Here is a 56735-nt window from a genome sequence, read left to right on the forward strand (position 1 = left end):
ACCACCACCTGCCCGCCCAGCCGCAGCGCCCAGCGCGCCCGTGGCTGCCAGCGCTCCGGCATCGGCCCCGCCAGTTAAGGTCACCGGCGCCACCTACTCGGACAACCCGGCCCATCGCATGCTGATCGTCAACGGCAAGATCGTGCTGGAAGGGCAAGACATCGAGCCGGGCCTGAAGCTGGAGGTGATCACCCCGCACAGCGCCGTGCTCAACCACCAGGGCAGTCGGTTCAACATCAACTACTGACGACACCCGGTTGAAGACCCAGTTCAGGTCTTCGATATGCTCTCGGCTGTCATGCAAGCCACGCGCCCCGCCCATCCTCCCCCAACCCTGTCCGCCAGGGATCTCGAATTTTCTTGGCCCAATGGCGTGACCCTGTGGACACGCTTGAGCCTCGACATTCCGCCTGGTGTGAGCCTGATCCAGGGCGCCGAAGGCAGCGGAAAATCCAGCTTGTTGAAGCTTCTGGCGGGCGATCTCTCGCCCCGTCAGGGCAGCCTCACCATCGGAGATGTCTCGCTGGTCGCCCAGCCTCAGACCTACCGCCAGCAGGTGTTCAGGACCGACCCTCGCGGCGCAGCGCTGGACGGCTTCACGCCCAGCACATGGTTCGACGCCATGAGCCGACGTTACCCCGACTTCCGGCTGGCCGCCCTGCCCGATCTGGTGGAGGGTTTCTCGCTCAATCCCCACCTGCACAAATCCATGTACATGCTGTCCACCGGCAGCCAGCGCAAGGTGTGGCTGTGCGCCGCGTTCGCTGCGTGCACCGCCGTGACGTTGCTGGACGAACCCTTCGCCGCGCTGGACATGCCATCGATCCGCTTCCTCAAGCAGTGCCTGCAAGATGCCGCCCAGCACCCCACGCGCGCCTGGGTGCTGGCCGACCATGAAGCGCCCGAGGGGCTGGCAATCGCCTGCACGATCCAGGTATGAGCCTTAACGCGTTCCTGAAACAGCGGCCGAACGGCCTCGCGCTGTGGACCGCAGTGCTGCTGGCCCTGGGGTTGATCCTGCGTCTGCGGCAGTACCTGTTCAACCGCTCGCTGTGGCTGGACGAGGCCTATCTCGCGATCAGTTTTGTGGAGCGCGATCTCGGCGAGCTGTTGCTGCAACCCCTGGCCAACGGCCAGGCGGCGCCCTTGGGTTTTCTGCTGCTGGTCAAAACCGTGACCTCGGTGCTGGGCATGCACGACTGGTCACTGCGCTTGGTGCCCTTGCTGGCCGGCGTTCTCAGCCTCGTTGCAGCCGTTCCGCTGGCCCGTCTGGTGCTGCCGGGAGCGCTGGCCCGGTCGGTGTTCGTGGGCTTGATGGCCTTGGCGCCGGTGCTCGTGTACTACAGCAGCGAGTTCAAGCAATACCAGGGCGACGTGCTGTGCAGCGTGCTCATCCTGTGGCTGAGCGTCCGCTTCCGGGTCGAGCAATGGCGAGCCGACGGATGGCTGCTGGCGCTTGCGGGCGCTGCCTGCATCTGGTTCTCGCACGCCAGCCTGTTTGTGCTGGCGGGGGCCGGGACGGTGCTCTGGCTGGAGATGGCCCACCGCCGGCACCGCGCGGCGTGGCTGGCGATCACGGCCGCGGGCCTGATTTGGCTGGTGAGCTTCGGCCTGAACCACACCCTGTCGCTGCGCAACCTGACGTCCAACAGCAGCCTGATCGGCTTCTGGGAAGCGGCGTACGCCCCCTTCCCGCCGCAAAGCATCGAGGACCTTCGCTGGTACTGGAACAACGCACTGGGTCTGGTCTACCTCGCCATGCGCCACACCGGTGTGGCGCACCACGGCGTCATGCCCGGGTGGTTCGATGCGCTGAATGTGGGGCTGCTCGCGCTCACGCTGCTGGGCTGCCTCGCCCTGGCGCGCCTGTCCAAACGCATGGCGGGCATGGCGCTGGTCACGCTGATCGCGGTGCTGGCCGCGTCCGCCTTGCACCTCTACCCCTTTCGCTCGCGCCTGATTCTGTTCTTGCTGCCCTTGGTGTACCTGGCCCTCGCTGCACTGGTACAACTGATCTGGAGCCAGGCCAACCGCTGGGTGGCCAAACCTGTGGCGATGGGCCTGGCCCTGGGCTTGATCTTCGTGATGGCCCTGCCGAGCGCGCACGTGTTTCGCCACCCTGAAAACGCTCAGAACATCAAAGGGGCCATGGGCCATGTCGCGAAGCACCGGCAGCCTGGCGATCAGGTGGTGCTCGGGTCATTGACCCACAAGGCGTTCGACTTCTACACCCCCACCTTCCAGATCGACGACCTCCCGGTGGTGATCTTCCGGGTAACGCCCAACCGCGAGCACGACGCCCGCGCCACCGTGCGGCGCATCTGCCTGGACCCGCAGGCGGGACGCAGCTGGCTGATCATCAGCCACCGCCTGAGCGATCAGACCCCCTTCCTGGAGGTGGTGAATTCGATCTCGCCCCCACTGGCTCAGTGGCAGGGCGAGGGTGCGGCCGCCTTCCTCCACGACTTTCGGTCGTCGCCGTACTGCCAGCGCTACCGCACTGAATCCGCCACCTCGTCCGCACCCACGCCCGGCGACGCCAGCAAAAGACCCTAAAAACCAAGCGACAATTCAAGGCTGAGCCCCCAAGACACCCCGGAGACCCGCATGCGCATTTCCAACAGAAAAAGAATCCTGATCACCGGAGGCGCTGGCTTCCTGGGCTCGCACCTGTGCGAACGCCTGCTGGGTGAAGGCAACGACGTGCTCTGCGTCGACAACTTCTACAGCGGCACCAAGGACAACGTGGCCCACCTCATGGGCAACCCGCATTTCGAGCTGATGCGCCACGACGTGACCTTCCCGCTGTACGTGGAGACCGACGAGATCTACAACCTGGCCTGCCCGGCCTCGCCGGTGCATTACCAGTGGGACCCGGTGCAGACCACCAAGACCAGCGTGCACGGCGCCATCAACATGCTGGGCCTGGCCAAGCGCACCAAGGCGCGCATCTTCCAGGCCTCCACCAGCGAGGTCTATGGCGACCCCGAGATCCACCCCCAACCCGAGAGCTACTGGGGCCGTGTGAATCCCATCGGCATCCGCTCCTGCTATGACGAAGGCAAGCGCTGCGCCGAAACCCTGTTCTTCGACTACCACCGCCAGCACAAGGTCGACATCAAGGTCGCCCGCATCTTCAACACCTACGGCCCGCGCATGCACCCCAACGATGGCCGGGTGGTGAGCAACTTCATCGTGCAGGCCCTGCGCGGCGAAGACATCACGATCTACGGCGACGGTTTGCAAACCCGCAGCTTCTGCTACGTGGACGACCTGATCGAAGGCTTCGTGCGCATCATGGCCAGCCCACCCGAGGTGACCGGCCCGATCAACCTGGGCAACCCGCACGAGTTCACCATCCGCGAGCTGGCCGAGGCCGTGCTGAAGAAGGTGGGCGGCCCGTCGAAGCTGGTGTTCAACCCGCTGCCGCAGGACGACCCCAAACAGCGCCAACCCGACATCGGCCTGGCCAAAACCCACCTCGACTGGCAACCGGCCGTGCAGCTCGATGCGGGCCTGGACAAAACCATTCACTACTTCCGCAACTTCCTGCAGCAATGAGCCTCCAGCAGCACGCCATCGTCATCGTCATGCCGGTCTATGAAGACCTGGAGGCCAGTGGCCGCCTGTTTCAGGAGCTGGGCCAACAGTTCGGCGACCGCGTGTTCGTGGTCGCGGTGGACGACGGCTCGGTGCGCCAGCCGCTCTCGGTCGAGAGCCTGCGCCAAGCCGGCGTCGCTGGCGCGGTGCTCAAGCTGCGCCGCAACGTCGGCCATCAGCGCGCCATCGCTATTGGCCTGAGCTACGCCGCCGAACACTTGGTGCCGGGACAGCAGGTGGTGGTGATGGACTCGGACGGCGAAGACCTGCCATCCACCATCCCCGCCCTGCTCGCGCAGCTGGGCAACCCCGCGGTGGACGTGGTGGTCGCGCAGCGCAAGAGCCGTGTCGAGACCTTTCGATTCAAGGCGTTCTACCAAGTCTACAAACGCTTCTTCGGCGTGATGACCGGGCGCCCGATCAGCTTCGGCAACTTCATGGCGCTCAAGCCGGCTGCGGTCAAACGCCTGGTGGCCATGCAGGAGCTGCCGATCCACGTGGCCGCTGCGGTGCTGGCCTCGAAGCTGCGTACCGATGTCTGCCCGCTCGACCGCGGTCCGCGTTACGCCGGCCAGTCCAAGATGAACTTCGTGGGGCTGGCGCTGCACGGCTTCAAGGCGCTGATGGTGTTTGCGGAGGACGTGCTGGTGCGGGTGGGCATCGCCAGCGCCCTGATCGCCACGTTTGCGGTGGTCGGTTCGGTGGCGGCGGTGGCGCTCAAGCTGATGGGCTATTCCACGCCCGGGTGGTTCTCGCTGGTGCTGGGCATTCTGGTGCTGCTGTTCCTGCAGACCGCTGCGCTGGCCCTGATGACGCTGATGCTCACCGGCGTCATGCGCAGCGGCAGCGTGGTCACCGCCGTGGCCCACCGCGACTTCATCGACGAAGTCATCGAGACCGCGCCATGAGCGCCGCCCGGCCGTTCCGAAGGCGCTCAGCCCCGCAGTGCGCAGCACGGAGGCCAGTCCAGTGAGCGCGCCGAGCGTCGAGCCATGAACCCCCGCGTCTCGCCCCAGCTGGTCCGTTACGTGGTCAACGGGCTCGTCGCCACCGCCGTGCACTACACCGTGCTGCGCTTCTGCCTGGAGGTGCTGCAGATGGACTCTGCGGGGCTGGCCAACATGCTGGCGGCCCCAGTGGGCATTGCGACCTCGTTTCTGGGCAACCGCTACTACGTGTTTCAACACCGGGACACAGCCATCGTGCAGCAGGCCCTGCGATTTTTGGCCCTCTATGCCGCGATCGCCGCTTTGCACGGGGGGCTGCTCTACGCATGGACCGACCACCTGCACCTGAACTACAGCGTCGGCTTTCTGATCGCCGTGGGTTTGCAGGTGGTGCTGGGCTACCTGGCCGGCAAGTACCTGATCTTCGGCCGACCACCGCTCAAAGACGCGCCCTGAACCCACATGCCCGACCACATTGAAACCTTCGTCTACAGCGGCAACGAACTGGAAATATTCGCGGCGGCGGTGAACTGGAAGGCCTACTGGTCGAGCCAGATTCGGCCCTATCTGGGAGAAGAGGTTCTGGAGCTGGGCGCTGGACTGGGGGCCACCGCTCGGGCCTTGAACCACAAGCCCTACCGCCGGTGGCTCGGCCTCGAACCCGACAAGGCCATGTGCGACAAGGTCCTGGCCCAGCAAGGTCGGGGCATGCCAGCGGGTCATCAGATCCGGAATGGCACCTTGGCCGATCTGGCGCCCGACGAGCGGTTCGACACCGTGCTCTACATCGACGTGCTCGAACACATTGAGGACGACCTCGCCGAACTGGAGCGGGCCTGCACACACCTGATGGCTGGTGGCCATCTCATCATCATGGCACCCGCCCACAACCGCCTCTACTCCGACTTCGACAGGAAGATCGGCCACCACCGGCGCTACGACAAGGCGATGCTTCGCGCCATCGTCCCGGCCCAGCTGAACATCAAGCAAATGCACTACCTGGACAGCGTGGGCATGCTCGCCAGTCTGGCAAACAGGCTGGTGCTAAAGTCCGACTCCCCCAGCCCGGCCCAGATCAGGCTCTGGGATTCGATCATGGTGCGCGCATCGCGCTGGGTGGATGTGATCACCGGCCACCGGCTCGGCAAGAGCATCGTCTGCATTCTGGAAAAACCCCGCACCGACGGGTCTGCATCCTCATGAAACTCCTTCGACTCGCCCTGGCCACCCTCCTGTACGTTGTGGTCCTGTGTGGCACCTGGGTGTTCACCGTCAACTTCCTCCGCGTCGACGTGGTGTTCTACGCCGCAATCTGGTCGGCCATGGCCGCGACCCTGTTCATGGCGGTGTTGGTGGTGGTCACCCCGCTGCTGCGCGGGTTCAGCGGATTCGAGAAGTTTCAGCAGCTCATGAGCTGCTTGTTGATCGGCTACATCATGGCCATCAGCGTGCCCACGGTCATCGACCGATCACTGTCCTTCTACATTCTGGAGAAGATCCAGCAGCGCGGCGGCGGCATCCTGCACGACCGGTTTGCCGACGTCTTCACGAAGGAATACATGCACGAGCACCGTCTGGTCGACGTGCGCCTGACCGAACAGCTCGCCTCGGGCACGATCGTGATTCACAACGGCTGCGTGAAGCTGACAGACAAAGGCCAGCAGCTCGCGAACGCGAGCCGGTACTTCCGCAGCAACTTCCTGCCCAAGCAGCGCCTGCTCATGGGGCAGTACTCGTCCGACCTGGTCAACCCGTTCCGGAACAGCGCCACGGTGGTGGACTACCAGTGCCAGTGACCCGGCTGGCACCCGACCTCCACCGCGGTCAGCGGGCCGTGGTCTCGTCCACCTGAACCGCCAGCCCCCAACCACCCGAGTTGTCCCCCAGCGCATCGTCGTTCAGGCAGAACTCCAGGGGGCCGTTGGCGTTCACGACGAATTCCGTGTGCTGCCCCTGACCCTGCACCAACTGCACCTGCCCGGCCACCGTGTTCACGACCCGCAACACCAGCGAATGGCGCCGCATCGTGGGAAACGGAAAGGCCGCAGTGACCGGGCCGGCGTTGCCTTCAGGGCCGTTGATGCACCCACCGAAGAGGCAGCCGAAATCCATGTCGGTGTTGCTCGGCAACTCATCGACGATGACCCGACTGCCGATGCGCAGATTGGCCATCTGTGGCAGGCTGCCGCAAGGCTTGTCCTGTTTTCCCGAAATCCCCAGCGTGAAGGCGGCGCTGTGCCGCGTCGACCCATCCGACAGCGTCGTGGTGTGCATCAGCCGGTATGGGGACCTGACGTCGCCCGTGCAGTTCGCCACCGAGTAGGCGCGTGTCTGTTTCGGGCCTGGCCAGCTCTGGATTGTCTGGCCGGCCACCGTGCGGGAAAAGTCGTGCGTGACGTCGATCCAGGTCTTGGAGGTGGTCGCAGCGAAATCACCCCTCATGGTCTGTGAGGTCCCTTCCCCCCAGTCGATGCCGATCGCTCCACAGTTGCCGTGCCCGCGAACTTCGAAGTAATACAGCCCGGTGTTGGACAGCCCGCACACGGTGCCCCCCGTGTCGCACGACAGCGGGGTTTGCGGAAACAGGCCCATGCCGGTGATGCCGCTGCTGCAGCCCGCCAAAGCCATGCTGGCCAACACGGCACACAGGCCGTCCATTCGTTTGAACCTTGCTGTCATGCCGTTCCTCCAGATGTGAATGCCCAAACCTTGCGGCATTCTGCGTCGGCCGTCACAGCTGCTCAACCCCCGCCAGAGGGACAAGGCTCCCGAGCGGCGTGCCCTCAACGGTTACTGAGCCCCATGCCGCGCGAGATCACCTCTTTCATGATCTCGTTGGTGCCGCCGTAGATGCGCTGCACGCGCGCGTCCGCATAGGCTCGGGTGATCGGGTATTCCCACATGTAGCCGTAGCCGCCGTGCAACTGCACGCACTCGTCCATCACCTTGCACTGCAGGTCGCTGCACCAGTACTTGGCCATGCTGGCGGTGGCCGTGTCGAGCTTGTCCACCGCCACCAGCTCGCAGCATTTGTCCACGAACACGCGCGCCACCTGCACCTCGGTCTGCAGCTCGGCCAGCGTGTAGCGGGTGTTCTGGTAGCTGGCGACCGGTTGGCCAAAGACCTTGCGGTCCTTCACGTACTGCACCGTCCAGTGAATGGCGGCCTGCGCTGCGGCCACCGCGCCGATGGCGATCTGCAGCCGCTCCCAGGGCAGCTGCTCCATGAGGCAAATGAAGCCCTGGCCCTCGCCGCCCAGCAGGTTCTCCGCCGGCACCTGGACGTTGTCGAAGAACAGCTCCGACGTGTCCTGCGCCTTCATGCCCAGCTTCTTCAAGCGCTTGCCCTTGTTGAAGCCCGGCATGCCCTGCTCCACCAGCAACAGGCTCGTCCCCTTGGCGCCCGCAGCCGGGTCGGTCTTGGCGACCACGATCACCAGGTCGGCGTGCCAGCCGTTGGTGATGAAGGTCTTGCTGCCGTTGAGCAGGTAGCTGCCGTCAGCCTGTTTGATCGCTGTGGACTTCACGCCCTGCAGGTCGCTGCCGGCGGCCGGCTCGCTCATGGCGATGGCGCCCACCATTTCGCCCGTGGCCAGCAACGGCAGGTACTTTTTCTTCTGCGCTTCGGTGCCGTAGTGCAGGATGTATGGCGCCACGATCTCGCTGTGCAAGCCGAAGCCGATGCCGCTCACACCCGCGCGCGCAATCTCTTCCATCTGTACCACCGAATACAGCTTGTCGGCCCCGGCGCCGCCATGTTCTTCGGGCATCGTCATGCACAGAAAGCCGTTTTCACCGGCCGCACGCCAGACGGCGCGGTCCACATAGCCCTGCTCTTCCCAGCCGTCATGGAACGGCGTGATCTCCTTCTCCACGAAGCGGCAAAAGCTGTCGCGGAAGGCTTCGTGGTCGGTGTTGAAGAGCGTGCGTTCGATCATGGCTGTCACCTTTCGGACTGCGAGTGTTGATTTATACAAAGCATCTGCTTGGCAAAAGTCTATACTGATCCGATGGGCAGGAACACCCGCCCTTTCCCTTAGGAGACACCATGAGCGAAGCCTTCGTTTACGACGCCATCCGCACCCCACGCGGCAAGGGCAAGAAGGACGGCAGCCTGCACGAGGTCAAGCCCGTCAACCTGCTGGCCGGTCTGCTGACCGAGCTGCAGCGCCGCAACGATCTGGACACCGCTGCGGTGGACGACGTGGTCATGGGCGTGGTATCGCCGATTGGCGAACAGGGTTCGGTGCTGCCCAAGGTGGCGGCGCTCAAGGCCGGCTGGGACTGGCGTTGCTCGGGCGTGCAGCTCAACCGCTTCTGCGCCTCGGGCCTGGAGGCGGTGAACATGGCAGCCATGAAGGTGAGGAGCGGCTGGGAAGACCTGGTGGTGGCCGGCGGCGTGGAGAGCATGAGCCGCGTGCCGATTGGCTCCGACGGCGGCGCCTGGGCGCAGGACCCGGAGACCAACAGCGCCACGCTGTTCGTGCCGCAAGGCATTGGTGCGGATTTGATCGCCACCATGAGCGGTTTCAGCCGCGCCGACGTGGACGCCTTCGCGCTCGAATCGCAGAAACGTGCCACCGCCGCACGCGCCGCCGGGTACTTCGACCACTCGGTGGTCGCGGTGAAAGACAAGATGGGGCTGACCATTCTCGACAAGGACGAGTTCATCAAACCTGGCACCACGATGGAAGGACTCGGTGGTTTGAAGCCCGCGTTCGAACAGCTCGGCGCCATGGGCTTCGACGCCGTCGCGCTGCAACGCTACCCGCAGGTGGAGCGCATCCACCACGTGCACCACGCGGGCAATTCGTCGGGCATCGTGGACGGTGCGGCGGCCATCCTCATCGGCAGTGAAGCCGCGGGCCAGACACACGGCTTCACGCCGCGCGCGCGCATCGTTTCGGTCGCGCTCTCGGGCGCCGACCCGACCATCATGCTCACCGGTCCCATGCCGGCCACTCGCAAGGCACTGGCCAAGGCAGGGCTCACCGTGGATCAGATCGACCTGTTCGAGATCAACGAAGCCTTCGCTGCGGTGCCCATGAAGTTCATGCAGGAAATGGGCGTGCCGCATGAGAAGGTGAACGTGAACGGTGGCGCCATCGCGCTGGGGCATCCGCTGGGCGCAACGGGCGCGATGATTTTGAACACGCTGATCGACGAGCTGCACAGGACGAAAAAGCGCTACGGCCTCGCCACGCTGTGTGTCGGCGGCGGCATGGGCATTGCGACGATCGTTGAACGCGTCTGATCAAAAGCGGAGACCACGAACATGATCACCAAAACCATCCTCCGCTACGACCTGGCCGACGCCGTATTCGGCAAGGTGGCCACCATCACCTTCGACGAGCAGGACTCGCCGGTCAACACCATGTGCCTGCAGTGGCAGGACGATCTGGACGCCATCGCGGCACAGGTGGTGAAGGACCGCGCACAGATCAAGGGCATCGTGCTGGCTTCGGCCAAGAGCACCTTCTTCGCCGGCGCCGACCTCAAGGGTGTGATGCGCTCCACAGCCGCCGATGGGCCGCGCGTGTTCACCGAGATCGAACGCATCAAACGCAACTTCCGCACCATCGAGACGCAAGGCGTGCTGGTGGTGAGCTGCCTCAACGGCGCGGCGCTCGGCGGCGGCTGGGAAGTGGCGCTGGTCGGCCACCATCGCATTGCGCTCAACCACCCCAAGGTCCAGTTCGGCCTGCCCGAAATCACGCTGGGCCTGATCCCCGGCGGCGGCGGCATCACCAAGATGACGCGGATGTTGGGGCTGATGGCCGCCCAGCCCTACATCCTGGAGAGCAAGCTGTTCGGCCCTGAGGAGGCGCTGAAGATCGGCGTGGTGCACGAACTGGTGGCAACGCCGGAAGAGTTGATGCCCAAGGCGCTGGCCTTCATCGAGGCCGCCCAGGGCCAGCCCGAAGCCTGCCAGCACGTGTGGGACCGCAAGGACTACAAAATGCCCGGTGGCACGCCGAGCAACCCCAAGATCGCCGGCATGTTGAGCGTGGCGCCGGCCGTGCTCAAGCTGAAGACGCGGGGCCTGTACCCCGCGCCCGAAGCCGCGCTGGCCGCGATGGTGGAAGGCGCGATGGTGGACTTCGACACCGCCATGCGCGTGGAAAGCCGCTACCTGGCCGGGCTGATGACCAGCAGCGTGGCCAAGAACATGATCAACACCTTCTTCTTCAACATGAACGCCATCAAGGGCGGGCAGTCGAGGCCAAAGGACGTGCCGCGTTACCAGCCGAAGAAGGTGGGCGTGCTCGGCGCCGGCATGATGGGTTCGGGCATCGCCTACTCGCAGGCCACCAAGGGCATTGCCACCGTGCTCAAGGACGTGAGCGTCGAAGCCGCTGAGAAGGGCAAGTCGTACACGGCCAAGCTCACGCAGAAGCGCGTGGACAAAGGCCAGATGAGCGCCGAGAAGCAGCAAGGCATCCTGGCCCTTATCACGCCCACCGCTAGCGCCGCCGACCTGCAGGGCTGCGACCTCATCATCGAAGCCGTGTTCGAGCAGCGCGAACTCAAGGCCATGGTGACCAAGGAAGCCGAGCCCATGCTCGCCGAGGGCGGCTTCTTCGCCAGCAACACCTCCACGCTGCCCATCTCCAGCCTGGCACAGGCCAGCGCCAAGCCGGCCAAGTTTGTCGGCATCCACTTCTTCAGCCCGGTGGACAAGATGAAGCTGGTCGAGATCATCCGCGGCAAGGACACGGACGATGAAACCATCGCCCGTGCCTACGACTACGTGCAGGCGCTGGGCAAGTTGCCCATCGTCGTCAATGACTCGCGCGGTTTCTACACCAGCCGCACCTTCGGCACCTACGTGATGGAAGGCGCGGCCATGCTGGGCGAAGGCATCCCCGCACCGGTGATCGAGAACGCCGCGATGCAGGCCGGCATGCCCGTGGGGCCGCTGGCTGTACTGGACGAAACCGCGCTCTCGCTGTCGGTGCACGTGCTGGAGCAGACCCGCATCGACTTCCAGAAAGAAGGCCAGCCGTACGTGGCCACGCCGGGCGAAACGCTGGTGGAACGCATGGTGAAGCAGCACAACCGCAGCGGCCGCGCGGCGGGTGGTGGCTTCTACGACTACCCGGAAGGCCAGAAGAAAGTGTTGTGGCCCGAGCTGAAAACCCTGTTCGAGAAGCCCGACATCGCATGGACCCTGCAGGACGTGAAAGACCGCCTGCTCTACCGCCAGGCGGTGGAGACCGCGCGCTGCCTGGCCGAAGGCGTGCTGACCTCGGTGCACGACGGCAACATCGGCTCGATCTTCGGCATCGGTTTCCCGGCCTGGACCGGGGGTGCGCTGCAGTTCATCTATGGCCAAGGCATTGAGGCGTTCGAGAAGCGTTGTACCGAATTGGCCGAGCAACACGGCAGCGGTTTCATCCTCCCCGCCGCGGTGAAGGCATCGATCCGCCAGCACCAGCCGGTGTACTGACGGCTTTGCATTCAAGCGTAGAACAAGGCGCGAAGCCGCAGACAGTGCTACAGCACGGCAAGGCGAAGCAACGCAGTTATACGTTTGAAGGCAACGCCGTATGAGACCCGTCAAACCGCCGCAAGGCGGCCCGGCTACACTTTTCCCGGCAGCCGGCGGACGCCTCAGCCCGCCGGCTTTTTTTCGAACCTCCACCCCTCTCCACCATGAAACGTCTCGAAGGAAAAGTCAGCCTCATCACCGGCGCGGCCCAGGGCATTGGCCTCGCCACCGCGCTCAAGTTCGCGCGCGAAGGCGCCACCGTGATCGTCTGCGACGTGAAACCCGCTGCGGTGGACGAAGCGGTGCAGCAATGCCAGGCCGAAGGCGCCACAGCGGTCGGCTTCGTGATGGACGTGACGCAGCGCGAGATGGTCGATGCCGTGGTGGGTCAGGTGCTGGCGCGTTTTGGCCGCATCGACGTGCTGGTGAACAACGCCGGCATCACGCAGGACGCGCGGCTGCAGAAGATGACGCTGGAGCAGTTCGACCGCGTGATCGACGTCAACCTGCGCGGCGTCTTCCACTGCGCACAGGCCGTGGCCGACATCATGGTGGAACAGAAGGCTGGCGTGATCCTCAACGCCAGCTCGGTGGTCGGCATCTACGGCAACTTCGGCCAGACCAACTACGCCGCCAGCAAGTTCGGCGTGATCGGCTTCACCAAGACCTGGAGCCGCGAACTCGGCCCCAAAGGCGTGCGCGTGAACGCCGTGGCGCCCGGGTTCATCAGCACCCCCATCCTCAGCACCATCCCCGAAAAGGTGATCCAGGAAATGGAACACCGCGTGCCGCTGCGCCGCCTGGGCCAGCCCGAAGAGATCGCGAACGTCTACGCCTTCCTGGCGAGCGACGAAGCGAGCTACATCAACGGTGCGGTGATCGAGGTGTCTGGCGGCATGTCGGTGTGAACCACCTCTGACGAACAGGGTTGCAGACCAAGTTAGGCGCGGCCCGCGAAGGTCGCGAATTTCCTTGCAGAAATCTGCAGGCGTGTGGCGTCCAGAGCATCGGTTTTGTGTGATAAACACAGCTCCGATCCCCACCTTCCCCGCCGAACATGATGATCGCCCCCATCCCTGCCGGAGAATCCCAACGCCTGGCGCAACTGCACGATTTCGGCGTGCTCGACTCCTTGCCCGAGCAAGCGTTTGAGGACATCACGGCGCTGGCCGCAGCGATCTGTGACACCCCCATCGCGCTGATTTCCCTCGTCGATGAGAAACGTCAGTGGTTCAAGTCGGTGATCGGCATGGACACCCGGCAGACCAGCCGGGACGTGGCCTTCTGCGCCCACGCCATCCTCAACCCTCACGAGGTGATGGAGGTGGCGGACACATCGCTGGATGGGCGTTTCAAAGACAACCCCCTGGTGCTTGACAACCCCCACATCCGCTTCTATGCGGGCGCGCCCATCACCACCGCCGAGGGCCATGCCCTGGGCACGGTCTGCGTGGCCGACCGCGAAGCCCGGCAGCTCAATGACCACCAGCGGCGCGCCCTGCAATCCCTCTCCAGCCTGGTGCTCAACCTGCTGGAGCGCGACCGTCAACACCAGGCACATGCGCGCCGCGAAGCCGCCGAGGCCGACCACCGGCTGGAGTACCTGACCGCCGCGAGCCTGACCGGACGAGACCTGATGTCGTTCGTGGACCCCGGCTACGTGTACCGCTTTGTCAACGCGACCTACCTCGACTACTGGGGCCGCGTCAAGGAAGGCATGATCGGCCGGATGGTGGCCGGCCTCATGGGCGAAGAGCTGTTCCAGACCGTGGTCCGCCCCAAACTCGATCAGGCGCTCGCCGGGCAATCGGTGTCCTGCGACACGACCTTTGGCTTCCCTGCCCAAGGCCCCCGCCATGTCGAGGTGACCTACCTGCCCGCCCGCAACGACGCTGGCGACATCATTGGCGTGGTCGTTCGTGTGCACGACATCCACACGCTCGAACTCAGGGAAGAACAGCTGCAGACCAGCGTCTCGCTGCTGGAGCACAAGACGCTGGAACAACAGCGGTTCATCCACATCATTTCCCACGACCTGCGCGAACCGATCAACTCCATCAGCAATTTCAGCGGCCTGCTGATGGCCGACCACAACGCGGAGTTTTCGCCCATCACGCAACGCTATCTGCAACGCGTGCACGCCGGTGGGGAACGCATGAAGGCCTTGCTGGACGACCTGCTGCATTTCGTGCGCCTGGAGCGCCACGCCGTGACTTTCGAAGCGGCGGACATTGGTCTGCTGCTGCAACAGGTGAACGACGACCTGTCGTCCGCCATCACCCAATCGGGTGGGCGGTTGGTGTGGGGCGCCATGCCCACCGTCCTGGGCGACCGCTCGCTGCTGCGCGTGGTGCTGCAGAATCTCGTGGCCAACGGTCTCAAGTTTTCACGCAAAGGTGTTCCGCCACTGGTGCGGGTCACTGCCGAAACCCTCGACGGCCTGACCCACATCGCCGTGCACGACAACGGCATCGGCATACCGACCGACCAGCTGGACAAGGTGTTCGACATGTTCAAACGCCTGCACTCTCGCAAAGATTACGAAGGCACAGGACTGGGGTGTCCATCGCCCGCCGGATCGCCGAACTGCACGGCGGCGAGGTGCGCGTGGTCTCTGTGCCAGACGAAGTCAGTTGCTTTCGTCTGGTGCTGCCCGATCCGAGCCTCACAACACCCCAAGAAACGCTTTCATGAAATCCTACCAACGCATCGTTCTCATCGACGACAACGAGGACGACAACTTTTTCCACGAAATCATGATCCGAAAGGCCGGCTTCGACGGCGACGTGCAGGTGTTCGACAACGGCTTCGACGCCCTGGCCTTTCTGGAAAACGATGGCCTGGCCCTGAAGACCTGCATCTTTCTCGACATCAACATGCCCATGCTCGATGGCTTCGAGGTGGCCTCCCAAGCAGAACCGATGCTCAAAGACAAGGACTCCACCATGCTGGTCATGCTCACCTCGTCAGGTTCGCCCGTCGACCGCGAGCGGGCGCTCAGCATGGACGTCATCAACGGCTATGTCACCAAGCCCTTGACGGTGGACTCACTCAAGGATCTGCTCGGTGGCCTGCGCTGACCTCTCCCCACCCAGCACACCGCTCCCCACGGGCGTTCAATTGCGCGCCCCCCAGCCCGGCGACATGGGCTGGGTCATCCAGCAGCACGGCGAAATCTACGCCCGTGAATACGGCTGGAACAGCGAGTTCGAGGCGCTGGTGGCCGGCATCGTGGCCGACATGATGAAACGCCACGACCCAGCCTGGGAACGCGGCTGGATCGCCGAACGCGACGGCGAGCGCATGGGCTCGGCCTTCGTCGTGCGCAAGAGCGAAACCGAAGCACAGCTGCGCCTGCTGATCCTCACGCCCGCCGCGCGTGGCCTGGGCCTGGGTGGGTGGCTCACCGACGAGTGCGTCGCCTTCGCGCGCAGCAAGGGCTACCGCACCCTGCTGCTCTGGACCAACCGCAACCTCGACGCAGCGCCTGCCATCTACGCGAAGCGCGGCTTCCAGTTGGTGCGCAGCGAAGCTCACCACAACTACGGGGTGGACCTGGTTGGTGAGCATTGGGAACTCGCGCTCTGAAGCCGTGAGGGCGGTGCAGCACACACCCCACGCGCCACAAGGTCCTGGCGACCCTCGGATAATCCTGCCCATGACAGAACACGCCTCTCCGGCACCCGCGCCTTCCGAAGCCGCCGCCCAACACCCCCGCTCCAAAACCGACCTGTTCCTTTCCTTCACCTGGCTGGCCCTGCAAGGCTTTGGCGGCGTGCTCGCCGTGGTGCAGCGCGAGCTGGTGGAGAAAAAACGCTGGATGACGCGTGAGCAGTTCATCGAAGACTGGGCGGTGGCGCAGATCATGCCCGGGCCCAATGTGGTCAACCTCTCGATGATGATCGGCGGGCGCTACTTCGGTCTGCCCGGCGCCCTGGCCGCGCTCTCGGGCATGCTCGCCGCGCCGCTGGTGCTGGTGCTGCTGCTCGCGGCGCTGTATGGCAGCGTGGCCGAAACGGCTGCCGCACAGGGTGCGTTGCGCGGCATGGGCGCTGTGGCGGCGGGTCTGATCACCGCCACGGGCATCAAGCTGATCACCGCACTCGACAAAAATGCCATGGGTCTGTGGGTCTGCATCGGCCTGGCCGCCCTCACCTTCGTGGCCATCGCCCTGATGCGATGGCCATTGGCCTGGGTGCTGATGGGGGTGGGTGGCGGCGCATGTCTGTGGGCCTACCGGGTGCTCGGCCAGCGCGAGTCAGGAGACGCCGCATGAGCATGGCACCCACGCTGGCGAACTGGACCGACCTGTTCATGCACTTCGCGTCGCTCTCGCTGCTGGCGGTGGGTGGTGCCATCACCACCGCGCCCGACATGCACCGCTACCTGGTGAGCGAACAAGGCTGGCTGACCGACGCGCAGTTCAGTTCGTCCATCGCACTGTCGCAGGCCGCGCCCGGGCCCAATGTGCTGTTCGTCGCCCTGCTGGGTTGGAATGTGGGGATCAACGCGGGCGGTGGGCCTTCGGCCGGCTGGGTGGCCTGGGCGCTGGCGCTGCTGGGGGTGTTGGTCACGATGGTGGCGATCATGCTGCCCTCGTCCATCCTCACCTACACCGCCACGCAATGGGGACACCGCAACCGCGAACTGCGCGCGGTGCGCGCCTTCAAGACCGGCATGGCGCCGATCGTGATCGCGCTCCTGATCGCCACCGGCTGGCTGCTGAGCGCCGCGCACAACGACGCGGCGCGCGACTGGCCGCTGTGGCTGCTGACCGCCTGCGCCACCCTGCTGGTGTGGCGCACCAAACTTCACTTGCTGTGGATGATCGGCGCGGGTGCTGTGGTCGGCGCGATGGGCTTTGTATGAATAGGCCCCAAACGCTCACTGCTGGCGCTTCAACCCCGCCAGCCCCTTGACGTCCAGCGCCGCCATGGCGGCGCGCACGCCGTCCATATTCACGCTGTCACCGGTCACTTCGATCATCACGCCGTTGCCCAGCATCATGCTCATCTCGGCGCGGCTACCGTCCTTGCGGTATTCCTCTTTGATCGAGGCACCGTCACGCTGGTAGACCTTCTCCACCTCATCCTGCGTCTCGCGGTTGACGGTGCTCTGCGCCCAAGCGCCCATCGCCATGGCCAGCGCGGGCATGGCGCCGATGTCCTGCACCTTCACCTCCACCCGACCCTTGTCGTTACGGAACTCGGATGTGACGCTGGAGAAGGTCATGCCCATGGCGTTGTCCGAACGCGCCTCGATCGCCGTGCGCTCCATGGCGCCCAGCTTGGCGGGCACGAAGCCCTGCAGCGTGTCGGGCGCAAACGGCTTGCCGCCCTGTCCGCCGCCCAGGGCCGCACCCATCATCTCGCTCATGGCCTTGCCCGCGGCGGCCGAATCGCCCTTGGCCTGCGCCTCTTCCATCTTCTTGCTCGCCGCTTCGACCTGCTTGCCCATGGCTTCGATCTTGGCCGTGTCAATGGTGATCTCGGAGCCCGGCACCTTGATGCTCACGTTGTCGGACGAGGGCATCCCACCGCCCATCATCATGCTCGGGCCTGAGGTGAACAGGGCACTGACCGCACCCACGATGATGCCCGCCACGATGCCGCAGACGATCAGCACGGCGGTGTACCCCAGGGCCTTGTCTTCGGGCGCTTTCATCAGCACCGGGATGCCGGTGTAGAGCAGGTAGATTGAGTACAGCGCGGCGAGCACGCCCAGCATCGACAGCGCCGGCAGGAGGTTGAACACGCCCCCCACCAAACCGGCGGTCGAACCGTAGGCCACCAGCTTGAACGCGTTGAGCTGGTTTTTCTCACCTTTGAACGTGGGCGCCAGTGCATTGGCGATCAGCGACAACACATAAATCATGGCCAGCGTGAGCAAAAATCCCACCACCATGTTCACCAGGCCGGCGACGATGGGCACGCGGAAGCTGATGCCGAATGCACCCGCACCCACCAAGCTCAGACCAACGAACGTCGCCACGGCCGGGATCGCCGCGAGGAAGACAAGGTAGTTCTTGTAGATGGAAGGCACATCGCCGCCCTCTCCCGCGATCACCGGCCAGGCGTCTTTGGGTTTGAGCAGGATGGCTTGCACGCGTTCAACGAGGTTCATGGTTCACTCCTGAGAAGGTGGAAAGTGACAAGGGACACCAGCGGCTGGCAATGGTCAGTGCGGGTTTTCGAAGAACACGGCGTTGGTGTAGTCACTGATCTCGAAATACACCTTCTTCTCGCCCGTGTCCACGGACATGTTCAGGTTTTCGTCGAGCACGCCGTAGCCGTAGCGATAGGCGCGCGGCTTGCCGTCGTCGGTGCCGAGCGCGGTGCTGATCTTGTCGATCTTGAGAAAGCGGCGCGCCACCTTGTCGCCCGCATAGACCTCCAGCACGCCGTTGGTGCCGGTCCAGTTCTGGATGTCGCGACTGAGTTTGTTCTGCTGTTCCTGGGTGCATCCCGCGAGCAGCAAGAGCGCCGTGAGGGCGCTGGCACCAGCGGCACGAATGAAGGCTTTGCTCATGTATCGGTTCCCTGAAAAAGAGGTTCAGCTGCGCTGGCGCAGGGCTTCGTACAGGCACACGCCGCTGGCCACCGACACATTGAGGCTCTCGACCGCCCCCGCCATCGGAATGCTCACCAGCTCGTCACAGGTCTTGCGGGTGAGCTGGCGCATGCCGTCGCCTTCGGCGCCGAGCACCAGCGCCACCGGCACCTTGAGGTCCACCTGGTAGAGCGTCTTGGGCGCATCGTCGCTGGTGCCGATGATCCAGATGTTGCGCTCCTTCAGTTCGCCCAGCGTGCGCGCCAGGTTGGTCACCATGAAGTACGGCATGGTCTCGGCCGCGCCGCTGGCCACCTTGGCCACGGTGGCGTTGATGCCGGCCGCGTGGTCCTTGGGCGCGATCACCGCGTGTGCGCCCGCGCCATCGGCCACGCGCAGGCAGGCGCCCAGGTTGTGCGGGTCGGTGATGCCGTCGAGCACCAGCAGCAGCGGCGCCCTGCCCTCGGCCTCCAGGCCCTCCAGCAGCTCGTCCAGTGAGTGCACCTGCGGCAGCTCCTGCACCCTCGCGGCCACACCCTGGTGGCCGTGGCTGCCAGCGAGCTTGGCGATGCGCAGGCTGTCGGCCTCGATCAGGCGCACGCCCGATTCTTTGGCGCGCTCCAGAAACTGGCGCATGCGCGCGTCGCGGCGTGTGGACTCGAAGTAAACCTCGACGACGGATTGGGGCGCGGTTTTCAGGCGCACGCCCACGGCGTGAAAGCCGAAAAGCACTTTGGAAGAAGACATGCGCAGATTATCCCTGCGCATCGACCTGAATGACCGCCCCCAAACAGCGGCGCGCCCAGGTCCAGCGTCTGCCTGCGCCTCAGGCAGGCATGGGCACAGCCTCGGAAGCCTGCCCTGCTTCGATGACGATGCGCCTTTCGCAGCGTTGCGCAATGGCGCGGTCGTGCGTCACGAGCACCAGCGTCGTGCCCTGCTCGCGGTTGAGCTCGAACATCAGCTCCATCACCTTCTCGCCCGTCGCGAAATCGAGGCTGCCGGTGGGTTCGTCGGCCAGCAGCACGGCCGGCTTCACCACAAAAGCCCGCGCCAGCGCCACGCGCTGTTGCTCGCCGCCCGACAGCACCTTGGGATAGTGACCCAGGCGCTCGCCCAAGCCCACGCGCTGCAACATGGCCGTGGCGGCCGAGCGGGCGTCGCGTCGGCCCACCAGCTCCAGCGGCAGCATCACGTTTTCCAGCGCGCTCAGGTTGCCCAGCAGCTGGAAGCTCTGAAACACGAAGCCCAGCTTTTCTGCGCGCAAGGCAGCACGCTGGTCTTCATTGCGCGCAAACAGGTCCACGCCATCGATGAGAACGGTGCCGCTGCTGGGCGTGTCCAGGCCGGCGATGATGGAGAGCAAGGTGCTTTTGCCCGAGCCCGATGCGCCAACGATGGCGGCGGTCTCCCCACGGTGCAGCGAAAAGTCGATATCGCGCAAAATGGTCAGCGTGCCCGTGGAGTCGCTGACCGACTTGAACACGTGCTTCACCACAATCATGTCATCCGGCATCGTTTTCGCCATGAAAGGCTTTCAGTTGAAACGTCGTCACTTTAACGCCCTGCTCTCCCTGCTCGCCACGACGGGGACATTGGCCAGCGCCCAGACGGCGAGCAAGTCTGCGGCGGTGCTGGTGGTGGGTGACTCCCTCAGCGCCGAATATGGCCTCAAGCGTGGCAGCGGCTGGGTGCAGATCCTGCAACAGCGGCTGGTGAAAGAACGCATCCCTGCGCACATGGTCAACGCCGGCATCAGCGCAGACACCACCTCGGGCGGACGCTCCCGCCTGCCCTCGCTGCTCAAGCTGCACAAGCCGGCCATCGTGATCCTGGAGCTGGGTGCCAACGACGCACTGCGCGGGCTGCCGCTGACCATGACGCGCGACAACCTCACCACCATGGCGCGCCTCTCCCGTGAAGCCGGTGCGCGCGTGGTGATCGTCGGCATGCAGGTACCGCCCAACTACGGCAGCAAGTACACGGCGGACTTCCGCGACGTGTTCAAAACGGTGGCCAACGCAGAGAAGGCGGCGCTGGTGCCCTTCCTGCTCAAGGGTGTGGCCGATCTGGCCGACCCCACGCTGCTGTTTCAGGAAGACCGCATCCACCCCAACGAGGCGGCACAGCCCACGCTGGCCAACAACGTCTGGGCCGCGTTGGCACCCCTGCTGCCGAAACGATAATCGGGCATGCCCGTCCACACCCTGCCCGCCACCGACGCCATCCACCGCCTTGGTGATTTCGACACCCTCATCGACGCTCGCACCGAAGACGAGCACGCGCTGGACCACGTGCCCGGCGCCATCAACTGGCCCACGCTGAACAACGCCGAGCGCATCACCATCGGCACGATGTACAAACAGGTCAACGCCTTCGAGGCCAAAAAGCGCGGCGCCGCGCTCTCGGCACGCAACATCGCGGCCCACATCGAACGCGAAGTGATCGACAAACCGCGCGACTGGAAGCCGCTGGTGTATTGCTGGCGGGGCGGCAACCGCAGCGGCGCGCTCGCCACCATCCTGGGGGCCATCGGCTTTCATGTCACCTTGATCGAAGGTGGCTACAAGGCCTGGCGCGCGGCGCTCGTTGATGACCTGACGACGCAAGCTCAGCGACTGACCTACCGCGTGGTTTGCGGCCCCACCGGCAGCGGCAAGACCCGTCTGCTGCAGGCGCTCCGGGCGGAGGGCGCGCAGGTACTCGACCTCGAAGCCCTGGCCAACCACCGCAGCTCGGTGCTGGGTCACATACCGGGCGTTGAGCAGCCGAGCCAGAAACGTTTCGACAGCCTGATCTGGGACGCGCTGCGCGGGTTCGATGCAGCGCAACCCGTGTTCGTGGAGAGCGAAAGCAAAAAAGTGGGCAACGTGCGCGTGCCCGACGCGCTGATCGAGGCCATGCGCGAAAGCCCGTGCATCGACCTGGTGCTGTCCGACGAAGAGCGCGTGGCCCTGCTGCTGGAAGACTACGACTTCTTCGTGAAAGACAGCGAGCACTTTTGCCAGCGGCTGGAAGCGCTCACCGAGCTGAGAGGCAAGGCAGTGGTCGAGGGCTGGACGGACATGGTGCGCTCAGATCAGACACCCCAAGTCGTGCTGGAGCTGCTGACACAGCACTATGACCCGATGTATGCAGCGTCGATTCGGCGCAATTTCAAGCAATACAGCGTGGCGCAAAAATGCGTGCTGAGCGACCGCTCGGGCAAGGCGCTCAGCAATGCAGCAGCCAGCTTGATCACATCCACTTCCTGACCCGGCCGCCCCATCGTCAGCACAGCTTTTGATCGCCTGATTTCCAGCCGACGGGGTTGATTGGGTTGCTCTGGAATGCGCTCGAGGCGCCTGCCGCGCGAAGGATCAGGCAGGGTTGCCAGGTTCATTGCCCTCAGGGGCGGGCGTGTCCGCAGGATTCTCCGCGTCGTTGCCTTCGCCTGAGTCGTCGTGCGGCTTGCCAGCGGCTTTGGCTCGCAGCTTTTCTTCCTTCTTCTTTTTCTTGGCGAGTTCGCGCTGGCGTTTTTCGTAACCGTAGTTGGGAGTGGCCAAGTCAGTCTTTCAGGTGGTTCAGGAAGGGAGGGTCAGGTGTTCAGCGCTGCGAGCGCCTGGGCCAGATCGGCGCGCAGGTCTTCGACGGCTTCAAGCCCGATCGCGAAGCGCACCAGGCCGCCTTTGTGCGGCCACCCCTGGGTGCGGATGGAGGAAACCTTGTAGGGAGCGCACAGGCTGATGGGGCCGGCCCAGCTCCAACCCAGCTTGAACAGGCTCAGCTGATCGCAGAAAGCGTCGACCCGGGCTTGCGTGAAACGTTCGTCAAAGACAACACTGAAAAGGCACGCAGCAGCCCTCGCGTCACGTTGCCAAGTGTCATGTCCAGGCGACCCAGGCAATGCCGGGTGCAACACCTGCATCACGCCGGGTTGCCCCTGCATCCAGGCCGCGAGTTCGCGCGTGGTGGCGTCTTGTGCGGCGTAGCGCAGTGCCATGGTGTTCAGGCCGCGCAACACCAGCTCAGTGTCATTGCCGCTCACACCCAGGCCCAGGCGCATGTGCGTCATGAGCAACTGGTGGTGCAAGGCATGGTCGCGCGTCACGACCGAACCCATCAACACATCGGCGCCGCCGCTCGGGTACTTGGTGAGCGCCTGCATGGACATGTCTGCACCCAGCTCGAACGCATTGAAAGCAATCCCAGCGCCCCAAGTGTTGTCGAGGGCCGTCAAGATGGGCCGATCACTGCCTCGGGTAGCGTTGGCCTGTTTCACCACAGCCACCAGCGCGGGCAGATCGGGGAACTCGAGCGTGATGGAGCCTGGTGCTTCGAGCCAGACCAGGCGCGTGGAAGGGCCGATCTTGGCGGCGAGATCGGCAGGATTCTGAGCGTCGTAGTAGCGGTGCGTGATGCCCCAGGCGGCGAGCTCAACGCCCGCAAAGGCCTTGTTGGGGCCGTAGGCGTTGTCAGGGATCAACAGCTCTTCGCCCTGCTTGAGGAAAGCCATGTCCACCAGCGCCACGGCGGACAGACCGCTGGGCGCGAGCACGCAGTAGGCGCCACCTTCGATGGTGGCGATGCGCTCTTCGAGGATGAAGGTGGTGGGCGTGCCGTGCAGGCCATAGGTGTAGCCGCTCTTGTCAGCCCACTCCTGCGTGCGCAAGGCGTGCACGTTCGGAAAGAAGACGGTCGACGCCTTGTGCACACCGGGCGCAACAGCGTCAAAGCCCTCGGGCGGGCGGTAAGGGTGATGAATGAGGCGGGTAGACAGCTCCGACATCGGAATCAGAGTTTCCACTTTTCGAGTAACTGCTCAGGGCGCATGCTGTCATAGCCTTCGAAAGGCTGATGAATCCAGGGGTTCGTGGGCAAGAACTCCACCGAGTAGTCGGGCGTGAACGTGGACAGCTGTTTGGTCCAGATCACGGCGCTGCGCATCTCGGAAATGGGCGCGTAATTGTTCTTGAGCAGGTCGATCACCGCCTTGAGCGTGTGACCCGAATCGGCCAGATCGTCCACCAGCAGCACCTTGCCGGCGATCTCGCCTTTGGGCGTGGTGATGTAACGCGCAATGTCCAGATTGCCTTGCTGGGTGCCAGCGGCAGCGCGGTAAGAACTGGTGGACATGATGGCCAGCGGCACGTCAAAGATGCGCGACAGCACATCACCGGGCCGCATGCCGCCGCGAGCGAGGCACAGGATGGTGTCGAACTGCCAACCCGACTGGTGCACCTTGAGCGCCAGCTTCTCGATGAGGTTGTGGTACTCGTCGTAGGAAACGTAGAGATGTTTACCGTCTTCGGTCAGCATGCGGGCTCCGGGTGGGGTCGGGATGTCGGGGTCATTCTGCACCAAAGCGTTCAGCGCTCAAGCAACGAACGGATGCTTCAGCAAAATCGTGTGGTCGCGGTCCGGACTGGTGGACACCACATGAATCGGCACGCCAGTGGTTTCCTGGATGCGCGTCAGGTAGCGCTGCGCATTGGGCGGGAGCTGCTCGTAGCGCGTCGCACCGACCGAGGTTTCGGTCCAGCCTGGCAGGGTTTCGTACACCGGCGTGCAGCGCGCGATGTCTTCCGCGCCCATGGGCAGGATGTCGATGATCTCGCCGTCAAGTTCGTAGCCGGTGCAGAGCTTGAGCTCGGTCAAACCGTCGAGCACGTCGAGTTTGGTGATGCACAGACCTGAGAGGCCGTTGACCTGGGCCGAGCGCTTGAGCAGCGCGGCGTCGAACCAGCCGCAGCGGCGGCTGCGGCCGGTGGTCACGCCCTTCTCGGCGCCGACCGTGGCCATGTGCCAGCCCGGTGTGCCTTCCTTTTCCCATTCAAGTTCGGTCGGGAAGGGGCCACCGCCCACGCGGGTGCAATAGGCCTTGGTGATGCCCAGCACATAGTGCAGCATGCCCGGACCAACGCCCGAACCCGCGGCCGCGTTGCCGGCCACACAGTTGCTGGAGGTGACGAACGGGTAGGTGCCATGATCGATGTCAAGCAGCGTGCCTTGCGCGCCTTCAAACAGCAGGTTGGCACCGGCCGCGTTGGCGTCGTTCAGTTCGCGCGACACGTCGGCGATCATGGGCTTGAGCAGTTCGGCTTGGGCCATGGCCTCGTTGTAGACCGGTTCGAACTGGATCTCGCCGTCTTTCATATAAGAGGCCAGTTTTTCGTCCCAGGCCATGTCGGCCGAATGCAGCCAAGTCTTGAGCACATGGTTGTGCAGGGCCAGCAGCTCGCGCAGCTTGGCGGCAAAGCGCTCGGGGTACTTCAGGTCCTGCACACGCAGGGCACGGCGGGCTATCTTGTCTTCGTAGGCCGGGCCGATGCCGCGACCGGTGGTGCCGATTTTTTCGGTGCCCGCCTTAACCTTCGCGGCTTCGCGCGCGATGTCGATGGCAGCATGGAACGGCAGGATCAGCGGGCAGGCTTCGCTCACGCGAAGACGCGAGCAGACTTCAACGCCGGCTTTCTCCAGCCCGGCGATTTCTTCGAACAGCTTGCCGACAGACAGCACCACACCGTTGCCGATGTAGCATCTCACGCCCGCGCGCATGATGCCGCTGGGGATCAGGTGCAAAGCTGTCTTCACGCCGTTGATGACCAAGGTGTGGCCCGCGTTGTGGCCGCCTTGAAAGCGAACCACGCCCTGGGCGGACTCCGTCAGCCAATCCACCAGCTTGCCTTTGCCTTCGTCGCCCCACTGCGTGCCCACAACCACCACGTTGCGCCCCGGAGTGGCGCTGCTGTTCTTGCTCATTGCTTGTTTCCGTTTAAAGAGATTTCACTGTCCAGGCACCCGCTTGTGTCGGATCGGACACCAGTTCGCGGTCGCAGTGGAATTCATTGACTTCGTGTTCGTGGCCAGGCAACACGCAGACCACCGTGTGGCCTTCGGCGCGCAAGGCGGCCACCGATTGACGCAGTCCAGGCGCCATGCCCCAGGGCGCTTGGATGGCTGCGACCAAGGGGCGCGGGGCCACGGATGACACGAGCTCCTTGATGTCGAGGCTGAACCCCACGGCGGGGCGCTTGCGCCCAAACACCGCGCCCACTTCGTCGTAGCGGCCGCCCCGAGCCAATTCGGTCGCGGCGCCCTGCGCGTCCTGTGCGAATACCGCAAAACGCATCCCGGTGTAATAGGCGTATCCGCGCAGGTCTGCCAAGTCCACCGACACGGTCATGCCCTGTCCTTGAGCCTGACTGGCCAACCAGACCAAATCGTCCAGGGCCGCGTGCAACGCAGGCGAAGGCGCCAACCGGGCGCGGGCCTCGGCCAGAACGCCCTCTCCACCGAACAGTCCAGGCAGTGCGCAAAGATCTTGTCTCACCCGCTCAGGCAAGGACTCGGCGAGCTGCTTCAGCGAAGCGACATCTTTGCCCGCCAACGCTGCGTGGATCTGCCGGGTGTGATCTGCGTCGAGGTGCACAGGGGCCAGCACAGCATCAATCACGCGCACATCGGCCAAGTCCAGCAGAAGGGACTGCACCCCGGCATGGTGCATGCAAGCACGCGCGAGCTCGACCACCTCCAGATCGGCCTCCAGCCCGGCATGGCCATAAATCTCGGCCCCGAACTGCAATGGCTCCCGACTGGCGAGCGGACGATCAATGCGCGTGTGCACCACCGGGCCGCAGTAGCTCAAGCGAGCCACACCCTCGCGGTTGAGAAGGTGGGCATCAATGCGAGCAACTTGTGGCGTGCTGTCGGCACGCAGGCCGAGCGTGCGACCCGAGAGCTGATCCACCAGCTTGAAGGTCATGAGATCCAGCGCTTCGCCGGTGCCGGTGAGGAGCGATTCGAGATGCTCGACCAGGGGCGGCATGACCAGCTCATAGCCGTAGCCTCGGGCTGTGTCCAGCAAGCCCCGGCGAAGTTCTTCGATGTGACGGGCCTCGGAAGGCAAGACATCGGCAATGTGATCCGGGAGGACCCAGGCAGACATGGGCATTGTGGGGGCTGTTAAAAACGTGATTTTACCGGGACAGCGGAACCGCCCTGGCGGACGGCCCTCAGGCCATCCACCACCAGAGCAACGCGCCGGCGATCAGGCAGATGAGTCCGAAGAAACGAACCTGGCCATCGTTCAGTTTCAGCATCTCGCTGAACATGCGGCGCCAGGCGCCGGGCGCCACAAAAGGCATCAAGCCTTCAAACACCAAGACCAGCGCGAGCGCGGGCCAGAACACATCGGCGAGCGACGTGTCCACTCAGCGAGCGACGTTGCTGCTGCGCATGGCCTTGAAGAAATCAGACGACGGGTCGATCACCATCACGTCGGACTTGCCCGCGAAGCTGGCCTTGTAGGCCTCCAGGCTGCGGTAGAACTGCGCAAACGCAGGATCGCGACCAAAAGCCTCGCCATAAAGACCAGCGGCCTTGGCATCGGCCTCGCCCTTGATGGTCTGCGCCTGCTTGTAGGCCTCCGCCAGAATCACTTCACGTTGGCGGTCGGCATCGGCGCGGATCTTTTCGCCCTCGGCGAAACCCGTGGACCGCAACTCGTTGGCCACGCGCTTGCGCTCGGTTTCCATGCGCTGATACACCGACGCGGTGATGCTCTCGGCATAGTCCACGCGCGTGATGCGCACATCGACCACGTCCATGCCCCAAGGCTGTTCAGCGCCCTTGACCGCCAACAACACCTCTCGCTTCACGTCTTCCATCAGCTGCTCACGGCGGGTGGACAGCAACTCATTGAGCGTGCGCTTGTTCACTTCCTGCTGAAAGGAGTTGCGAACCACACGGTTGAGCTGCAGCGCTCCAGCGCTTTCATTCAAACCAACGTTGCGGATGTACTGCTGCGGCTCACTGATGCGCCAGCGCACATACCAGTCGATCACGACACGCTGTTTTTCCGCCGTCAAGGTGGGTTCAGTGTCGCTGCTTTCCAGCGTGAGCAGACGCTTGTCGATGTACGACACGTTTTGGACCAGTGGAATCTTCCAGCCCAGACCAGGTTCGGTCACGACTTTCTTGATTTCGCCGAGCTGGAACACCACGCCGAACTGGCGCTGGTCCACGACAAAAAATGTGGCACTCAGAAACGCCAGGGCCACCAGGATAGAGGTGGCAATGAAGCCAAGCTTGTTCATGTGTCGGTCTTTCCGTCGGCCGCGGTTCAGCGGCTCTCACGCTCGCGCGAGCGGGCGTTGTTGGTCGTGCTGGTGGTCGGTGCCACGGGCGATGGCGCACTGCTGGACGAAGCAGGGCTCGCAGGAGCTGCCGCCGCTCCACCTTGCGCGGTCATCTGCATGATCTTGTCCAAAGGCAGATACAGGAGGTTGGAGCCGGCCTTGGTGTCAACCATGACCTTGGTCACGTTCGAATACACCTGAGCCATCGAATCGGTGTACATGCGATCCCGCGTCACCTGCGGCGCCTTCTGGTACTCGACCAGCACTGATCGGAAACGTTGGGCATCGCCATCGGCCTGCCCGACGATGCGGGCACGGTAGCCCTCGGCCTCTGCGCTCAAGCGCGATGCGGCACCGCGGGCTCGCGGCACCACGTCGTTGGCATAGGCCTGAGCCTCGTTCTTGGCACGGTCACGCTCCTGACTGGCTTTGAGCACATCGTCAAAAGCGGCCTGCACCTGTTCGGGAGGACGCACATGGGTCAGGTTGATGCCTTCGACGACGACACCGACCTTGTAACGGTCCAGGATGGTCTGCATCAGCGCACGCACACGCGGAGCGATCTGGTCGCGTTCTTCCACCAGGGCCGCGTCCATCTTCATTTTGCCGACCACCTCACGAACGGCGGTCTCAGCGGCCTTGAGCACGGCCGCATCCGGGTCGCGGCTCTCAAAAAGGTAGGCCCGAGCATCGTTGAGGCGGAACTGGACCACAAACTTGATGTCGACAATGTTCTCGTCAGCCGTCAGCATCGACGACTCGCGAAGACCGGTTGCGGGCACGATCGCGTCGCGCCCCACATCGACCGAGCGGAGCTGTGTGACGAAGATGGTTTCGTGGCGCTCGATCGGGTACGGCAAACGCCAGCGGAAGCCGGCGCCCGCCGTGCTACTGAACTTGCCAAAACGCGTGATCACGGCCTGCTGGCCTTCCTGCACGATGAAAAAGCCGGTGCCCAGCCAGATCAGCAATGCCACGACAGCAATCAATCCGGCACCGATACCCGCAGATTTGGGACTGGGATTGAAACCGGGTGTACCTCCCCCGTTGCCACCCCGGCCCGATCCACCACCCTTGCCACCCAGCAGGCCTCCGAGCTTGCGATTGAAGTCGCGCCAGAGCTCATCCAGATCAGGCGGTCCCTGGTTGGGTCCCTGTGGTGGGCGTTGGCCGCGCGGGGGCTGACGGGGCTCTGGGTCGCGCTCAGGCTCAGCGCCCGCCTTGGGCTCATTTTCACCACGTGCTGGCTCGTCACCGCGGCCCCAACGAGGATCATTCAGATTGAACACGCCCAGCCAGCGACGAAGCCAGCTTGACGAATTGTTGCTGTTCGCGCCACTGGGCGCGGATTCCAGATTCACATCCATGGATTGCCAACTCTTCTTTCGAATCAAAACCATCACATTGTGCCCATTCCAGGGAGCAAGTCCTGCGCACCGGTCAAGTCGCGCTCATCGTCAGGAAGGGCTTGGGCTGGTCTCTCCGCCAGAACAACCGATGACAACAACGTGCGCAAGTCCGGGAGACCGGCTCCGTTCAATGCGCTCACGAAGATACGAGGCACACTCTGCCCTTCGAGTTCCATCAAGTCGCTCAGTACCAAGGGCTGAGTGGCAGGGTCCATCACGTCCAGTTTGTTGAACACCAGTATCTGTGGAACCTGGTCTGCGCCAATGTCTTTCAGAACCCCCATCACCGACGCGATCTGCTCCAGATGAGCCGGATTGGAAGCATCTACAACATGCAACAACAGATCGGCATCGGCCGCTTCTTGCAGCGTGGCCGCGAAAGCGTCGACCAACCCGTGGGGCAGGTCGCGAATAAAACCCACGGTATCCGACAATGAAACCGAGCGCCCCGCCTCTCCGAGATAAAGCTGGCGTGTGGTCGTGTCCAGCGTCGCGAACAACTGGTCGGCCGCATAGGCACGAGCCTTCACCAACGCATTGAAGATGGACGACTTTCCGGCATTGGTATAGCCCACCAATGAAATCGAGAAGGCTTCGCGTCGTTCCCGCTGGCGCCTTTGGGTGGCTCGTTGCTTTTTGACCTTTTCCAGCCGCTCTTTGGTGCGCTTGACCGCATCATTGATCATGCGCCGATCCAGCTCGATCTGCGTCTCACCCGGACCGCCGCGCATGCCGATACCGCCACTCTGGCGCTCCAAGTGGGTCCAGCGGCGCACCAGCCGTGTCGACAAATACTGCAGCCGCGCCAACTCCACCTGCAATTTTCCCTCATGACTGCGGGCACGTTGTGCGAATATCTGGAGAATCAGCAAGGTCCGGTCGTTGACCGGCAGTCCAAGCTCCCGCTCCAAATTACGTTGCTGCGCCGGGCTAAGCGCTTGGTCAAACAAGACCTCGCTGGCACCTGTGGATTGGGCCAACGTCCTGATTTCGTCAGCCTTTCCGGAACCCACAAACAGTGCCGGATCGGGCGCTCGGCGCTTGCAGGTGACCCTCTCGGCGACTTTAAACCCTGCGGTTTGCGCAAGCAGACCCAATTCCTCGAGCCCTCGATCGAAATGGGGGCCGCCCAGATCCACGCCCACCAAGATTACCGATGGGGCAGTAGAAGATGTGGATACGGAGGGATTCAAATCAGATCCGCCCGATGGAATGGCGGGCAAGGCGCACACAGCACCAGCCCATCACAATACGAGGCCCGATCAAGAGGCCGCAGCTTCGTCCGGACCGACGGCAGTGAACTGCACCGGACGACCCGGCACGATGGTGGAGATGGCGTGCTTGTAAACCATTTGCGTGACGGTGTTGCGCAGCAACACGACGTACTGGTCAAACGATTCGATCTGACCCTGCAATTTGATGCCGTTGACCAGATAGATCGACACGGGCACATGTTCCCGGCGAAGCTGGTTCAGGAAAGGGTCTTGCAAGAGCTGGCCTTTGTTATTGCTCACGATATGCTCCGTGTTCAAAAGAAGTTGATAGGACGTGAACCATACCACACGCCTGCCGGTCGGCTGGGGTTGGCCCAGCTCAATCCGCATCCTTGAAGGGGTTGTCCGCGGTCTTGAACTCGATGCGAAGCGGCGTACCCACCAGATCAAAGGCTTTGCGGAAGCGCCCTTCGAGGAAACGCTTGTACGCATCAGGCACGTGCTGCAACGAGTTGCCGTGAATCACGATCACGGGCGGGTTCATGCCACCCTGATGGGCGTACCGCATCTTGGGGCGGAACATGCCGCCACGGGTCGGTGCCTGGAAAGCCACGGCCTCCATCAGCAATCGCGTCAGCACCGGCGTGGTCATCTTGCGCATGGCCGATGACCTTGCCTGGATGATCGATTTCCACACCGGGCCCAGACCCTGGCGCTTCTTCGCTGAAATCAGGTGCAGCGAAGCGAACTTCAGGAACGCCAGTCTTGTTTCGATCTGGCGCTCGATCTGTTCGCGCTGATAGGCGTCCACAGCATCCCATTTGTTGATCGCCAGCACCACGGCACGCCCACTCTCCAGAATGAAGCCTGCGATGTGCGCGTCCTGGTCCGTCACGCCCTCGGTGGCATCCAGCAACAGCAGCACAACGTGCGCGCTTTCGATGGCCTGAAGGGTCTTGACCACCGAGAACTTCTCGATCGCCTCGAACACTTTGCCCTTGCGGCGCAAACCAGCGGTATCGATCAGTTCAAACTTCTGGCCATCCTTTTCGAACGGCACCGAGATCGCGTCACGGGTGGTGCCGGGCATGTCGAACGCCACCAGCCGCTCCTCACCCAGCCAAACGTTGATCAGCGTGGACTTGCCCGCATTGGGCCGACCCGCCACCGCCAGGCGGATGACACTGGTATCCTCTTCCTCGGCTTCTTCGTCGTCCTCATCGGCCAAGCCGGGTATGGCTTCGAGCGCTGTGTCCAGCATGGAGCGCACGCCCTGCCCGTGCGCACTCGACACCGGAAGCACCTCACCCAGGCCGAGTTCAAAAAACTCCACCAGCTGCAGGCCTTGCGTCATGCCCTCGGCCTTGTTGGCCACCAACACCGTGGGTTTGCCCAACCGGCGCAGGTATTTGGCGATGTCGTGGTCTTGCGCACTGATGCCCGCACGGGCGTCCACCACAAAGATCACGACGTCCGACTCGGCCACGGCCTGACGGGTCTGCTTGGCCATTTCCTTGTAGATGCCGGACTCAGCGGTGGGCTCGAACCCACCGGTGTCAATCACGATGAACTCACGCTTGCCCACGTGACCATTGCCGTAGTGGCGATCACGGGTGAGGCCAGCGAAATCCGCCACGATCGCGTCTCGGGTACTGGTCAGTCGATTGAACAGGGTGGACTTGCCCACATTGGGCCGCCCCACCAAGGCGATAACGGGTTTCACGGAAATAGACTTTCGTTCGGGAACGCAGAAAGCCTGTGTTCTTCAGCAAATATCACTGTGAGCGCCAGGCGTAGACGCCGCCATTGAGCGTCTGCACTACCAGCGCAGGACCAGACAGCACGGGTGCGGCAATGATGGGGGAGCCATCGGTCGTGAGCCGGGTCAGCTCGCTGCCATCTTCTCGAGAGGCAAGATGCACAAGCCCCGTGCCATCACCCACGGCAAGCAGGCGACCCAAAGCCAGGGGAGCGGTCAGTTCACGGAACTTCAAGCGATCAACCTCCCAACCACGGTCCCCTTTGGCACGTTGCCAAGCCAGCAGGCGGCCATCCGCCTCGCTGCCAAAAATATACTGTTCGTCACCATGCACGCCCGTCACACCTTGTGCAGGCTTGCTCCAAAGCAAGCGTCCAGTGTCCGCGTCCACACAACCCACTGCTGAATTGAAAGAGCGGGCACACACCGTGTTGCCAATCCGGCTCACAGAGCCCACCAGATCCACCAGTCGCTCGACCTCGTTGGTGCCACGCGAGTTCGCGATGGACGCCTCCCAACGGACCGTGCCATTCAGGGGGTGCAGACCCACCAAGCGACCCGACAAGCCTGCCACCAGCGTGTCGCCAACAGCCAACAGCACGCCCGATTGACGCAACACCAACGGCTCGCCAGGACGGGCTTGGGTCCACAGCCGAGCGCCGTTCTGGGCATCGAACGCAATGACGCTGCGATCGGCCGCCAACACAAACACACGACGTCCCGCCACGAGGGGTGACGTGAACGAAGCAGCGGGGAGTTGCACACGCCAGCTTTCGCGCCCATCGGTCATGGCTATCAACTGGTTGCCTTGGCTCACCACGGCCGTCGTTTGGCCATCGGAGCCCGCTCCAGTGGCCAACGATGTGCCGAGGTTCAGGCGCCAGACATCGCGCCCGGACGTTGCATCCACGGCGGCCACGGCTCCCTTCGTACCCGCGAGGTACACCCTCCCCTGGTGTGCCCACGGCGCCATCGACGGGGATGAGGGGCCCATCTGGGTTGACCAGATCAGTTGCGCGCTCGCGCGGTTGGCCGGAGGGGCGAGTTCGGCCGGCTTCATCTTGACGGGACCGGACGAACACGCCGCCAGCACCATCACGGCCACCATGGCCACCACCTCACCCATCACGCGCAAACGGCCAAGCTGGATCATGTTACTCAGGGCGCTCAACGCGCCGCCTCGTTGGAGGCTGGTGCCGGGGACACGTCCACGCCCAGCGCCGCCAGTTTCACTTGCACAAGTTGCCGGTACTCATTGCGGTTGCTCAGACCGTCCCATGCCTTCTGGTACTGCGCTTTGGCGTCGTCGCCTTTGCCCTGGGCCATGAGCACATCGCCACGGCGATCCGCGGCCAACGGCTCGTAGGCCTTGGGCATGGGCGCCTCCAGCACCTTCAGCGCTTGGTCAAATGCCTTGCCCTCCAGGTGCACACCGGCGAGCCGCAGGCGCGCCACGGCCTGAAAGGACTCGTCAGAAGACTTTTCAGCCACCCAGGCCAGCGCCACTTTGGCCCCATCGGGCTTGCCCGCGTCAAACAGGCTCTTGGCCGCCAGCAATGCACCTTGAGCCGCATAGCTGGTGCCACCGAAGCGGTCTTTCATGTCAGCCAGTGCACGTTCGATTTTCTCAGCGTCCTTGGAATCGGATGCCCGTTCGATTTCGTCGAACAGGGCGGCGGCCTTGGTGGCCTGGCTGCGCTGCCAGTAGTTCCAGCCGTTCCAGGCGGCAAATCCACCTAACACGGCGATCAACACCCAGGTGATCAGGTTGCCGTATTGGGCCCAGAAGTGTTTGAGCTGGTCGAGTTGTTCCTGCTCTTCAAGATCGAGATGTTGCGCCATGGGTGTCCGGGGAAATTGCTTGAGTCGATTGTAGGTGGTGGACCACGCAGAGGCTCAGGCGCAGCGCAGCGAGAGGCCCCAGGCCAAGACATCGCTCAGCGGTTGGAGCTGCTGAACGACATCGCCGTCGCGGACGCCGCGCAGCGGCTTGACTGCCACCATGCCCTGCTCCAGCTCCTGCGCTCCGAACACAAGGGCGAAACGAGCGCCACTGGCATCGGCCTTTTTGAATTGAGATTTCATACTGCCCATGCCATCGGCGCCGCCTGCGTGCATGGTGACGCTCACCCCTTGACGACGCAGTTCACGCAGAAGGCGCATGGCCGCGGGAAGGGCCGCCACGTCCGGCACCACAGCGTAGACGTCGGGCACAACCGGTTCCGGCAGACGACCTTGCTCTTTGAGCAGCTCCAGAATGCGCTCCATGCCCAAGGCCCAACCCACGGCCGGGGCCGGCTTGCCACCGATCTGCTCGAACAGGCCGTCGTAGCGCCCTCCGGCACAGACCGTGCCTTGAGAGCCCAGCTGGGTGGTGACGAACTCGAACACCGACAGGTTGTAGTAGTCCATCCCACGCACCAGGCGCGGATTGATGCGGTAGGCAATGCCTTGCGCATCCAGCAGCGCACGCAGGCGGTTGAAGTGGTCCAGCGACTCATTCCCCAAAAAGGCCATGAGGTGCGGCGCACCGTTCACCATCGCCTGCATGGCGGGATTTTTCGTGTCCAGGATGCGCAGCGGGTTGCTGTGCAAGCGGCGTCGGGCATCTTCGTCCAGCAGGTCGGCGTGGGCTTCCAGGTAACTGATCAGCGCCGCGCGGTGCGCCTGACGCTCGGCCGGCTGACCCAGGCTGTTGATTTCCAGCTCAATGCCTTCGAGGCCGAGTTCGGCCCAAAGGTCGCAGGCCAGCACGATCAGCTCGGCGTCCACGTCCGGGCCTGCAAAGCCCAGGGCTTCGGCGCCGAACTGATGGAATTGTCGGTAGCGGCCCCGCTGAGGGCGCTCATGGCGAAACATCGGGCCCATGTAATACAGCCGCTTGCCACCGTCGTAGAGCATGGAATGCTCCACCGCCGCGCGCACCACCCCTGCCGTGTTCTCCGGTCGCAGCGTCAGCTGTTCTCCGTTGAGGCGGTCTTCGAAGGAGTACATCTCCTTCTCGACGATGTCGGTCACTTCGCCCAACCCTCGAACGAACAGGGCTGTCGGCTCGACGATGGGTGTGCGCACATTGCGGTAGCCATATCGGCGCATCAGCGCACGCAAGGTCTCTTCCAGCCACTCCCAGTGAGCGGACACAGGAGGTGCAATGTCGTTCATGCCTTTGACGGCGCTCAGTTTCTCAACCATGGATGCTTGTCAGGTGAAGGCGCGGCTTCATCGCCGTGCTGTGGGTCAGGCGGTGGCGCCGAACCTTTTTTCAATATAGTTTTCAACAACCGTCTGGAACTCGGCGGCAATGCGATCACCCCGCAATGTCAGTGCCTTCTGGCCGTCGATGAACACCGGCGCCGCCGGGGCCTCGCCCGTGCCGGGAAGGCTGATGCCGATGTCGGCGTGCTTGCTCTCGCCAGGGCCGTTGACGATGCAGCCCATGACCGCCACCTTCATGTTCTCGACACCGGGATAGCGCTCGCGCCATGCGGGCATGGAGCTGCGCAGGTAATCGTCGATCTGCTTGGCCAGCTCCTGAAACGTGGTGCTGGTGGTGCGACCACAACCAGGGCACGCCGTCACACTGGGCACAAACGCGCGCAGCCCCAGCGCCTGAAGGATTTCCGAGGCGATCAACACCTCCTGGGTCCGTGCCTCGCCGGGTTGCGGCGTGAGCGAGACGCGGATGGTGTCGCCAATGCCCTGCTGCAACAAAACGGCCAGTGCTGACGCCGATGCCACCGCACCTTTGGTCCCCATGCCGGCCTCGGTCAAACCCAGATGCAACACATGGTCAGTGCGCTGGGCCAGCGCCTGATAAACCGCGATCAGATCTTGCACGCCGCTGACCTTGCACGACAGCATGATGTTGTTCGGGTTCAGACCGATCTCTTCGGCCCGGCTGGCCGAATCCAGTGCCGAAGTGATGAGCGCCTCGTACATCACCTGGCGCGCCTCCCAGGGCTCGGCCCGCTGCGAATTGGCGTCCATCAGGCGCGCCAGCAGATCCTGGTCGAGACTGCCCCAATTCACACCAATGCGGATGGCCTTGTCCCAGCGCGCGGCGATCTCGACCATCTGGGCAAACTGGCGGTCACCCTTGTCTCCGCGACCGACGTTCCCGGGGTTGATTCGGTACTTGGACAGCGCTTCGGCGCAGGCCGGATGGTCGGTCAGCAACCGGTGACCGTTGTAGTGGAAATCACCGATCAACGGCACATGAATGCCCATGCGGTCGAGCTGTTCGCGAATGTGCGGCACCGCTTTGGCCGCCTCATCGTTGTTGACCGTGATACGGACCAACTCCGAGCCAGCCTGGGCGAGTTCCTTGACCTGAATGGCGGTACCGATCGCGTCGGCGGTGTCCGTATTGGTCATGGACTGCACGCGCACGGGCGCACCGCCACCGACCGTGACACGGTGCGATTGCCAGGCCACCACGCCCGGACGGCTACGACGAACACGTGGGGCACTGATGGCGATGGGACCGATCAGGCCAGCCTGCGACCCAGCGATGGAGCGATCTGACGGCATGTTCATTTAACCTGGAACCTCGCCACGCTGTTGCGCGCATAAGGCATGACATCAAAGGCCAGTCCACGAACGGTAACCTCTACAGCATCTGCTCGACCCAGCACCACCGAATAGGGCGGAGAAGTCGAAAAGCTGAGGACGTCGCCTGTTTTGAGCATGCGTTGCACCTGGGAAGCGCCCCGGCCGTCCACCACCTCGACCCACGAATCGCCGTTGGCTTTGATGCTCAAAAGACCGCTACCTTCCCCTCCAGCGACGGGTGCTGCCACAGCGGTTTCCGTGCTTTGTGCGACCACCGCTGTAGACGGCGTCAACACCACCTGCTCACCGGTGGTGGCTGGCACGACCGTGGGCGAAGGAGCAAGCTCTGTTGTGGCGGTCTTGCTTTCCGAGGCGGGCGCCTCGTTGGTGTCAGACAAACGGGTCACGACCCCCGAAACGGCATCCATCAACGGCCGCAAGTCCGGCAGGTACATCAGCGCCACGGCGGCCATCACCAACGCCCCAGCCCCCAGCACCGCAGGACGCCGCAGCCATTCCGAGGGTTGCAAAGACAACGACCCCCTGGCCGATCTGAAAGGTGCATTGATGGTGTGCGACGAATCGCCCAGCATCGGTGTACGCCCCGAGGGGATTTGCTCCAGCACGGGCGCAGGATCAATTTTGAGCTGGCGGCAGGCGCTGGAGGCCAATGCGCGGGCAAACGTCATGTCCGGCAGCTCTTCGTAGCGCCCTGCTTCCAGCGCTTCCAGTTTCTTGACGGGCACCTTCAGCGCGGCGGCCATGGCCGCAATGTGCAATCCGGCAGCTTCGCGCGCTTGGCGCAAAAGCACCGGCTGGGTCCCTGGCTCCGCACCGGCTGCATCCGACACCATCGGCTCACTCATTGAACGCCCCCCGTTGGTAAGACGCGTACTCCGGCGAACGAGGGAACCGCCGCTGCAACTGCTGCGCGAGCTGGTCGGCCGCCTGCGGGTTGTTCATGCGACGTTCAACCTTGATGCCCAACCAGAGTGACTCCGCGTTGGCCAGATCGGAATTATTCAGACGGCGAATGTAAAACTGTGCGCGTTTGTCATCGCCTCGTTTGTAAAGCAGAGACGCGAGGTTGTAGCCCGTGATGGGATTGGCCGCATCCAGTTCGTAAGAGCGGGCGAAGCTGCCCTCGGCCTCAGCGAACTGGCCCATTCGGGTCTGGCAGAACCCTTTGGCCATGAGCGTCTTCGCCTGTCCGCCGTAGGCCGGATTGGCCAGCGCGCGGGTAAACAGCTGAATGGCCTCGGCATGACGACCCTGCTGGCAGGCAAACCAGCCGTAGTTGTGCAGCGCATCGGAATCACGCTCATTGATCTGCAAGGCGCGTCGGAAACTGTCTTCCGCCTGGCCCGGCTCGTTCATCCGCATGTAGACCAACCCGCGCAGCACATAGGCAGGTCCATACGCAGGGAAAGCGGCGAGCGACTGCTTGATTTCGTCCAGCGCCACCGATGTCTGACCCTGTTCAAAGTAGCCGGTCGCCAGCTCAAGGCGAATGCGGGCGCGCTTCTGCGCCTCGGGTTCGTCGGACTCGGTGAGCGGCTGCGCCTTGTTGGAGGTGGGCGTTCCAGGCCCGCTTGCACAGGCCGACAGCACCGACAGCAAGATCGCGAGGAGCAGCAACAACAGCCATCGAGCCTCCGCAGAACGCCCGACCAACGGCCCACCATCGGGCCGGGCCAGAAGACCCGGTTTTGCCAAGAAGCGGGTCGGGGTGGCGTGTGTCATTCCTGTTTTTCCTTGGCTGACTTCAAAAAGCGGATCGGCTGAACTGCGGCGCGGCGCTTGGCCACCTGGGTGCGGTCCATCACGTCGCCTGCGAGCTGTCCGCAAGCAGCGTCGATGTCATCGCCGCGCGTCTTGCGCACGGTCGTCACGATACCGGCTGCGATGAGGATCTGCCCGAAGGCCTGGACCACCGGTCTGGGCGAACACTTCAGGCCGGAATCTGGAAACGGGTTGAAGGGTATCAGGTTGATTTTGCAGGGCACACCTCTACCACCATGGCCTTTGATCAACGCCAGCAATTGCGCAGCGTGCTCGGGTTGATCGTTGACCCCGTCCAGCATGCAGTATTCAAAGGTGATGAAATCACGCGGCGCGGCTGGCAGGTACCGCAAGCAGGCGTCCAGCAGTTCGGCGATGGGGTATTTGCGGTTCAACGGCACCAGCGAGTCACGGAGCGCATCGTTGGGTGCATGCAAGGACACAGCGAGTGCGACCGGCACGTCGGCGGCCAGGCGGTCCATCATGGGCACCACGCCGGAGGTGGACACCGTCAGACGGCGTCGCGACAGACCATAGGCATGGTCATCCAACATCACCCGCAACGCCGGAACCAACGCGCTGTAGTTTTGCAACGGCTCCCCCATGCCCATCATCACCACGTTGGTGATGACGCGCTCGGTGGACTTCAGGTGCTCGCGCAGAAAGTGCTCGGCATGCCAGAGCTGCGCCAAGATCTCACCCGTGGTGAGGTTGCGCGAAAAGCCCTGGTGGCCGGTGGAGCAGAAACGGCAACCCACGGCGCAACCCGCCTGCGATGAGATGCAGAGCGTACCGCGGTCGTCTTCAGGGATGAACACAGTTTCCACCGCATCGCCGCCACCCACGTCGAACAGCCACTTGATGGTGCCGTCGGCGGAGTCCTGACGAGAGAGCACCGGCAGATCGGTGATGGCGCAAACCGAGGGCAACTTTTCGCGCAGACTCTTGGCGAGATCGCTCATCTCGTCAAAGCGCGACGCGCCCTTCTGGTGAATCCAGCGAAACAACTGGACGGCGCGAAAGCGTTTTTCGCCCAGCTGCTCGCAAAAGGCGGTCAGGCCCTCAAGATCGAAGTCGAGGAGGTTGACCGTCATGGCATGGTGGACCCGCGCTGATCAACGCGAGTAAACGTTCATGCCGGCGAAGAAGAAAGCAATTTCCGCGGCGGCAGTTTCGGGAGCGTCGGAGCCGTGCACGGCGTTGGCGTCGATGCTGTCAGCGAAGTCGGCGCGGATGGTGCCAGCGTCGGCCTTTTTGGGGTCGGTGGCGCCCATCAGATCGCGGTTCTTGAGAATGGCGCCCTCGCCTTCCAGTGCCTGAATCATCACAGGACCGGAAATCATAAAGTCCACCAGGTCCTTGAAGAAAGGACGGGCCTTGTGAACGGCATAGAACTGCTCGGCTTCGCCGCGCGACAGGTGCGCCATGCGAGCGGCCACCACCTTCAGGCCAGCGGCTTCAAAACGGGCGTAAATTTGACCGATCACGTTCTTGGCGACGGCGTCGGGCTTGATGATGGAGAGGGTGCGTTCGATGGCCATGATGATCCTTGAATTTATGGAATAAAAACGATTCTTGCGCAGGTGGCAAAGCCCTTAATTCTACATTGCTCAAAGCAAAACAATGCCGTGCGCTGAGGGGGAAAAAGCCGTCAGCGGCCTCCGGAACGGCCGCCACCTCCACCACCTCCATTGCGGCGACGACCGCCACTGGGGCCGCCACGGGCGGCACCCTGTTCACGTTGGCGTTGCAAGGCGTCCTGGCCAATGTAGCCAAGGGAGGTTTTCAAAGGGTCGGGCTGGCCCCCGCCCGCACCCTGCCCCTTGCCGCCCTTGCCTTTGCTCGCGGACGTGTCGAACATGCTGCCGCGACGCACGGCAGGCGCATCGCCCCGGCTGCCCGCGGGGTTGCCATAGTTGCGTCCGCCCTGCGGCCCCTGTTTCTTGCCGCGCCCTGGCGTGGCCTTACCGGCCGGGCGCTCGGGGCGCTGGTAGACACCGGCAGCCACCGTCAAGCGATCGATGTCGCCCTGGTCCAGCTCCAGCCAGACACCGCGCTTGAGACCTCGCGGCAGCATCATGGCGCCGTAGCGGATGCGGATCAAACGGCTCACGGCGTGACCCACGGCTTCTAGCATGCGTCGCACTTCTCGATTGCGGCCTTCGCCGATGGTCACTCGGTACCAGCAGTTGGCACCTTCGCCCCCGCCGTCTTCGATGCTGTCGAAGCGGGCCTCACCGTCGTCCAGCCGCACACCATCGAGCAAACGCTGCTTCTCATCGTTGGACAAGGCACCCAACACCCGCACGGCGTACTCGCGCTGCAGGCCAAATCGCGGGTGCATCAGCCGGTTGGCAAGCTCGCCCGAGTCGGTGAGCAGCAACAGGCCTTCGGTGTTCAGATCCAGCCGGCCCACCGACTGCCACTTGCCTTGGTAGAGGCGCGGCAGGCGGCGAAACACCGTGGGCCGGTTTTGTGGATCGTCGTGCGACACCACTTCGCCCGCCGGCTTGTGATAGGCCAGCACGCGAGGCGGTGGCGGCGCGATGCGCACGCGCACCGGCTTGCCGTTGACCTTGATGTTGTCGCCGAACTGAATGCGCTGACCGATGTGGGCCGGCTCGCCATTGACCGAGATGCGCCCCTCCAGGATCAGTTGCTCCATTTCCAGCCGGGAACCCATGCCGGCCTGGGCCAGCACCTTGTGCAGCTTGGGCGACTCGGCCTCGGGCTGCAGCACCCGCTTGGTCGGCAAGGGCAGTTCCTGCTCCTGCTCGGCATCAAACGCACCACTGACCACATCGTCAAAACGCAAAGCCTGTGGCTGCGCCTTCGTGTGCGGGGGGCTCGCGGCTGGCTTGGGCGTTGAATCCGGGGTGGACTCCGCGGGCAAAGCGCCCGCGTCGTTGTTGGACGGTTCAGTCGGGTTGTGAGGGGGTTGCGCCGGTGTCATGGTCGTCCTGTGGTTCGTCCTGTTTCGGGACGGGGATCGCCGGTTCGCCGGCGGTGTCAGGGGTGTTTTCACCCGCGGTTGGAAATTCGTCAGCGGATGGCTCGGCCAGTCCGCTGGAAAGGGATTCAAAGTCGAGACGACCGAGGGCCGATTCCTGCACCTCGTTGCCATCCAGTGGAGGCAGCTGGTCCAGGGAAGACAGCCCCAGATCGTCGAGAAACTGCCGCGTGGTGGCAAACAGCGCGGGGCGGCCCACCGTTTCGCGATGCCCGATCACCTCCACCCAGCCGCGGTCTTCCAGCTGTTTGATGATCAGGGAATTGATCGTCACGCCCCGGATGTCTTCCATGTCGCCACGGGTGACTGGCTGGCGGTAGGCAATGATGGCCAGGGTTTCCATCGCGGCGCGCGTGTACTTGGGTGGCTTCTCAGGATGCAGTCGGTCCAGGAAAGGTCGCAGCTCGGGCCGGCTCTGAAAACGCCAGCCGGTGGCCACCTGCACCAGCTCGACGCCGCGTCCAGTCCATTCGGTCTGAAGATCGGTCAACAGTGTCTTGATCGTGTCCGATGCGACTTCCATGTCGAACAACACCCCGAGCTCTCTCACGGAAAGCGGTTGGGGTGCACAAATCAAGGCCGTCTCAAGGACGCGCCGGGCATCCGTCGTGTTCATCGCTGGCGCCTATAAAAACCAGTTGTCGGTCAAGGGGCAAGAAGTTGCGTACAAGGTCTGCAGGGCTTCATCAGGCCCGGGGCGGACAACAGCAGCATGGAATGGTTCGCGGAGGACCATCCGGGTGGGCTGTGGGGACGATCAGAAATCGCAAAGGGACCCGATGGCGGGCCGCAGGACGCCGGGGTCAAGTCACCCCAGTTGACCTGAATTGTAATGGAGCCCGGCCGCCGTGATGGCCTGGCCCATATCAGCGGGTGGCTCGCAGGCAAACGCCAAGGGAGCGCCCGACACCGGGTGGGCCAGCCGCAGCCGGGCGGCGTGCAAAGCTTGGCGCTCCAGGCCAAAGAGCGAACGCCCGCCGTAGACAGCGTCACCCACCAGCGGATGCCCGAGCCAGGTCAGATGCACTCGAATCTGGTGGGTGCGCCCGGTGTGCAACTTGCAAGCCACCAGACAAGCCTGGTCGGTGCCGTCGAGCAAGCGGATCGAAGTGCGGGCCGACTTGGCGCCCGTGGTCTCGGGCCGCAGCACCGCCATGCGCAAGCGGTTGTGGGGGTCGCGCCCCACCGACTGCTCCACATCCAGCTCAGGCGCTCCTTTCCAGCGACCCTGCGCCAGCGCCAGGTATTCACGATGCACCTCACGGGCGGCAATGGCGCGCACCAGCGCCTCCACGGCCTGGCGGCTTTTGCCCACGAGCATCAGGCCCGACGTGTCCTTGTCGAGCCGGTGGACGATGCCCGCCCGTGGCAGAGTCGATGCGCCTGCGTGATGCGCCAGCAAGCCGTTGAGCAAAGTGCCACTCCAATGCCCGGCCGCCGGGTGCACCACGAGACCGGCGGGCTTGTGAATCACCAGCAGATCCGCGTCTTCGAACACCACGTCCAACGCCATGGGTTGCGCCACAAAGGCCATGGTCTGCTGCGTCGGGCGCAGCTCCACCTGCAAACGATCCCCCACCGACACCTTCGCCGACGGCTTGAGCGCGGGGGCGCTGCGCCACACCACGGCGCCGTCACCCATGAGCAGCTGAAGATACGAGCGGGAGAATTCCGGAATCAGCGCCGCGAGGGCACGATCAAGCCGCCAGCCGTGCATGGACACGGGCACCTCGCAATCCCGGACCTCGACCACCGCCAGGCTTTCGTCGGCATCGCCCTCCCCCTCGGAAATGCCCAGCTCGGTTGCACCCCCCGTCGATATAATTTCTGCTGCCAAGACCTGTGTTCCTGTTGTGAAGGTGTGCGTGTGAAGCTTAGTTTGAGATTATCGGCTGTGTCGTTTTGCGCGCTGTCCATGGTGGTCGTTGTTGCGGGCTGCAGCAGCACTCCCGTGGACCCCACCAAGGACTGGAGTCCCAACAAGATCTACAGCGAAGCCAGCGATGAGCGCGAGGCAGGCAATTTCGACAAGGCCATTGGTCTGTACGAAAAACTCGAGGGCCGTGCGGCCGGTACGCCCTTGGCCCAACAGGCCCAGCTCGACAAGGCCTACACCCAGTACAAAGGTGGCGAACAGGCACAGGCACTCGCCACGATCGAACGGTTTCTGCGCTTGCATCCTGCCAGTCCAGCGCTGGACTACGCGCTGTACCTGAAAGGCCTGGTCAATTTCAACGAAAACCTCGGCCTTTTCGGATCGCTGGCGCAGCAAGACCTGTCAGAGCGCGACCAGAAAGCCGCCAAAGAATCGTTTGAATCGCTGCGCGAAGTCGTGACCCGGTTTCCGGATTCGCGCTACGCGCCCGATGCCCGCGCCCGCATGACCTACATCGTCAATTCGCTGGCGCAGTACGAGGTGCATGTGGCGCGCTACTACTTTGGTCGTGGCGCCTACCTCGCTGCCATCAACCGGGCACAAACCGCGGTGAGCGACTACGCCAACACACCGGCCATGGAAGAGGCGCTGGTCATTCTCGTGCGCAGCTACGACGCCTTGGGCATGACCCAGTTGCGTGACGACGCTCGCCGGGTGCTTCAGACCAACTTTCCCAAAAGCGGCTTTCTGAGTGGCGGCGGATCCAGCGTCAGCAGCCCTTGGTGGAAGCTCTGGTGAACGCCATCTGATCGAGTTCTTTCAGCAGTTCCGCCTCGTCCAGCAGGCGGCGCATGGGCGGCATGGCATCCAGCAGATCGTTGCCGTATGAGCGTGTGAGCAGCCGCCGATCAGCGACGACCAGCACGCCCCGATCGGTCTCACTGCGGATCAGCCGCCCAGCACCCTGCTTGAGGGCCAGTGCCGCCTGGGGCAGATAACAGGAACGGAAGGCGCTTCGCCCCTGGGCCTCATGCTGGCGGGCCCGGGCTTCGACCAGCGGATCGTCGGGTGGTGGAAACGGCAGTTTGTCGATCACCAGCAATTGCAGCACCTCGCCGGCCAGGTCCACCCCTTCCCAGAAGGCCATTGACGCAACCAACACCGCGCCGGCGCCATCCCCGTGTGCGGCCGCTCGAAACCGGGCCAGCAGCTCGCGTCTCGACATCTGCCCCTCACACAGCAATTGCAGCGGCTCTCGGGTGCCGTCGCCGACCATCTGCTGCAAGGCCTCCGTCAATCGGGCGGTGGCCCGCAGCGTGGTGGTCAGCACCAGGCTCCGCCCGCCGAGCCGTGTGGCCCACCGGGCCACGGCGTGGGCCAACGCCGGCGTGTGACGTGCGTCGGCCGGATCGGGCAGATCATCCGGCACGTGCAAGGCCAACTGCCGGGCGTGGTCAAACGGGCTCGCCACCCGCAGTGTGCGCATGCGCGGGTGATGCCGCAGGCCCAACGGTTCTGTGAACCAGCCCAGCGCCTCTTCGGTGCCCAGCGTGGCGGACGTGAACACCCAGCTTCGTCCCGCGCCCGCCAGTGCGAGTGCGCTCCCGATGTGCCGGGACGCGTCAATCTGCGTTTGCACCAACACCCAACCCGCAGAATTCGCATCCAACCAGGTCACGTTGTTGGCGTCTTCGGTTGCGCCATCATGGCGGGTCAACTGACCCCACCCCGCCCAAAGATCACGCGCCTGGCGATACAGGCCATCCATCTCGGCCGCCGCCTCTGCAGTCGCCTGAAGGGCGGACACCACCGCGTGCAAAGCCCGGTTCACGGCCATGACCCACGCAAACCAGCGCGCGTCCCTTTGCGCCCCTTGCCAACGATGCCGGCCGGGCGGACAAGGTGGTGACGTGCCAGCTGCCTGATCCAGCACCAGCGCCAGGTGCGCCCATGCGCGCTGGCCACTCGCCCAGCGGGGCGCCTGGGTCAACACGTCCCGCGCAAGCGCGCGCAGCGACCCGCTGCCCACCGACTCGGCCATGAGTTCGACACCGGTCGAATTCAATCGGTGTGCCTCATCAAACACCACCACCTCGGCACGTTCAACAAGACCCGCGAGCCAGGCGCCTTCACTATGAAGGCTGGAGAAAAACAGGTGGTGGTTGATGACCACCCAATGCGCTTGCAGCGCCTCGTATCTTGCGAGGTTCACGTGACACTCATGCCGTCGGGGACAGGCGTCACGCAGACAGTTGTCGCGGGTCGAAGTGATCCAGGGACGCAAGGCCGAGCGCTCATCGAGCCAAGACATCTCGGCCAGATCGCCCCTTTGGGTGCGGCCGGCCCATTGCCGCACCTGCTCAAGCCTCGACCCCAGCAGGGGGTCGATCCCGCGCGAAGGCAAGTCCGACGCTTGTGCGAGCCGGTGCACACACAGGTAGCTGGACCGACCCTTGAGCATGGCCACCCGGACCGGGATGCCCATGGTCCGGGTCAACGCGGGAATGTCCCTCGCGAACAGCTGTTCCTGCAGTGCCTGGGTGGCGGTGGACAACAGCGCGCGACGTCCGCTGTGCAACAGTGGCACCAGGTAGGCCAGCGTCTTGCCGACGCCCGTGCCCGCCTCCACCGCCAGCAAGCCCAAGCCGTCAATGGCCTCGGCCACCGCCACTGCCATCGTCACCTGCGCCTCGCGGCACACAAAACCGGGCGATGCCGCCAACGGGCCATGCGCCGACAGCGTGTGCCGGACCCGCTCGACAGGGGTGGTCAAAAAGGACTCCTTTGCGGATCGCCTGCTTCCGCAGTGGGACCAGCCAAATGCCAATGTGTTCGGTTTTCGTGACAAGCCATTCCGGCGCAGAATTTAGTGGTTACCATCCGACACATTCCCCGCCCCCGCTTCACTCTCAAAACAAAATCCCATGTCCAAAGGCTATCGCATTCACGCGTCCACCGGCATCCACCGGGGTGACCGAGACTACCAGCAGGATCAGGTGTGCCTGTTGCACCATCCTCGCGAAAGTGGCTGCCTGCTGGCCGTGGTGGCCGACGGCATGGGCGGGCGCAGCGGCGGGCGCAAGGCCTCTGATCAGGTGATGCTGACCTCGCGCCAGCTGTTCGAGCGCTACGACCCCGAGACCGACGACGCCTCGTCTCTGCTGAGACAGATCGTGGAAGAGTCGCACCTGGTGATCAAACTGACCGCGGTCTCGGCTGAACAGGAACCTCACAGCACCATCTCGGCATTCCTCATCAATCCGGGCGGCAGCAGCTACTGGATCCATGCCGGCGACTCGCGCATTTACCACTTCCGCAACGGCGCGATGGTGTTCCGCACCATGGACCACTCTTACGTACAGACCCTGGTGAACCAGGGCGAGATCACAGAAGAAGAGGCGCTGGATCACCCGCATTCCAACATCCTCATGGGCTGCCTGGGCACCGACAACGATCCACCGGTGGACATCCATGTGATTCAGCAACTGAGCCCTGGCGATGCCATCATGGCTTGCAGCGACGGGGTGTGGCACTACTTCACGCCGAACGAGTTGGCCAGCACCATCGCGATGCTCTCGCCCCGCGAAGCATGTGAGTTCCTCATCCAGAAAGCCCGCACGCGGGCAAAAGGCATGGGGGACAACCTCTCGATGACCATTGTCAAGCTCGAACCCCTGACCTGACCTTCCCGGCTCAGGTCAGGCCTGTGTCCACCTGCCGGTGTTCCAGAGCCAGAAATTCCGCAGATTGCATTTCAGTGAGCCTCGAGACCGTGCGGGGAAACTCGTGTGACATCGGGCCTTCGGTGTAGAGCTGCTCCGGTGGCACCGCCGCCGACATCACGAGTTTGACGCGCCGGTCGTACAACACATCGATGAGCCAGGTGAAGCGCCGCGCCTCCGAGGCTTGGCGCACCGACATCTGCGGCACGTTGGACAGCATCAGCGTGTGGAACTGGGTGGCGATTTCCAGGTAGTCGTTTTGCGAGCGCGGTCCGCCGCAGAGCGTGCGGAAATCGAACCAGATCACACCGCCCGCCCGGCGCAGCGCCTGTATCTGACGCGCCTCGATGTGCATCACCGGGTCTTGGTCGGCCATTTCAGCCAGCTCACCAAACGTTTGCTCCATCGCCGCATCGGCCAGGGGACCCAGCGGGCAGTGGTAGAGCTCGATGTGGGTCAGCGTGCGCTGTCGGTAGTCGGTGCCGTTGTCCACACTGAGCACCTCCAGCCGCGATTTCAACAGCTCGATGGCGGGCAGGATGCGGTCGCGATGCAGACCGTCCGGGTACAGGCCGTCGGGGTGGAAGTTGGAGGTCGTGACGAAACCCACACCCGCCTTGAACAGTGCGTCCAGCAGGCGGTGCAGGATCATGGCGTCGGTCACGTCCGCCACGTGGAACTCGTCGAAACAGATCAGCTTGTAGCGCTTGGCCATGCGCGCGCCAAGCTCGTCCAGCGGGTTGACAGTGCCCTGCAGCTCACGCAACTCGCGGTGCACCTCGCGCATGAACTCGTGGAAGTGCAGCCGCGTCTTGCGCCGGATCGGGACCGCGTTGTAGAAGCAGTCCATCAGGAAGCTCTTGCCCCGCCCCACCCCGCCAAACATATAGACCCCGCGCGGAATCTCCGGGTTGACGAACATCTTCTTCAGCGCGTTGGAACGCCGCTGCTTGTACGTCGCCCACTCAGACGCACACCGCTCCAGCGCGTCGATGGCACGCTGCTGGGCGGGGTCGGTGGTGTAGCCGCGCTCGACCAGCGCGGCTTCGTAGGTGCTGCGGACGGACAAGGGCGAACCGGGTCAGAAGTTCAGCGTGCGCTTGTCAACGGCCAGCGCGGCTTCCTTCGTCGACTCGGAGAGCGACGGATGGGCATGGCAGATGCGCGCGATGTCTTCGGCCGAAGCCCTGAACTCCATCGCCATCACGGCTTCGGCAATCAGCTCGGACGCCTGCGGGCCGATGATGTGCACACCCAGGATCTCGTCGCTCGCGGCGTCGGCCACGATCTTGACGAAGCCGGTGGTGTCACCCAGCGCTCGGGCGCGGCCGTTGGCCAGGAACGGGAATTGACCCGCCTTGTAGGCCACGCCTTCAGCCTTGAGCTGCTGCTCGGTCTTGCCCACCCAGGCAATTTCCGGACTGGTGTAGATCACATAAGGGATGGTGTTGAAGTTCACATGGCCATGCTGGCCTGCAATGCGCTCGGCCACCGCTACGCCCTCTTCTTCTGCCTTGTGCGCCAGCATGGGGCCGCGCACGACATCGCCCACCGCCCAGACGCCAGGCAGGTTGGTGCGGCAGTCAGCGTCGACCATGATGGCCCCGCGCTCGTCGAGCTGCAGACCGACGGCTTCGGGGTTCAGGCCAATGGTGTTGGCCACGCGGCCGATGGACACGATCAGCTTGTCCACTGCCAGCTCCTGGGCTTCGCCCTTGGCATTGGTGTAGGCCACGCTGACGCCCTTCTTGCCGTTCTTGATCTCAGCGATCTTCACACCCAGCTCGATCTTCAGGCCTTGTTTGGTGAAGACCTTGAGCGCTTCCTTCGCCACGCCTTCGTCGGCCGCCGGCAGGAAAGCGGGCATGGCTTCCAGCACCACGACCTCAGCACCCAAGCGGCGCCAGACCGAGCCCATTTCCAGACCGATCACGCCAGAGCCGATCACGCCCAGCTTCTTGGGCACGGCGCCGACGCGCAGCGCACCGTCGTTGGACAGCACGTTGACTTCGTCAAATTCCGCACCAGGCAGCGCACGGGCGTTGGAGCCGGTGGCCACGATGACCTGCTTGGCCGCAATCACTTCTTCGGCAGCACCGGCCACCTTGATCTGATAGCCACCGTCGGCGGCAGCCACGAACGAGCCGCGACCGTGGAAGAACGTGACCTTGTTCTTCTTGAGCAGATAGAGGATGCCGTCGTTGTTCTGTTTCACGACGCCGTCCTTGCGGGCCATCATCTTGGCCACGTCCATCGTCACCTTGCCGGTGCTGATGCCGTGGTCAGCAAAGTGGTGGGTAGCGTGCTCGAAGTGCTCGCTGGACTGCAGCAGTGCCTTGGACGGGATACAACCGACGTTGGTACAGGTACCGCCCGGGGCCGGGCCGCCAGCGGTGTTTTTCCACTCGTCGATGCACGCGACCTTGAAGCCCAACTGGGCAGCGCGGATGGCTGCGATGTAGCCGCCGGGGCCGGCGCCGATCACAACGACGTCAAATGCTTGAGACATGTTTGTTCCTGAATGGGGTTGGACAAACGCCCCCGAAGGGGCGTCTGGACTTTCGCTGTTCGATCAGATGTCGAAGAGCAAACGGGCCGGATCTTCCAGCGCTTCCTTCATCGCCACCAGGCCCAGCACAGCTTCGCGGCCGTCGATGATGCGGTGGTCGTAGGACATGGCGAAGTAGTTCATCGGGCGCACCACGACTTGGCCGTTTTCCACCATGGCGCGGTCCTTCGTGGCGTGCACGCCGAGGATGGCCGACTGCGGCGGGTTGATGATGGGGGTGGACATCATCGAACCAAAGGTGCCGCCGTTGGAGATGGAGAAGGTGCCACCGGTCATGTCGTCCATGCCCAGCTTGCCGTCCTTGGCCTTCTGGCCAAACTCGGCAATCTTTTTCTCGATCTCGGCAAAGCTCATCTGGTCGGCGTTGCGCAGGATGGGCACCACCAGGCCACGCGGCGAACCCACCGCGATACCAATGTCGAAGTAGCCGTGGTAGACGATGTCGTTGCCATCCACCGAGGCGTTGAGCACCGGGAACTTCTTCAGCGCGTGCACGGCGGCCTTCACGAAAAAGCTCATGAAGCCCAGCTTCACGCCGTGTTCCTTCTCGAACCGTTCCTGCATGCGCTTGCGCATCTCCATGACCGGGGCCATGTTGATTTCATTGAAGGTGGTCAGGATCGCGTTGGTGGCCTGCGACTGCAACAGACGCTCGGCCACACGGGCGCGCAGACGCGTCATGGGCACGCGCTCTTCAGGGCGGTCGCCCAGATCGGGTGCGACCGTGGCCACCTGCGGCAACACCTTGGTGGGTGCACCGGTGGGGATGGCGGCGGGAGCGGCGACAGCCGCCTTGGGCGCAGCGGCGGCGCCGAGCACATCGCCCTTGGTGACGCGACCGTCCTTGCCGGTGCCGGGCACCGAGCCCGGTGCCATGCCGCCGTCGGCCATCAGCTTGGCGGCTGCGGGCATGGCCACGCCGGCCTTGCTGGTGGATGCAGCAGCAGCGGCGGCTGGCGCGGCAATGGGGGCAGCCGCCGGAGCGGGCGCGGCGGCGGCTGGCGCGGCAGCACCTGCCACCGCAGCTGTGTCGATGCGAGCGATCAGCTGCTCGGCGGCCACCGTGGCGCCATCGCCCTGGAGGATTTCGACCAGCACGCCCGACGAGGGTGCAGGGCATTCCAGCACGACCTTGTCGGTCTCGATCTCGATCAGGGTTTCATCCACGGTGACGGCGTCACCGACCTTCTTTTTCCATTGCAGCAGGGTGGCCTCGGCCACGGACTCGGAGAGCTGCGGAACTTTGACTTCTACGATTGCCATGTTCTTGTCCTAGAAATATTGCGTTCAGGGTTGGGCGTTGGGCGGGCCAGGCGCGCGCTGCGCGCACTGAGCCAACCGCTCAACGGGCCAACAGTTACTTGGTAAGAATGAAACCCTTGAGCTTGCTGAAAGCGGCTTCGATCAGGGTCTTCTGCTGCTCCTGGTGCAGGTGCGCGTAACCCACGGCCGGCGATGCCGACGCGGCGCGGCCGGCGTAACCCAGCTTCTGCCCGTCAAGCATGTTCTCGTGGATGTAGTGCTGCACGAAGAACCAGGCACCCTGGTTTTGCGGCTCGTCCTGGCACCACACGATGTCGGTGGCGTTCGGGTACTTCTTGAGTTCGGCAGCGAACACCTTGTGGGGGAACGGGTACAGCTGCTCCACACGCAAAATGGCCACGTCGTCGTCGCCGCGCTCTTCGCGCTTCTTGACCAGGTCGTAATAGACCTTGCCCGAGCAGCAGATCACGCGCTTGACCTTCTCGGCCTTCTTGGCCACGTCCGGATGGCTGTCCGGAATCACGGTCTGGAAACCGCCTTTGGTGAACTCGGACAGCGGCGAGGTCGCGTCCTTGTTGCGCAACAGCGATTTGGGCGTGAAGATGATCAGCGGCTTGCGCAGGTTGCGGATCACCTGGCGGCGCAGGACATGGAAGATCTGGCTGGCCGTGGTCGGCTGCACCAGCTGCATGTTGGTGTCTGCAGCCATCTGCATGAAGCGCTCCAGGCGGGCCGAGCTGTGCTCGGGACCCTGACCTTCATAGCCGTGCGGCAGCATCAACGTGATGCCGTTGACGCGACCCCACTTCACTTCGCCAGAGGCGATGAACTGGTCGATCACCACCTGTGCGCCGTTGGCGAAATCGCCGAACTGGGCTTCCCAGATCACGAGCGTGTTCGGGTCGTTGGAGGCATAGCCGTACTCAAAGCCCAGCACCGCCTCTTCGGACAGGATGGAGTCGATGACCACGAACGGGGCCTGGTTGTCGGCCACGTTCTGCAAAGGCGTGTAGGTGCCTTCGTTCCACTTTTCGCGGTCCTGGTCGTGAATGACAGCGTGGCGGTGCGTGAAGGTGCCGCGCCCGCTGTCTTCGCCAGAGAGGCGTACCGGGAAACCGCTGGCCACGAGCGAAGCGAAGGCCATGTGCTCGCCCATACCCCAATCCACTGGAATGTCGCCACGGCCCATGGCCGCACGATCGGCGTACACCTTCTTCACCAGTTGGTGCGGGGTCACGCTCTCGGGGATGGTGGTGAGGCGGTCCGAGAGCCGCTTCCACTCGGCCATCGGGATGGCGGTGTCGCCCGCATCGGTCCACTTCTTGCCCAGGAAGGGCGACCAGTCCACCGCGAACTTGCTCTTGAAGTTGGTCAGCACCGGGTCCACGGTGTGGCGACCGGCGTCGAGCGCGGCACGGTAGGCCTTGGCCATGTCGTCGCCCAGCGACTCACCCAGGCCTTGAGCGGCCAGCTTCTCGGCATACAGCTTGCGGGTGCCTGGATGCGCGCCGATTTTTTTGTACATCAGCGGTTGGGTCAGGCTCGGGGTGTCCTGCTCGTTGTGGCCCAGCTTGCGGAAACAGATGATGTCGAGCACCACGTCCCGGCGGAAGGTCATGCGGTACTCCAGCGCGAGCTGGGTGGCCAGCACCACGGCTTCTGGATCGTCACCGTTGACGTGCAGCACCGGCGCCTCAACACCCTTGACGATGTCGGTGCAATACAGCGTGGAGCGCAGGTCGCGCGGGTCGGAGGTGGTGAAACCGATCTGGTTGTTGATGATCAGGTGCACCGTGCCGCCCGTGCTGTAACCGCGGGTGGCCGCCAGCGCCAGGGTTTCCTGGTTCACGCCCTGACCGGCGAAGGCGGCGTCGCCGTGCACCAGCACAGGCAACACCTGCTTGCCCAGCGGATCGCCGCGGCGGTCCATGCGGGCGCGCACCGAGCCCTCGACCACCGGGTTCACGATTTCCAGATGAGACGGATTGAACGCCAGAGAGAGGTGAACCGGGCCACCGGGGGTGGTCACATCCGAGCTAAAGCCCTGGTGGTATTTCACGTCACCGGCGGGCAGCTCTTCGGGCGCGGTGTGGTCGAACTCGGCGAACAGGTCCTTGGGCATCTTGCCCAGGATGTTGACCAGCACGTTCAGGCGGCCACGGTGGGCCATGCCGATCACGATCTCCTGCACGCCTTGCGTACCGGCCTGCTGGATCACCTCGTCCATGGCGGCGATGAAGCTCTCGCCACCTTCGAGCGAGAAACGCTTCTGGCCCACGTACTTGGTGTGCAGGAAACGCTCCAGGCCTTCGGCCGCGGTCAGGCGGTCGAGGATGGCTTTTTTCTTGTCGGCATTGAATGCCGGCTTGCTGCGGATCGATTCCAGCTTTTCCTGCCACCAGCGCTTTTGCGTCTGGTCGCTGATGTACATGTACTCGGCTCCGACGCTGGCGCAATAGGTTTCGCGCAGGGCGTTGAGCAGGTCGCGCAAGGACATGACCTCCTTGCCGAAGAACGTGTTGCTGGTGTTGAACACGGTCTCGAAATCGGCATCGGAGAAGCCGTAGAACGAGGGATCGAGTTCGGGGATGTGGTCGCGCTCGGTGCGCTTGAGGGGGTCCAGATCGGCCCAGCGGGAGCCGACGTTGCGGTAGGCAGCAATGAGCTGCTGCACGGCCACGCGCTTGCGACCCAGATCGGAGTCGGCGCCAGCGGCCACAACGACGCGGGTACCGCCTTGCTTGGCGCGCTCGGCAAAGGCGTTGATGACGGGCAGGTGAGGCACGTCACGGGCATCGGTGCCGTCGACAGCCGGCACGTGCTGCAAGGCGTCAAAGTAGCTGCGCCAGTTGTCTGGAACGCTGCCGGGGTTGTTCAGGTAGTTCTCATACATCTCTTCCACGTACGGCGCATTGCCGCCGAAGAGGTACGAGTTGTTCTGGAAGGCAACATAGACGTTGCTCCCGTTCGATGGGGAATTGCTCATAAATCCGCTGACCTCCGCTTCCCTCTGGGAAACATTAGCTGGTTAAAGAAACCTCCCGCGACACGGCTGGACCGATTGGCGGATGCGACAGTGACTGTGGAAGGACCTGACTGCAGCCCGCGATTGTGCCATTGCCTGATCAGCAGCGGTGCGGAGATTGCTGGTTAACGGTGCATTGGCACCGAATTGGCGTGCGGGTGTTGCGAGACGGCGAAGCGACAGCCCACCGTCAGCTTGCGCGCTTCAGACGCCGACGCGGGGCGACAGGCGCTCAGAGGCCGGCACTGCGCTGGGTTCGTCCATCTCGATCGCGATCTGCGTGCAGACGGTGCGACACAGGGTCACCGCCTTCTCGCTCTGGACACGGTAAATGACCTGCGTGCCTTCCTTGCGCTTGGCCAGCACGCCGGCTCGGTACAGCAGGTTCAGGTGTTGCGACAGGTTGGGCTGTGTGGTCTGAATCTCCAGCAACAACTGGGACACGGACTTTTCCTTGTCGCACAGCGCGCTCAGGATACGCAGCCGCATCGGCGTGGCCAACACACCGAACAGCTCGGCGGCCAGTTCGAACACACGGACCTTCTCGATGTGGGCGTCAGACCCGATCATTTGTTCCATGGTGCACCACACTTTTGTCAATATAAGCATGGATCATACTGACTTCAAGCGGACTGTCACCCGCTCAAAATACACCCAGGAGTTCAAAAAAAACCGGCGCACCTTGCGGGTGACGCCGGTGTTTTTCAGCCTGGAACACGGCATCAGGCCTGCAGGTCCTTGATTTGCTGCAGGGCGGCGGGGTCGTCCATGGTCGTCAGGTCTCCGGGGTCTCGCCCCTCACACACCGCCTGTATGGCGCGTCGCAGCAGCTTGCCGCTGCGGGTCTTGGGCAACACGTTGACGAAACGAACCCGGGCCGGCCGGGCCACGGCACCCAGTTGCTCGTCCACCAGCTTCATGACCTCGCCTTCAAGCTTCAACCGCGCCGCGTCGTCGCCCAGCAACGAAGCGTCCTTGACCACGGCGAACGCCATCGCCACTTGGCCCTTGAGCTGGTCGGCCACGCCCACCACCGCCACTTCGGCGATCTTCGGGTGACTGGAAATGCTTTCCTCAATCTCGCGTGTGCCCAGGCGGTGACCGGCCACGTTGATCACATCGTCGGTGCGGCCAAGAATGAAGTAATAACCGTCTTCGTCGCGGATGCCCCAGTCAAAAGTGCTGTAGACCATCTTGCCCGGCACGCTGGACCAATAGGTCTTGACGAAGCGAGCGTCGTCGCCCCAGATCGTTTGCATGCAGCCCGGTGGCAACGGACCCTCGACAGCGACCACGCCCTTCTGGTTGCCGCCCTGCAGCTCGGCGCCGGTCTGGTCGTCGAGCAGTTTGACGTTGTAGCCGTACACGGCCTTGCCCGGCGAACCGAACTTGCTCGGCGCTTGCTCCACCCCGTTGCAAATCGCCAGGATCGGCCAGCCGGTTTCGGTCTGCCAGTAGTTGTCGACGATGGGCTTGCCCAGCTCGTCGGAAATCCACTTGGCGGTCGGCTCGTCCAATGGCTCGCCCGCCAGGAACAGCGCCTTGAGACTGGACAGATCGTATTTCTTGATGAAAGACGGGTCGTACTTCTTGAGCACGCGCACGGCCGTCGGCGCACTGAACATCACCGACACCTTGTACTTCTCGACCAGGCTCCACCAGATGCCCGCGTCCGGCCGGATCGGCAGGCCCTCGTACATGATGGTCGCCATGCCACCGATGAGCGGCCCATAGATGATGTAGCTGTGCCCCACCACCCAGCCGATGTCGCTGGTGGAGAAATAGGTTTCGCCTGGCTCACCCATGTAGATGTGCTTCATGGACGCGGCCAGCGCCACGGTGTAGCCACCGGTGTCGCGCTGCACACCTTTGGGCTTGCCGGTGGTGCCGCTGGTGTAGAGCGTGTAACTAGGGTGCGTGGCATCCACCCACTCGCAGGGCACCACGGTGTCCATGTGCTTCGCGCGCTCGACCTCATAGGCCACATCGCGCCCTTCCACGGCGCTGAATGGCGCCAGTCCGCGGTTGACCATCACCACCTTCTGCGGCTTGTGGGCGGACAGTTTGATGGCCTCGTCCAGCAGGGGCTTGTACTCCACCACCTTGCCGCCGCGCGAACCGGCATCGGCGCTGACGATGACGACCGGCGAGGCGTCTTCGATGCGGCTGGCCAGCGAATGGCTGGCGAAACCGCCAAACACCACCGAGTGAATGGCGCCAATGCGCACGCAGGCCAGCATGGCAAACGCGGCTTCGGGAATCATGGGCATGTAGATCAGGACACGATCACCCTTCTTCACGCCCTGGTCTTGAAGGATGGCGGCCATGCGCTGCACTTCCGCGTGCAGTTGGCGAAAGCTGTAGATGGTCTCGACGTTGGTCTCGGTGGACACAAAGATCAGCGCGTTTTGTTCGGCACGCTCTTTCAGGTGCCGGTCCACCGCGTTGTGGCACAGATTGGTCAACCCACCTTCGAACCAGCGAGCAAACGGTGGATTGTCGTAATTACAGACGCGATCAAAGGGTTTGTGCCAATCCACTAGGGCCGCCTGCTCCGCCCAGAAAGCGTCTCGCTCTTCAATCGAGCGTTGGTGAAAGGCGGCGTAACCTTGTGGATTGCCCATGAAAGTCTCCTGCAAGTGGTGGTTCGAAACGACAGAAACAGCTTTGTGATGGACGCTGAAATGCAGCCATCGAAACTGAATTCATAATTATGAAGCCCAGACTTTCGGGAGTCTGACACTCGCCGACTGGTGGCGGTGTACAAACGTTGATGGACCCGCTGCCTTGAGGCTGCGGGTCGGCATACATCCGGTTCGCCTTACTTGATCAAGGCTTGAACATCACG

At 63.6% G+C, this 56735-nt stretch carries 55 protein-coding genes and 3 pseudogenes (1 of these 58 running past the window's edge); 22 read left to right on the plus strand and 36 right to left on the minus strand.

The window, feature by feature from the left end:
* From B0E41_RS07845 to B0E41_RS07880, 8 genes are all read left to right on the plus strand, one after another.
* Positions 1 to 247: general secretion pathway protein GspB (locus B0E41_RS07845; RefSeq protein ID WP_216350743.1), on the plus strand; the 247-nt coding region annotated here is incomplete at its 5' end.
* Between the two features lie 144 nt (positions 248 to 391).
* A complete protein-coding gene (locus tag B0E41_RS07850; protein WP_253194680.1) occupies positions 392 to 940 on the plus strand; it encodes an ATP-binding cassette domain-containing protein in 549 nt (182 codons plus the stop codon).
* Positions 937 to 2556 carry a glycosyltransferase family 39 protein gene (locus B0E41_RS07855; protein WP_077330528.1) on the plus strand — a complete coding sequence of 540 codons (1620 nt, stop codon included), beginning with the start codon at positions 937 to 939 and terminating at the stop codon, positions 2554 to 2556. Before B0E41_RS07850 ends, B0E41_RS07855 begins: the two co-directional genes overlap by 4 nt.
* Positions 2557 to 2607: 51 nt before the next feature.
* A complete protein-coding gene (locus B0E41_RS07860; protein WP_077330529.1) occupies positions 2608 to 3561 on the plus strand; it encodes a UDP-glucuronic acid decarboxylase family protein in 954 nt (317 codons plus the stop codon).
* Entirely contained in the window at positions 3558 to 4508 is a 951-nt protein-coding gene (locus tag B0E41_RS07865) for a glycosyltransferase (RefSeq protein ID WP_077330530.1), read from the plus strand. The genes B0E41_RS07860 and B0E41_RS07865 overlap by 4 nt, the downstream gene beginning before the upstream one ends.
* A gap of 84 nt (positions 4509 to 4592) precedes the next feature.
* Positions 4593 to 5003 carry a GtrA family protein gene (locus B0E41_RS07870; protein ID WP_077330531.1) on the plus strand — a complete coding sequence of 137 codons (411 nt, stop codon included), beginning with the start codon at positions 4593 to 4595 and terminating at the stop codon, positions 5001 to 5003.
* Between the two features lie 6 nt (positions 5004 to 5009).
* Positions 5010 to 5750 (plus strand): methyltransferase domain-containing protein, encoded by a 741-nt coding sequence (locus B0E41_RS07875; RefSeq protein ID WP_077330532.1) that lies wholly within the window; start codon positions 5010 to 5012, stop codon positions 5748 to 5750.
* A complete protein-coding gene (locus B0E41_RS07880; RefSeq protein ID WP_077330533.1) occupies positions 5747 to 6343 on the plus strand; it encodes a hypothetical protein in 597 nt (198 codons plus the stop codon). The genes B0E41_RS07875 and B0E41_RS07880 overlap by 4 nt, the downstream gene beginning before the upstream one ends.
* Positions 6344 to 6371: 28 nt before the next feature.
* Here the strand turns inward: B0E41_RS07880 and B0E41_RS07885 are convergent, their stop codons facing one another.
* Both B0E41_RS07885 and B0E41_RS07890 read right to left on the minus strand, forming a co-directional pair.
* A complete protein-coding gene (locus B0E41_RS07885; protein ID WP_143433725.1) occupies positions 6372 to 7226 on the minus strand; it encodes a hypothetical protein in 855 nt (284 codons plus the stop codon).
* A gap of 104 nt (positions 7227 to 7330) precedes the next feature.
* Positions 7331 to 8485: an acyl-CoA dehydrogenase family protein gene (locus B0E41_RS07890; protein ID WP_077330535.1), complete on the minus strand. Its 1155-nt coding sequence runs from the start codon at positions 8483 to 8485 to the stop codon at positions 7331 to 7333.
* A gap of 110 nt (positions 8486 to 8595) precedes the next feature.
* Between B0E41_RS07890 and B0E41_RS07895 the strand changes: the two genes are divergently transcribed.
* From B0E41_RS07895 to B0E41_RS07940, 9 genes and pseudogenes are all read left to right on the plus strand, one after another.
* Positions 8596 to 9801, plus strand: coding sequence for an acetyl-CoA C-acetyltransferase (locus B0E41_RS07895; protein ID WP_077330536.1), 1206 nt, complete (start codon positions 8596 to 8598; stop codon positions 9799 to 9801).
* Positions 9802 to 9822: 21 nt separating this feature from the next.
* Complete coding sequence (locus B0E41_RS07900; RefSeq protein ID WP_077330537.1) at positions 9823 to 11997, plus strand: 3-hydroxyacyl-CoA dehydrogenase NAD-binding domain-containing protein; 2175 nt, start codon at positions 9823 to 9825, stop codon at positions 11995 to 11997.
* Positions 11998 to 12203: 206 nt separating this feature from the next.
* The gene (fabG, locus tag B0E41_RS07905; RefSeq protein WP_077330538.1) at positions 12204 to 12947 is read left to right on the plus strand and encodes a 3-oxoacyl-ACP reductase FabG; all 744 of its coding nucleotides are present in this window, start codon (positions 12204 to 12206) and stop codon (positions 12945 to 12947) included.
* A 152-nt stretch (positions 12948 to 13099) separates the two neighbouring features.
* Positions 13100 to 14542: pseudogene (locus tag B0E41_RS27815) on the plus strand (GAF domain-containing protein); the annotation flags it as partial.
* Between the two features lie 56 nt (positions 14543 to 14598).
* Positions 14599 to 14733 (plus strand): hypothetical protein, encoded by a 135-nt coding sequence (locus tag B0E41_RS27720; RefSeq protein WP_290440841.1) that lies wholly within the window; start codon positions 14599 to 14601, stop codon positions 14731 to 14733.
* Positions 14730 to 15119 carry a response regulator gene (locus B0E41_RS07925; RefSeq protein WP_077330539.1) on the plus strand — a complete coding sequence of 130 codons (390 nt, stop codon included), beginning with the start codon at positions 14730 to 14732 and terminating at the stop codon, positions 15117 to 15119. Before B0E41_RS27720 ends, B0E41_RS07925 begins: the two co-directional genes overlap by 4 nt.
* Before the next feature lie 34 nt (positions 15120 to 15153).
* A pseudogene (locus B0E41_RS07930) lies at positions 15154 to 15627 on the plus strand (GNAT family N-acetyltransferase); the annotation flags it as partial.
* A gap of 70 nt (positions 15628 to 15697) precedes the next feature.
* Complete coding sequence (locus B0E41_RS07935) at positions 15698 to 16315, plus strand: chromate transporter (protein ID WP_077330541.1); 618 nt, start codon at positions 15698 to 15700, stop codon at positions 16313 to 16315.
* The gene (locus B0E41_RS07940; protein ID WP_077330542.1) at positions 16312 to 16908 is read left to right on the plus strand and encodes a chromate transporter; all 597 of its coding nucleotides are present in this window, start codon (positions 16312 to 16314) and stop codon (positions 16906 to 16908) included. Before B0E41_RS07935 ends, B0E41_RS07940 begins: the two co-directional genes overlap by 4 nt.
* A 15-nt stretch (positions 16909 to 16923) precedes the next feature.
* On the opposite strand, the gene B0E41_RS07945 is transcribed toward B0E41_RS07940, so the two are convergent.
* The 4 genes from B0E41_RS07945 to B0E41_RS07960 all read right to left on the minus strand — a co-directional run bounded on the left by B0E41_RS07945 (position 16924) and on the right by B0E41_RS07960 (position 20116).
* Positions 16924 to 18162, minus strand: coding sequence for a Yip1 family protein (locus tag B0E41_RS07945; protein WP_077330543.1), 1239 nt, complete (start codon positions 18160 to 18162; stop codon positions 16924 to 16926).
* A gap of 54 nt (positions 18163 to 18216) precedes the next feature.
* On the minus strand, positions 18217 to 18567 hold the full coding sequence (locus B0E41_RS07950; protein WP_077330544.1) for a hypothetical protein: 351 nt from the start codon (positions 18565 to 18567) through the stop codon (positions 18217 to 18219).
* A gap of 24 nt (positions 18568 to 18591) precedes the next feature.
* Entirely contained in the window at positions 18592 to 19335 is a 744-nt protein-coding gene (gene rlmB, locus B0E41_RS07955) for a 23S rRNA (guanosine(2251)-2'-O)-methyltransferase RlmB (RefSeq protein ID WP_077330545.1), read from the minus strand.
* A 79-nt stretch (positions 19336 to 19414) separates the two neighbouring features.
* On the minus strand, positions 19415 to 20116 hold the full coding sequence (locus B0E41_RS07960) for an ABC transporter ATP-binding protein (protein WP_077330546.1): 702 nt from the start codon (positions 20114 to 20116) through the stop codon (positions 19415 to 19417).
* Between B0E41_RS07960 and B0E41_RS07965 the strand changes: the two genes are divergently transcribed.
* Positions 20115 to 20774 carry an arylesterase gene (locus B0E41_RS07965; protein ID WP_077330547.1) on the plus strand — a complete coding sequence of 220 codons (660 nt, stop codon included), beginning with the start codon at positions 20115 to 20117 and terminating at the stop codon, positions 20772 to 20774. The genes B0E41_RS07960 and B0E41_RS07965 overlap by 2 nt on opposite strands.
* 6 nt (positions 20775 to 20780) lie before the next feature.
* Positions 20781 to 21842: a tRNA 2-selenouridine(34) synthase MnmH gene (gene mnmH, locus B0E41_RS07970; protein ID WP_077330548.1), complete on the plus strand. Its 1062-nt coding sequence runs from the start codon at positions 20781 to 20783 to the stop codon at positions 21840 to 21842.
* A gap of 105 nt (positions 21843 to 21947) precedes the next feature.
* On the opposite strand, the gene B0E41_RS07975 is transcribed toward mnmH, so the two are convergent.
* From B0E41_RS07975 to B0E41_RS08080, 22 genes and pseudogenes are all read right to left on the minus strand, one after another.
* On the minus strand, positions 21948 to 22133 hold the full coding sequence (locus B0E41_RS07975; RefSeq protein ID WP_077330549.1) for a hypothetical protein: 186 nt from the start codon (positions 22131 to 22133) through the stop codon (positions 21948 to 21950).
* A gap of 32 nt (positions 22134 to 22165) precedes the next feature.
* On the minus strand, positions 22166 to 23356 hold the full coding sequence (locus tag B0E41_RS07980; RefSeq protein WP_077330550.1) for a PLP-dependent transferase: 1191 nt from the start codon (positions 23354 to 23356) through the stop codon (positions 22166 to 22168).
* Positions 23357 to 23361: 5 nt separating this feature from the next.
* Complete coding sequence (locus B0E41_RS07985; RefSeq protein WP_077330551.1) at positions 23362 to 23886, minus strand: phosphoribosyltransferase; 525 nt, start codon at positions 23884 to 23886, stop codon at positions 23362 to 23364.
* 57 nt (positions 23887 to 23943) lie between these two features.
* The gene (locus tag B0E41_RS07990; protein WP_077330552.1) at positions 23944 to 25329 is read right to left on the minus strand and encodes an adenylosuccinate synthase; all 1386 of its coding nucleotides are present in this window, start codon (positions 25327 to 25329) and stop codon (positions 23944 to 23946) included.
* A 13-nt stretch (positions 25330 to 25342) separates the two neighbouring features.
* Positions 25343 to 26515, minus strand: coding sequence for an ATP phosphoribosyltransferase regulatory subunit (locus tag B0E41_RS07995; protein ID WP_077330649.1), 1173 nt, complete (start codon positions 26513 to 26515; stop codon positions 25343 to 25345).
* A gap of 67 nt (positions 26516 to 26582) precedes the next feature.
* A complete protein-coding gene (locus B0E41_RS08000) occupies positions 26583 to 26780 on the minus strand; it encodes a DUF2065 domain-containing protein (protein WP_077330553.1) in 198 nt (65 codons plus the stop codon).
* The gene (gene hflC / locus B0E41_RS08005) at positions 26781 to 27665 is read right to left on the minus strand and encodes a protease modulator HflC (protein ID WP_077330554.1); all 885 of its coding nucleotides are present in this window, start codon (positions 27663 to 27665) and stop codon (positions 26781 to 26783) included.
* Between the two features lie 26 nt (positions 27666 to 27691).
* Complete coding sequence (gene hflK / locus B0E41_RS08010) at positions 27692 to 29074, minus strand: FtsH protease activity modulator HflK (protein ID WP_077330555.1); 1383 nt, start codon at positions 29072 to 29074, stop codon at positions 27692 to 27694.
* Between the two features lie 32 nt (positions 29075 to 29106).
* Complete coding sequence (gene hflX / locus B0E41_RS08015; RefSeq protein WP_171984704.1) at positions 29107 to 30261, minus strand: GTPase HflX; 1155 nt, start codon at positions 30259 to 30261, stop codon at positions 29107 to 29109.
* A gap of 117 nt (positions 30262 to 30378) precedes the next feature.
* Entirely contained in the window at positions 30379 to 30648 is a 270-nt protein-coding gene (gene hfq, locus B0E41_RS08020; protein WP_077330557.1) for an RNA chaperone Hfq, read from the minus strand.
* A gap of 61 nt (positions 30649 to 30709) precedes the next feature.
* On the minus strand, positions 30710 to 32053 hold the full coding sequence (gene der, locus B0E41_RS08025) for a ribosome biogenesis GTPase Der (RefSeq protein ID WP_077330558.1): 1344 nt from the start codon (positions 32051 to 32053) through the stop codon (positions 30710 to 30712).
* Positions 32054 to 32105: 52 nt separating this feature from the next.
* A complete protein-coding gene (gene bamB / locus B0E41_RS08030; RefSeq protein WP_253194684.1) occupies positions 32106 to 33197 on the minus strand; it encodes an outer membrane protein assembly factor BamB in 1092 nt (363 codons plus the stop codon).
* 59 nt (positions 33198 to 33256) lie between these two features.
* Positions 33257 to 33931 (minus strand): tetratricopeptide repeat protein, encoded by a 675-nt coding sequence (locus B0E41_RS08035; RefSeq protein ID WP_077330560.1) that lies wholly within the window; start codon positions 33929 to 33931, stop codon positions 33257 to 33259.
* Between the two features lie 54 nt (positions 33932 to 33985).
* The gene (hisS, locus tag B0E41_RS08040) at positions 33986 to 35281 is read right to left on the minus strand and encodes a histidine--tRNA ligase (protein ID WP_077330561.1); all 1296 of its coding nucleotides are present in this window, start codon (positions 35279 to 35281) and stop codon (positions 33986 to 33988) included.
* Positions 35282 to 35326: 45 nt separating this feature from the next.
* A complete protein-coding gene (gene ispG / locus B0E41_RS08045; RefSeq protein WP_253194686.1) occupies positions 35327 to 36625 on the minus strand; it encodes a flavodoxin-dependent (E)-4-hydroxy-3-methylbut-2-enyl-diphosphate synthase in 1299 nt (432 codons plus the stop codon).
* Entirely contained in the window at positions 36622 to 37506 is an 885-nt protein-coding gene (locus tag B0E41_RS08050; protein ID WP_077330562.1) for a RodZ domain-containing protein, read from the minus strand. Before B0E41_RS08050 ends, ispG begins: the two co-directional genes overlap by 4 nt.
* On the minus strand, positions 37499 to 38383 hold the full coding sequence (pilW, locus tag B0E41_RS08055) for a type IV pilus biogenesis/stability protein PilW (RefSeq protein ID WP_077330563.1): 885 nt from the start codon (positions 38381 to 38383) through the stop codon (positions 37499 to 37501). Before pilW ends, B0E41_RS08050 begins: the two co-directional genes overlap by 8 nt.
* A complete protein-coding gene (gene rlmN, locus B0E41_RS08060) occupies positions 38380 to 39516 on the minus strand; it encodes a 23S rRNA (adenine(2503)-C(2))-methyltransferase RlmN (RefSeq protein WP_077330564.1) in 1137 nt (378 codons plus the stop codon). The genes pilW and rlmN overlap by 4 nt, the downstream gene beginning before the upstream one ends.
* A gap of 21 nt (positions 39517 to 39537) precedes the next feature.
* On the minus strand, positions 39538 to 39963 hold the full coding sequence (ndk, locus tag B0E41_RS08065; RefSeq protein ID WP_077330565.1) for a nucleoside-diphosphate kinase: 426 nt from the start codon (positions 39961 to 39963) through the stop codon (positions 39538 to 39540).
* Positions 39964 to 40073: 110 nt separating this feature from the next.
* On the minus strand, positions 40074 to 41375 hold the full coding sequence (locus B0E41_RS08070) for a pseudouridine synthase (RefSeq protein ID WP_077330566.1): 1302 nt from the start codon (positions 41373 to 41375) through the stop codon (positions 40074 to 40076).
* Positions 41376 to 41544: 169 nt separating this feature from the next.
* Positions 41545 to 42048, minus strand: a pseudogene (scpB, locus tag B0E41_RS08075) (SMC-Scp complex subunit ScpB); the annotation flags it as partial.
* Positions 42049 to 42240: 192 nt separating this feature from the next.
* Positions 42241 to 43269 carry an RluA family pseudouridine synthase gene (locus B0E41_RS08080; RefSeq protein ID WP_253194688.1) on the minus strand — a complete coding sequence of 343 codons (1029 nt, stop codon included), beginning with the start codon at positions 43267 to 43269 and terminating at the stop codon, positions 42241 to 42243.
* Between the two features lie 42 nt (positions 43270 to 43311).
* Here B0E41_RS08080 and B0E41_RS08085 point away from each other — a divergent pair, with 42 nt between their 5' ends.
* Positions 43312 to 44106, plus strand: a complete 795-nt coding sequence (locus B0E41_RS08085; protein WP_290440842.1) for an outer membrane protein assembly factor BamD — start codon at positions 43312 to 43314, stop codon at positions 44104 to 44106.
* Here the strand turns inward: B0E41_RS08085 and B0E41_RS08090 are convergent.
* Positions 44078 to 46081: an ATP-dependent DNA helicase gene (locus B0E41_RS08090; RefSeq protein ID WP_253194692.1), complete on the minus strand. Its 2004-nt coding sequence runs from the start codon at positions 46079 to 46081 to the stop codon at positions 44078 to 44080. The genes B0E41_RS08085 and B0E41_RS08090 overlap by 29 nt on opposite strands.
* A gap of 151 nt (positions 46082 to 46232) precedes the next feature.
* Here B0E41_RS08090 and B0E41_RS08095 point away from each other — a divergent pair, with 151 nt between their 5' ends.
* The gene (locus tag B0E41_RS08095) at positions 46233 to 46991 is read left to right on the plus strand and encodes a protein phosphatase 2C domain-containing protein (protein WP_077330570.1); all 759 of its coding nucleotides are present in this window, start codon (positions 46233 to 46235) and stop codon (positions 46989 to 46991) included.
* 10 nt (positions 46992 to 47001) lie between these two features.
* Here B0E41_RS08095 and zapE read toward each other — a convergent pair whose 3' ends face one another.
* The 5 genes from zapE to B0E41_RS08120 form a co-directional block, all read right to left on the minus strand.
* The gene (zapE, locus tag B0E41_RS08100) at positions 47002 to 48099 is read right to left on the minus strand and encodes a cell division protein ZapE (RefSeq protein ID WP_077330571.1); all 1098 of its coding nucleotides are present in this window, start codon (positions 48097 to 48099) and stop codon (positions 47002 to 47004) included.
* Between the two features lie 12 nt (positions 48100 to 48111).
* A complete protein-coding gene (gene lpdA / locus B0E41_RS08105) occupies positions 48112 to 49539 on the minus strand; it encodes a dihydrolipoyl dehydrogenase (protein ID WP_077330572.1) in 1428 nt (475 codons plus the stop codon).
* 63 nt (positions 49540 to 49602) lie between these two features.
* Entirely contained in the window at positions 49603 to 50862 is a 1260-nt protein-coding gene (gene odhB, locus B0E41_RS08110; RefSeq protein WP_077330573.1) for a 2-oxoglutarate dehydrogenase complex dihydrolipoyllysine-residue succinyltransferase, read from the minus strand.
* A 94-nt stretch (positions 50863 to 50956) separates the two neighbouring features.
* Positions 50957 to 53848 carry a 2-oxoglutarate dehydrogenase E1 component gene (locus B0E41_RS08115; RefSeq protein WP_077330574.1) on the minus strand — a complete coding sequence of 964 codons (2892 nt, stop codon included), beginning with the start codon at positions 53846 to 53848 and terminating at the stop codon, positions 50957 to 50959.
* Between the two features lie 243 nt (positions 53849 to 54091).
* Positions 54092 to 54466, minus strand: a complete 375-nt coding sequence (locus B0E41_RS08120; RefSeq protein ID WP_077330575.1) for a metalloregulator ArsR/SmtB family transcription factor — start codon at positions 54464 to 54466, stop codon at positions 54092 to 54094.
* 28 nt (positions 54467 to 54494) lie between these two features.
* On the opposite strand from B0E41_RS08120, the gene B0E41_RS27725 reads away from it, so the two are divergent.
* Positions 54495 to 54629 carry a hypothetical protein gene (locus tag B0E41_RS27725; protein WP_290440843.1) on the plus strand — a complete coding sequence of 45 codons (135 nt, stop codon included), beginning with the start codon at positions 54495 to 54497 and terminating at the stop codon, positions 54627 to 54629.
* Here B0E41_RS27725 and B0E41_RS08125 read toward each other — a convergent pair.
* Together B0E41_RS08125 and B0E41_RS08130 are read right to left on the minus strand one after the other, a co-directional pair.
* Complete coding sequence (locus B0E41_RS08125) at positions 54610 to 56511, minus strand: propionate--CoA ligase (RefSeq protein ID WP_077330576.1); 1902 nt, start codon at positions 56509 to 56511, stop codon at positions 54610 to 54612. The genes B0E41_RS27725 and B0E41_RS08125 overlap by 20 nt on opposite strands.
* Before the next feature lie 197 nt (positions 56512 to 56708).
* Positions 56709 to 56735: the end of an isochorismatase family protein gene (locus tag B0E41_RS08130; protein WP_077330577.1), read on the minus strand. The gene runs 579 nt beyond the window's last position; the window shows 27 of its 606 coding nt (coding positions 580–606); its start codon lies beyond the right edge, outside the window; its stop codon occupies positions 56709 to 56711.

Origin of the sequence: Hydrogenophaga sp. A37 (assembly GCF_002001205.1) — a bacterium.
Classification (GTDB): Bacteria; Pseudomonadota; Gammaproteobacteria; order Burkholderiales; family Burkholderiaceae_C; genus Hydrogenophaga.

Excerpts from the sequence above, each read along its gene's own strand:
- B0E41_RS07950 (WP_077330544.1), bottom strand. The coding sequence starts at position 18,567 with ATGAGCAAAGCCTTCATTCGTGCCGCTGGTGCCAGCGCCCTCACGGCG.
- B0E41_RS07945 (WP_077330543.1), bottom strand. The coding sequence starts at position 18,162 with ATGAACCTCGTTGAACGCGTGCAAGCCATCCTGCTCAAACCCAAAGAC.
- B0E41_RS07935 (WP_077330541.1), top strand. The coding sequence starts at position 15,698 with ATGACAGAACACGCCTCTCCGGCACCCGCGCCTTCCGAAGCCGCCGCC.
- rlmN (WP_077330564.1), bottom strand. The coding sequence starts at position 39,516 with ATGACGGTCAACCTCCTCGACTTCGATCTTGAGGGCCTGACCGCCTTT.
- B0E41_RS07960 (WP_077330546.1), bottom strand. The coding sequence starts at position 20,116 with ATGGCGAAAACGATGCCGGATGACATGATTGTGGTGAAGCACGTGTTC.
- B0E41_RS07895 (WP_077330536.1), top strand. The coding sequence starts at position 8,596 with ATGAGCGAAGCCTTCGTTTACGACGCCATCCGCACCCCACGCGGCAAG.
- B0E41_RS27725 (WP_290440843.1), top strand. The coding sequence starts at position 54,495 with ATGGATCATACTGACTTCAAGCGGACTGTCACCCGCTCAAAATACACC.
- B0E41_RS07900 (WP_077330537.1), top strand. The coding sequence starts at position 9,823 with ATGATCACCAAAACCATCCTCCGCTACGACCTGGCCGACGCCGTATTC.
- B0E41_RS07990 (WP_077330552.1), bottom strand. The coding sequence starts at position 25,329 with ATGAGCAAGAACAGCAGCGCCACTCCGGGGCGCAACGTGGTGGTTGTG.
- B0E41_RS07880 (WP_077330533.1), top strand. The coding sequence starts at position 5,747 with ATGAAACTCCTTCGACTCGCCCTGGCCACCCTCCTGTACGTTGTGGTC.
- B0E41_RS08115 (WP_077330574.1), bottom strand. The coding sequence starts at position 53,848 with ATGAGCAATTCCCCATCGAACGGGAGCAACGTCTATGTTGCCTTCCAG.
- hflK (WP_077330555.1), bottom strand. The coding sequence starts at position 29,074 with ATGGATGTGAATCTGGAATCCGCGCCCAGTGGCGCGAACAGCAACAAT.
- B0E41_RS07940 (WP_077330542.1), top strand. The coding sequence starts at position 16,312 with ATGAGCATGGCACCCACGCTGGCGAACTGGACCGACCTGTTCATGCAC.
- bamB (WP_253194684.1), bottom strand. The coding sequence starts at position 33,197 with ATGGTGGCCGTGATGGTGCTGGCGGCGTGTTCGTCCGGTCCCGTCAAG.
- B0E41_RS07890 (WP_077330535.1), bottom strand. The coding sequence starts at position 8,485 with ATGATCGAACGCACGCTCTTCAACACCGACCACGAAGCCTTCCGCGAC.
- odhB (WP_077330573.1), bottom strand. The coding sequence starts at position 50,862 with ATGGCAATCGTAGAAGTCAAAGTTCCGCAGCTCTCCGAGTCCGTGGCC.
- B0E41_RS07995 (WP_077330649.1), bottom strand. The coding sequence starts at position 26,515 with ATGTCTGCCTGGGTCCTCCCGGATCACATTGCCGATGTCTTGCCTTCC.
- B0E41_RS07860 (WP_077330529.1), top strand. The coding sequence starts at position 2,608 with ATGCGCATTTCCAACAGAAAAAGAATCCTGATCACCGGAGGCGCTGGC.
- B0E41_RS07870 (WP_077330531.1), top strand. The coding sequence starts at position 4,593 with ATGAACCCCCGCGTCTCGCCCCAGCTGGTCCGTTACGTGGTCAACGGG.
- B0E41_RS08070 (WP_077330566.1), bottom strand. The coding sequence starts at position 41,375 with ATGACACCGGCGCAACCCCCTCACAACCCGACTGAACCGTCCAACAAC.
- lpdA (WP_077330572.1), bottom strand. The coding sequence starts at position 49,539 with ATGTCTCAAGCATTTGACGTCGTTGTGATCGGCGCCGGCCCCGGCGGC.
- hisS (WP_077330561.1), bottom strand. The coding sequence starts at position 35,281 with ATGGTTGAGAAACTGAGCGCCGTCAAAGGCATGAACGACATTGCACCT.
- fabG (WP_077330538.1), top strand. The coding sequence starts at position 12,204 with ATGAAACGTCTCGAAGGAAAAGTCAGCCTCATCACCGGCGCGGCCCAG.
- B0E41_RS07965 (WP_077330547.1), top strand. The coding sequence starts at position 20,115 with ATGAAAGGCTTTCAGTTGAAACGTCGTCACTTTAACGCCCTGCTCTCC.
- hflC (WP_077330554.1), bottom strand. The coding sequence starts at position 27,665 with ATGAACAAGCTTGGCTTCATTGCCACCTCTATCCTGGTGGCCCTGGCG.
- B0E41_RS07925 (WP_077330539.1), top strand. The coding sequence starts at position 14,730 with ATGAAATCCTACCAACGCATCGTTCTCATCGACGACAACGAGGACGAC.
- B0E41_RS07885 (WP_143433725.1), bottom strand. The coding sequence starts at position 7,226 with ATGACAGCAAGGTTCAAACGAATGGACGGCCTGTGTGCCGTGTTGGCC.
- B0E41_RS07875 (WP_077330532.1), top strand. The coding sequence starts at position 5,010 with ATGCCCGACCACATTGAAACCTTCGTCTACAGCGGCAACGAACTGGAA.
- rlmB (WP_077330545.1), bottom strand. The coding sequence starts at position 19,335 with ATGTCTTCTTCCAAAGTGCTTTTCGGCTTTCACGCCGTGGGCGTGCGC.
- B0E41_RS07980 (WP_077330550.1), bottom strand. The coding sequence starts at position 23,356 with ATGTCGGAGCTGTCTACCCGCCTCATTCATCACCCTTACCGCCCGCCC.
- B0E41_RS08120 (WP_077330575.1), bottom strand. The coding sequence starts at position 54,466 with ATGGAACAAATGATCGGGTCTGACGCCCACATCGAGAAGGTCCGTGTG.
- pilW (WP_077330563.1), bottom strand. The coding sequence starts at position 38,383 with ATGACACACGCCACCCCGACCCGCTTCTTGGCAAAACCGGGTCTTCTG.
- B0E41_RS07855 (WP_077330528.1), top strand. The coding sequence starts at position 937 with ATGAGCCTTAACGCGTTCCTGAAACAGCGGCCGAACGGCCTCGCGCTG.
- B0E41_RS07985 (WP_077330551.1), bottom strand. The coding sequence starts at position 23,886 with ATGCTGACCGAAGACGGTAAACATCTCTACGTTTCCTACGACGAGTAC.
- B0E41_RS08095 (WP_077330570.1), top strand. The coding sequence starts at position 46,233 with ATGTCCAAAGGCTATCGCATTCACGCGTCCACCGGCATCCACCGGGGT.
- ndk (WP_077330565.1), bottom strand. The coding sequence starts at position 39,963 with ATGGCCATCGAACGCACCCTCTCCATCATCAAGCCCGACGCCGTCGCC.
- ispG (WP_253194686.1), bottom strand. The coding sequence starts at position 36,625 with ATGAACATGCCGTCAGATCGCTCCATCGCTGGGTCGCAGGCTGGCCTG.
- B0E41_RS08035 (WP_077330560.1), bottom strand. The coding sequence starts at position 33,931 with ATGGCGCAACATCTCGATCTTGAAGAGCAGGAACAACTCGACCAGCTC.
- mnmH (WP_077330548.1), top strand. The coding sequence starts at position 20,781 with ATGCCCGTCCACACCCTGCCCGCCACCGACGCCATCCACCGCCTTGGT.
- B0E41_RS08050 (WP_077330562.1), bottom strand. The coding sequence starts at position 37,506 with ATGAGTGAGCCGATGGTGTCGGATGCAGCCGGTGCGGAGCCAGGGACC.
- B0E41_RS08125 (WP_077330576.1), bottom strand. The coding sequence starts at position 56,511 with ATGGGCAATCCACAAGGTTACGCCGCCTTTCACCAACGCTCGATTGAA.
- B0E41_RS07865 (WP_077330530.1), top strand. The coding sequence starts at position 3,558 with ATGAGCCTCCAGCAGCACGCCATCGTCATCGTCATGCCGGTCTATGAA.